Below are 57,671 nucleotides of genomic sequence, written 5' to 3'. Positions count from 1 at the left end.
ACCTGATGGAAGGCATCCATAAGGGCGTGACCAACGTGCCCGCCTTTTTCCTGAACGAGGAACGCTTTGAGCAGGAGCCTACCCTGGAACGCCTCAGCGCCCGCATCGACTCCCTCCTGAAAGGAAAGGTCTCCGGCAGTAAAACCAGTAAAAAACTTCGAGCTTAAAGAGTTCCTGAGTTTCTAAGTTCCTGAGTTGGCGGACGCCGGCAGCAAGTCCACTGGCTTATAAAAAAAATGTAACTCAGGAAACCTGAAATCGGAAACTGCGGGTCGCCGGCGTTAGCCAACTCAGGAACTTTTTTCGCATTTGCCAACTTTTGCTAAGTTTGTTAGTATGCAAGCCCGCTTTTTTGATCAGCAGCGTTCGGGGTCCAAAGTTAAAAGCAGCCTCCTGGTTCCCTACTTTGCCCACTGGGCACGGATCGTGTTGCCCGTGGCCGTAAAGGCCGGCGGTACCTTCTGCTATGCCGATTTTTCTTCCGGCCCCGGCAGGCACGAGGACGGCACCGATGCTTCCCCGCTCCAGGTCCTTCAGTTGGCCGCACAGGCCTTCCCGTTGGGCGAGCACTTTACCGGCCTGTTTTCGGACCGCGAGCAAAAGAACCGCATCCGCCTGAAAAAAGAACTGGCGGCGCTGTCCATTGGTGAGGGGGGGCTGCCGCATGCGCCCCGCGTAGAACCTATGGCCACCGCCGAGGAGGTGCTGGCGCAGCTGGAGGCGCTGGTCCAAACCCCTGCGCTGGTGGCGCTGGAACCCTGGGGCTACAAAGGCCTGCGCCTGGATACCCTGGCGGCACGGCTATTCGAGAGCGGCCCCGACTGCCTGTTTTCCTTTCAACCCGCTCCGGTGCTGGCCGCGGTGGTTAATCCCTTCCAGGCAAAGAACGTGGACGCCTTTTTCGGCAAGGAAGAAGCGGACAAGCTGCGGGCCGGCGCGGAGCTGCTCAATACCGCCCAGCGCGAAGAACTGGCCCTCAATACCTTCCTGCGCTGTCTGAAGCAGGCAAAGCGGTACCATTTTCTCATTTACCAGCAGGGGGCGGACGCCAACGGCCATGCGGGCCGCTTTTTCGTGTTCGCCACCCGCAACCTCCAGCGCTACCATTTTATGGAGACCATCATGCAGGGTTGCGGCCGCCCGGCGGCACCCGAACCTTCTTCCCGCCCTGCCCGCGCTGGCAAAAGGGCACGTCCCGTACAGCCCACCCTGTTCGACCGCCAACGGCGGCGGCAGCGCCCCGAGTCCGCCCTTTTTGCCCCGGCTTTCGTTTAGGAAAGGGTTCGGAACCCTGGTCATGGCTTTCCTGTCGGCAACAGCCTGCAAGGGTTCCGAACCCTGGTGCTATGCTGAAGTTCTGCACCTGAATGATATTTTCGGCTGTTGCGGCCTGTTATATCGCCACACCTCCTAACTCGAGGCTTCTTCTTTTCAAGCGGCGGATTTCCACCGACTCCTCGATGGCTTCGGGCAGCAGGATCAGCGAGGTGTGGTGTTCCTTCCACCAGTTACCCTCCTTTAATTCCCGGTAGGCGATCACACCGGTCAGGTAGGTAAACTGTTCCTCTTCATGTATCTTTTCAATCCATTCAAATCGTTCCCGGGGGATCTGCCTGCGGTTGCTAAAGCGGACGAACACACGTAAATGATAATCTTCGCAAAGCGTGGCGGGCTCCTGCTGCCGCAGTTTTTTGTATTCGTATTTGTAGCCGTAGCGCAGGGCCGCGATATCGCTCAGGAGGGCGGAAGCCGTCGGAAAGCCGCCGGCCCCCTTGCCGTAAAAGAACTGGCGGTCGGCAAAATGGCTTTCCAGCTCCACCCCGTTGTATTCGTTAGAAACGGCAAAAAGGGTATCCGTCGCCGGCACAAACTGGGGCAGCACGTAGGCGGCGATGCGGCCGTTGCGCAGCTTGCGGGCCTGGGCCACCAGCCGGATAACGCAGTTCTTTTCCCGTGCCAGCCGCACATCGGTGGCGGTAATCTGCTGAATGCCGGTGAACAACAGGTCGTCGGGGCCCGTAACGATGCCATAGGCATGGGCCAGCAGCAGGCACCATTTATGCGCCGCATCATGGCCCTGTACGTCCAGCGCCGGGTCTTTTTCGGCAAAGCCCTGCGCCTGGGCGGCGATCAGCGCCTGCGGAAAGCCCGACCGGTCTTCGGTCATCCTGGTCAGGATATAGTTGGTGGAACCGTTCACGATGCCCCGGAGCGCATGCAGCAGGTCGTTGTCGTAATATTCTTCCAGGTTGCGGACAATGGGAATGGAGGCGCAGGCGGCCGCTTCGTACAGCAGGGAACCTCCGGTCTGCTGTTGCAGCCGCAGCAGCTCGGTCAGGTGGGCGGCAATCATTTTCTTGCTGGCGCTGACCACCTGTTTGCCGTTGCGCAGGGCCGTGGACACGATGGCGAAGGCGGCATCGGCCTCGTTGATCACTTCCACGATCACGTTGATGGCGGGGTCGTTCAGCAGCTCGTCGCGGTCGGTAGTAAACAGCTCCGGCGGGGCATTTCTTTTCTTACGGGAATCCTGGATGCACACCTTTTTGATTTCCGCCTGCAGGGAGGGTGTCTGCCGCAGCACCTGGTACAGGGCTTCGCCTACAACGCCGAAGCCGAAAAGTCCAATAGTCAATTTTTTGTTGCTCATGTAGTCACTGTTTTTTTAGGTTGAAAAGTGACCTATCAGGAAAGAAACCTACCGGAAGAAGCCAAAAAAAGCTCTTCCGACAAATCAGAAGAGCTTTCACTATTTTAAAGAAGGGAGAAGCTGGGATCTGACTTATCTGTCACGCGACCTGCGTGCTGGAATTGGCACCTTATCGCGCTGCTGCGCAACAGGTTGCCAAGGCTTCAAAGGGCCATATCCCTCCGCCTTTCTTGATAAGTGATTCGGTAAAGAACTGCTGCAAAGGTAATAGGTCAACAGTTGAATTTCCAAAATAAAGTTCAGGGAAAGTTCCACAGCCATTCCTGCCATCCCAAAGAAGCAATGGCCTGTTGCTTATTGCCCATTGCCTATTATTTTTTCCCTGCCGCCTGGTCGTTTTGAAAAGAGAGGATATACTGGCGGGCAGTGCGCAGCAGGTCGAACTTTTCGCTGTTCTGCCGCAAGTGCTCCAGCTGGGGGCCGTCCAGGGCGTTATCCTCCGGGCTATAGGTGAACAGGTTGTCGGTCTGGGTGATCTCGTTCTGCCGGGTGGCGATGGCCACCTGGGCCAGCAGGTCGTGGTCGAAATAATAAATGGTCACCTTTTCTTTTTCCTTGCCGGTGCGCTCTACCGTAACAATATTCAGCAAGCGGCGGTGGGCCGTATCCACTGCAAAGAGCAGCCGGAAGTTGCCCAGGGGCTGCCCGGTCTTAGGATCGGTATAACTGGCCTTTCGTTCGGTAACCTTTACCGGTCCTTTAAGCCGGAGGGTGGTTTTTATCTGTACTTCTTCCATCCATTTGAACGTGCTGTCCTGGGCCTGCAGGGGCTGGAAGAAGAAAAGAAGCAGGGCGGTCCAAAATAAAACTTTCATGGTTGCGTGGTTCTGGAAGTAATGCTCACAAAGAATGGGCAAATTTGTTGCTTAAGGAAATATCCGGGTGGCAGGGAGGCCGGATCGGCTCGGGCGGCAGGCGGGGGAAAGGGACCATTAGTAAATATACTTTGTATTTTTTCATAAAGGAAAGAAGGAACGATAAACTACCTTGATCAGCTTCCCGGTCAAAAACGATGATTGCTTTATGACCCCTTATACGACAACGATAAAGGACTTGAAAGTCCTGCTGTTGGCCCGGCATTCCCGGAGGGCCACCGAAATTGTCCAGCTTTTAAAACAGGGTGGTCTTCCATCACAGAACCTGGTACATACGGACCGGCTTCCCTGCCGCCGGGCAGTAGAAGAGCTGCAGCCCGATGCGGTGCTCTTCGACCTTGACCTGCTAAAGTTCGAAGATTCTGTTTCTTTTCAGGCCCTGCTGGATGCCGCCGGAAGGATACCGCTGATCGTGGTGCTGGGCCGGGAAACCTCCCCCGGCCCCGCCCGGGAAATGGTGCGCCTGGGGGCCGAGGATGCCCTGATCTGGGGACAGTTCGATGGCCCGACCCTATTGCGGTCGATACAGTTTGGTATCGAACGCCGGCGCAGCCGGCTGCCGTCCACCGGCAGTGATCAGCTGGGCCTGATTGCCCGGATCGCGCACGAGGTGCTCTGGGAATGGGACCTGGAAACCAATTTGATCCGCCGTGACCCTACCTACCTGGGGGAAGTGTTCGGGCCGTCTTTCGGGCCGGTGGTGGGCAACCTGGAAGACCGGATGCGCCTGGTTCACCCCGGCGACAGTAAGCGGCTGCAACAACTGGTAGAAGAAATCCGGAATAAACCGGTGCGCGACATCTATGAAGCCGAGTACCGTGTGGAGGATGGCACCGGGGGCTACCTCCATATATTCGACCGCGGCATCCTGCTGCGCGATGCCCAGGGCAAACCCGTAAAATTCCTCGGGGCGGCGCAAAACGTTACCGCCCGTAAGCAGGCGGAGGAACGGCTGCGGCAGTCGGAAGAAAAGTTCAAGCTCCTGTTTAACAGCAATCCTTTTCCCATCTGGATCTATGATGCCCAAAGCCTCCGGTTTTTGGAAGTAAACGATACAGCCCTGCGGGTGTACGGCTATACCCGCCAGGAGTTCCTGGCCCTGACGGCCCGCGACATCCGGCCCTCGCAGGATGTGGCCGCTTACGAACAGGAGGTGGAACAGTTGCGGCGCACCGGCTTGCCCAAGGAACGGACCTATACCCACAAAAAGAAAGATGGCCAGGAATTGCTGGTAGAGGTACACGGCTACCTGTTCGACTTCCTGGGCCGGCAGGCCGTTATGGTATTGGCCAAAGACATTACTTATGAAACGAAGCTGCGGGCAGAGCTGGAAGAACAGGAACGGCGCCGCAAGCAGGAAATCTCCCAGGCGGTGGTCAAGGCCGAAGAAAAGGAGCGCACGGCCATTGGCCTGGAGCTGCACGACAATGTCAACCAGGTGCTGACCTCGGCCCGCCTGTACAATGAACTGGCGGTAAACGGTGAAGGCGTGCAGGCCCTTTATGCCCAGAAGTGCACCAGCCTGATCGATAAGGCCATCAGCGAGATCCGCCAGTTGTCACACGCCCTGATCGCCCCGAATTTCAACAGGAAGGGATTGCTGGCCGCCATCCGGGAGATCGGGCGGCTGGTGACCGAAACCCGCGGCATCCGCGTGGAGCTGTTAGCGCAGGACTTCCCGGAAGAAAAGCTCGACCAGGGCAAAAAGCTCACCCTGTTCCGCATCGTGCAGGAGCAGGTCAATAACATCCTGAAGCATGCGGAAGCCAGCCTTATCTGTATCAGCTTATCGCTGGCAAAGTCGAACTGCGTCCGCCTGGAGGTGGCCGACAATGGGAAGGGGTTTGATCCGCAGGTGAAGCCAAAAGGAGTGGGGTTGTCGAATATCCGGAGCCGCGCATCGTTTCATAATGGCCGCATGAGAGTGTGCAGCCAACCCGGCAGGGGATGCCGGGTGCTGGTATCGTTTCGACTGTAACAGCTTATGAGTTTACGGCATTACACGTTGCGTTCCCTTCAGGGGTAGGGGAAGGTGTTCATTTCCACCTTTCAAAGTTCTACGTCCTTGCAGTAACTCAGCAGACGGGAGGCGACGTCGTTGAGGGTGCCCAGGGTAAAGGGTTTGGTGATCATTTCGATATGCCGTTGGGCAAAGAACATTTTATCCAGGGGACTGGTGGAAGTGCTCAGCACCACCACCGGAATGGCGGAAAGGGTATCGTCGGACTGGATGGCTACCAGGGCCTGCTTCCCATCCACACGGGGCATGTTAATGTCTAATACGATCAGGGAAGGGAGGTTGTCGGCATCTTTCATTTCCCGGAGCTGGTTCAGGGCCTCCTCGCCGTCATGGGCTTCAATGATTTCGTGGTCCGATCCGGCCATCCGCAATGCTTCCCGAAGCGCCTCCCGGTCATCCGGGTCATCATCTACCAGCAGAATGGAGTTACTACTCTTGCTCATAACATGGGTTTGTGGTTCTTAGATGGCTATCTTCTTTTCGGTCCTTAGGTTGGTGTTTTGTCATCCGGAATGTTATAAACTTCAAGCGCTTCTCTGAGCAAAGGTGGCAGTCTCGCGACGAATGAGGATACTGACATTTCCGCTGAAAGTTTCGCCTACAGCCCAGGTTACAATTAAACGGCAGGATTAAGTTACAATTTTATTATGTAGCCTGAAAGAATATTACCCTGTAGCCGGGAGGAATTCCCTGCGCCGCCGGTCCGGCCTGCGGTGCAGGGCCCGGTCCTACGGGGAAGGGGCCCTGCACCGCAGGCCCGGGTTTGCGGACAAACGTGACGGGCTAAACGATATCTTTTCCGGGAGCGGGCGCTGCGGGAAAAAGCAACGGTAAACAAAAGACCCTTCCGGGCTACGGAAGAAGTGGTCCTTCCATAGCCCGGTGCTGCCGGTTATGCCTGCAGCGAAAAAGGAGCGGGTTGCCTTTTTTCTTCAATGGCGGCCTCCAACTTTTGTTTTGCTTCTACCAGCCAGTCGGGAGCCAGGTTGGGATAAATGAATTCCCATTCTTCCGGTCCTTTTTTGTTCATGTGGAAATAAATCCTGTTGTCCTCGTGCACCACATCCACCGCATAGGATCCCTGTGCAGTTTGGTTGGTTCTTGTAAAGTTAAATTCCCGTAACCTGTTTCCGGCTTTCAGGATAATGGTAAATGCCAGATCCATAATCAATTATACTTTTTTATTGGGTTTGTGGATTGTTGCTGCTTTAAGCTGTTCTTTAAAAATTGTTCCAATCTTTTGCAAAAAACAAAGTTTTTATACCCGGACCGGCTACAGGTTTTCCACGGCATGCCTGCCGCCGCCGGTTGCGGCTGCGGGATACCGGCCGCCCCGGCGGGCGGGGCTGAAAGGTAGAAAAACTATGCTGTATTTCCGCTTACAGCTCAACTGTTACCCGGTTCGCTCCGGTTCGGTCCCCAACCCCGGATCCGGCGCCGGCGCTCCGGCTCATAGCACGGGGATCCGTCGGTTGCGCTCCGGGAGCGAACAGGGCAATGGAAAACCGCAGCGGCCGGGGGTTACCGGGCTGAGCCGTTTTCGGTTGTGCCTGGGTGGGATGAGGGAAATTCGGGGCAAATTGGGGAAAAGAGTCAACTACGTTTTACCCGTGGGGACCAGCGGGCTGCACCGCCCGCGGCTGGGGAAGGAGCAAAAGAGAAGGGGCCGAATGTAATTGGCCCCTTCCTGAAAAGCAGTAACAACAATGTAAATAACTGTTACTGCACCAGTGTTGACACGAACATCGAAAAACGAAATGTTCTGTAAAGAAACTCAATAGAGAAAAATCGAATCAACGAAAAAATGTGTCAACCACTATTCTGTTAATTTAGGTCCAAGTATTATGCCAATCCTGGAGATTTCGGATTTGGGATTTCCTATTCATTTTTGGGAAGGAATCGAAAAAACCGTTTTCTTTATCGCGTAAACGGGAGAAGCCGCCGCCGGCCCTGCGCCCTTCCGGTCTTTCTCCATTACTAAAAAGAACTTTATTCGCAGCATGAGGACCAATTTTTCTGATTTACCGTTGCCTGCCATCACCTTTGGTACCAGCGGCCTGGGCAATTTATATACGGCCCTGCCCGACGACGTGAAACTGGAGATCATCCGGGAAAGTATCCGCCACTCGGAAAAGCCGGTGGTCTTTGATTCGGCCGGCAAGTACGGCGCCGGCCTGGCCCTTGAAACCCTGGGCAAATGCCTGAAGCAGTTGAACGTGAAGCCCGACGAGGTCATTATTTCCAACAAGCTCGCCTGGGTGCGGTCCGAGCTCAAAACGCCGGAGCCCACCTTTGAGCCCGGCGTGTGGAAGGACCTGAAGTTCGACGCGGTACAAAAGATCAGCTATGACGGCATCCTGGAATGTTTTGAGCAGGGCAACGAACTGCTGCAGGGATACCACCCCCAGCTGGTGTCGGTGCACGACCCCGATGAATACCTGGCCACCGCCCGCAACCCCGAAGAAGAACAGGAGTTGTATGGCCATATCCTTGAAGCCTACCGGGCGCTGTTCGACCTGAAAAAGGAAGGCCGCGTACTGGGCGTGGGCGTGGGCGCCAAAAACTGGCGGTCCATCGAGCGCATCGCTGCCGATGTACCGCTGGACTGGGTGATGATCGCCAACAGCATGACCATCAAAAGCCACCCGCCCGAACTGACCGCCTTCATGGAGCACCTCCGCGACCGGGGCGTGAAAATCATAAATTCGGCCGTTTTCCACGGCGGCTTCCTGATCGGCGGCGACTTTTACGATTACAGGCCGGTATCCGCCGACACGGAAGAAGGCCGGGCACTGTTCCAATGGCGGGAGGACTTTTTCGCCCTGTGCAAGGAGTTCGGCATTACGCCGGCCGCCGCCTGTGTGCAGTTTGGCCTGAAAGCTCCCGGTGTGGCCAGCATCGCCCTGAGCACTTCCAGTCCCGGCCGGGTTAAGGATAACGTGGCCCTGGCCCATGCCGAGATTCCCGCCGGCTTCTGGACCGCCCTGAAAGAAAAAGGCCTGATCCGTCAGGAGTATGCCTTTGTGTAGGGGCGGAAGGGGTTCATTGGTTCATTTGGCATAGGGGAGGGAAACGTATTCCTGATGAGGCGTTTCGCTTCCCCATTTATTTTTCATCTTTATTGGATTCCTGGACGATGCAGAAAATTGTACCCTTTCTTCTTTTTTTCTTTTTCCTGAATGCCGCCCGGGCCGCCCGTGTAGATACGGTGTCCACCTATAGTCCTTCGATGCAGAAGCAGATCAAGGCGGTGGTGGTCACCCCCGACAATTACAAAACCATGGGCGAGCTGCCGGTGGTGTACCTGTTGCATGGGTTCGGCGGCAATTATTCGGACTGGATCGCTAAAGCCTCGCGCTTTCAAAAGGCGGCCGACCAGTACGGCCTGATCATCGTATGCCCCGACGGCAACAACAGCTGGTACTGGGACAGTCCCGTGGACCCTTCGTATAAATACGAAACCTATGTATCCCTGGAACTGGTAAAATGGGTCGATGGCAACTACCGGACCATCCGGAACCGTTCGGGCCGGGCCATTACCGGCCTGAGCATGGGCGGGCACGGGGCGCTGTACCTGGCCTTTCGCCACCAGGATGTGTTTGGCGCCGCCGGCAGCATGAGCGGGGGCGTAGACATCCGCCCCTTTCCCCGTTATTGGGAAATGGAAAAACGGCTGGGCAGCTATGCCCAGAACCCCGCGCTCTGGGAGCAGCATACCGTGATCAATATGCTGCACCTGCTGACGCCGCAGTCCCTGTCGCTGATCATTGATTGCGGCACGGAGGATTTCTTTTACACCGTCAACCAGAACCTGCACGAAAAGCTGCAGGAACGGAACATCCCCCACGACTACATTACCCGGCCCGGCGCCCACAACTGGCCCTACTGGAACAATGCTGTCGGCTACCAGCTGCTGTTCTTCAGCCGTTTCTTCAATAAAACGGGCTGGTAAACGGGGAGTGGTTAATTGGTTAATTGGGCTGGAGGCTTTATGTAGGGCGAAATTCGTTTTGTCATGATCGTTACCTGAAATTCAAAGGGATAGGTAACGCTTTGTAGTGGCCCCCAATTCCGAATTAACCAATTAACCAATACCCTAATTCCCCGATTCCGATTCCTTATCCTCGTAAATCACCCGGTCAATGCGGGCATCCATCTGGTGGTCTTCCTTGAGGTCGTTGAGGTAGAATTCCTGGTAAAAGGCTTTGATGATGGCGGCCATGGGGGCGGCCAGCAGGGCGCCGATGACGCCAAAGGCCGACACCATCGCCAGCAGCACGAACAGCGTGGAGACCGGGTGGAGGTTCATGGTGGCCGACCGCAGGCGGGGCATCACAAAGTCGCCCATCACCTCGTCCATCACCAGGTAAAAGATCACCACCCACAGGGCCTTCATGGGGCTTTCCGACAGGGCTACCAGCACCGGCGGCAGGAACATCACATAAAAGCCGATCTTGGGGATCAGCACCGCCACCAGGGCCAGCGACCCCCAAACCCAGGCGCCGGGCACGTTCATAATGCTCAGAAAGCTGGTGATCAGCACCGCCTCGATGCCGCCGCCGATCAGGTTGGCGCGGAACCAGCCAATCAGCATCACGGAGGTATTTTGCAGCGCCCGCAGGGCCCGGCTGCGCTTTTCTTCGGCAAAAAAGGAAAAATAGGTCTCCAGCAGGGGACGGGGATTCACTACGGCATAAACGATCATGCTGATGGCCACCAGGAAGATCAGCAGCACCGCCAAAAACGAAAGCGAATAATTGCCGATGCTCACCAGCGTGCCGGGCATGGACGGCAGCCAGACCGACAGGCTGACCCCTTCCTCGCGGATCTGCTTGCTGATCTCGGGGTATTCCTCGAACCAGGAAGCGGTATTATTCGACAGCTGGACGGCATAACCCGGCAGGCTGACCACCAGGAGCCGCACCTGCTCGATTACCTTGGGCACGATCAGCCAGGCCAGCAACCCCAGGAACAGGATCAGGGCCCCGAATACGATCAGGCTGGCCCAGATCCGCTTCACCTTCTTTTTCTCCTCCAGCCAGGACACGGGTGCATTGAGCACTATGGCCATCACCAGGGAAAACAGCAGCAGCAGGACGGCGCCCCATGTCTTGAACAGGAGCCAGAGCAGGATGATGATGCCGGCAGTGTAAAGGATCAGCTTTTTGAACGTGTGGTACAAACCGGGATTGATGTGTTCTTGCATAGTAGAAAAGGAGAAAATCCATAAGTAAGCCAAACTTGCGGGGGACGTTCCTTTTTATGAGGCGGATCCTATTGTCCCCCGCCTGAATAAAGTACATTTGGAGCTATGATCGAAACGGTGAAACCTTCCCGGAAAAAACCTTTTTTCCCGGTAAACAACGAGTTGCGGGCTTACCTGAAACGGCACGGACGGGAAATGACCCTGCCGATTTGCTATTCCGACCTGTCGCGGATTTCCTACAGTACCCCGCTCTACGACAAGCAGGGCCGCGATACCCACTGGGAGGTTGCCCATTACGACCTCCAGGGCTGGGACGAGCTGCAGGAAGCCCTGGTTTCCGTATACGCCCAGCTGAAGATGGAGGGCGACTTTTCCCACTCCAAGCACCTGGCGGTAGCCCGGATCGATTACTGTCCCTTCGGCAATTCCAATCCTTTCCGGGTGCGCATCGTCAACAAATACAACGATAACTACGACCACATTTACGTAAAAAAAGAAGACGCCTCGCGGTTCTACGGCCTGGAGCTGGAGCACCTGCTTTCCCCCAACCGGATGCGCTACCTCACCGCCCCCGGCATCCTGGTGGAGGAGCACATACCCGGCGTGCCCGGCGATATCTTTATCCAGCGCTACCTGAAAGGCACCGAGACCAACAAGATCCGCCTGGCCAAGGAGATCGTCAAATTCAGCGAGCGCTGCTACGCCCGCCTGCTCGGCGACATGCGCAGCTACAACTTCGTGGTCGACATTACCCCCGATGTGGAGGACTTCCACTACCGGGTACGGGCCATCGATTTCGACCAGCAATGTTACGAGGGCCGGGCCAACCTGTACCGCCCCCAGTTTTTCAAGGAAAACTTTCCCTTCGTGGAACTGGTGCTGAAATACCTCAACCGGGAATCCATCGAGCAATACCGGCTGGAGGAACAAAAGCACCTGGCCTTCCGTATTTCTTCCTCCCGGGTACGGGTAAAGGAGCTGCTAAACATTATGGCCAAGGACGAAATTTCCACTCCCGAAAAGCTGGAGGAACTAAAGGAGCAGTTGAATGCCACCTACAGCACCACCGCCTTCAGCCAGTGCACCACCATGGGCGAGGTGGTGAAGGCCCACCTGACCCAGAGCCTTCGAAAGGACGTCGACGAGATCCTGGAGGGAAATGGACAATAAGCAATAGACAATGGTTCTTTGCCTATTGCCTATTGCTTATTGCAAATTTCTTCCGGAGGCGGATGTCTTCGGAGGAACTGCCGATAAGCACTTCAAATTCGCCGGGCTCCACTACTTTGTTCCTGTTGCGGTCCAGCAGGGCCAGGTCGTCGGGGCGGAGGGTAAAGGTCACCGTCTTCTTTTCGCCCGGCAGCAGGGACACCCGTTCAAAGCCGCGCAGCTGGCTTTCGTAGGTGATCACCGAGCTGAGGAGGTCTTTCAGGTACAGTTGCACCACCTCGTCGCCTTTGCGGTTGCCCGTATTGGTGATATCCACCGAAACGGTAACGCTGCCCCGGGGCGCCTGCACTTCCGGTGAAATGGCCAGGTTACTGTAGGCAAAGGTCGTGTAGCTCAGGCCGTAGCCAAAGGGGTAGAGGGAACCGTTGACCATGGACTTGCCCGAACCGTTGGGCCCGGAGGAAGGCTGGCCCGCATGCGAGCCCGGCTTGAAGGGAAAGTTGTACTCGATCTGGCCGGTGGTCCTGGGAAAGGTAATGGGTAGCTTGCCCCCGGGGTTATAATCGCCGAAAAGGGTTTCGGCAATGGCCTTTCCGCCCCAATTGCCCGGGAACCAGGCCTCCAGGATCGCGGGCACGTAGCGTTGTGCCCAGTTGACCGTCAGGGGTTGGCCGTTGATCAGCACCAGCACCACCGGCTTGCCCGTGGCGTACAGGGCTTCAAGCAACTGCTGCTGGCGCCCCGGAAGGTCCAGCGAAGTACGCGACAGGCTTTCGCCCACCGTTTTCTCGTTTTCCCCCAGCACCGCCACGATTACGTCGGCCTGCGCCGCCGCCGCAACGGCCCTTTGGATGCTGTCGGCTTCGCCACGGGTCAGCGCCGTTGGCACCAGCTCCGTATCGGGCCAGCCGGGACTGGTCACGGTGCAGCCCTGCTCGTGCAGCACCGTTATGTCCTTGCCGGTCGCCGCCCGGATGCCGTCGAGCACCGAAACCAAGGGATTATTGGACGGGCCGTACCGACTGACGGCATAGCTGGTGGTCTCGGCCAGGGGACCGGTTACCAGGATGCTGCGCATCTTTGAACGATCGAGGGGCAGCAGGCTGCCTTCGTTTTTCAGCAGCACCAGCGCCTCGCGGTTCAGCTGCAGCGACAGGCTGTCGGCCTGGGCCGTGTGTACCAGCTTATCGGCCGCCTTCGGGTCCTTTACATAGGGCTCGTCGAACAGGCCCAGGCGGAATTTTACCCGCAGCACGTCGCGCACCCGGTCGTCCACGGTGGTTTCTGAAAGAGCGCCTTCCTGGACCAGTGCCCGGATATTTTCGATATAGGCGGCCGGCGGATCGAAGTTGGTCCATACGTTCAGCCCGGCCTCCACGGCCTGGCGGGTGGCGTCCTTGAAATCGGCGGCTACGCGGTGTTTTTCAAAAAGGTATTCCACCGCCCGGCTGTCGGAAACCACGTAACCCTTGAAGCCGTACTGCTGCCGCAGCAGCTCTGTTAGGAAGTAGGAGGATCCGGTCACCGGCACACCGTCCCAGTCGTTGTAGCTGCTCATCACGCCCATGGGCTGGGCTTCTTTGATCACCCGTTCAAAGGGATAGAGGTACAGCTGGTGCAGCTCGCGGGGCGCCACGTGCGGGTCGGTGCGGGCGTCGCCGTCGCGGCCGCCCTTGGGCACACTGTACACGGCAAAGTGCTTCAGGGTGGCGGCCACCCCTTCGCCCTGCACGCCCAGGGTCATTTGCTTGCCCAGCTCGGCCACCAGGAAGGGGTCTTCGCCATAGCATTCCACCGTGCGGCCCCAGCGCGGGTCGCGGGCCGGGTCGAGGATGGGCACGTAAATGTTGGTATAACCCAGGGCTTTGGCTTCGCGTCCCACGGTCTGCCCGGCGGCGCGCACCAGCTGGCGGTTCCAGGTGCTGCCAATGGATATGGGGGCAGGAAGGGACGTGGCCCGGTCGTGGCAAAGGCCGTGGATGCCTTCGTTGGTGAAATCAACGGGGATGCCCAGCCGGGTTTCTTCCACGAACCATTTTTGCAGGCTGTTGATGGCTTCGGCATGGCGGCTGAAGGGGTAGGAGAATTTCGTTTGTGCCCGTTTGTTGTAGGGCAGGCTGTTGAGGGCCTCGTCGATGTTGGCGATGCCGTCCTTCCACACTTCCTGCTTCCAGGCGGCCGTGGGCATTTCGTCTTTCAGCACCCGGCCGTAGCCATAAAGAGTGGCCATCTGGCAGGTCTTTTCCGCCAGGTTCATCCGGGCCAGCAGGTCTTCCACCCGCCGGTCCATGGGCTGGGAGCGGTCTTCGTAAAGGTCCCTGCGGCCATTCTTGTTGAAGTCGATCCACCCGGGATGGTAGAGGGACCGTTGCTGCGCCTGCAGCGTGGACGCCGTCAGTGAGGACAGCAATATCACGGCAATCGTTTTCATGGGCGCAAGGTAAAGCAGACGCCGGAATAAGATGTTCCGGCACCGGCAATTTGCTTAAGGGTTACGGAAAAATTTGTTGATGTCCTTACTTGGGTAGGTTGCCGCCCGGTGACACCCTGCGATACTGCGAAGTAAGACCATCATAAGCTTCATCGGACAACAGCAGGGTATCGGGGGTTATGGTTTCCACCATGCGGACACTGTCGGCGGACGAAGAAAAGCGGATCAGGGGTTTTAGCTGCCGGTCATGGATGCACTGCTTTTTTTCCAGGGTATAGGTGCCCCGGGCCGTCAGCACACCATTGGTATAGATCCAATACTTCCGGTCGGTCGTTAAGGATACCTCGATCTGCCTGCCCGTGGACCGGGGCGTTTCATGAATATGGTGGGCGATGCCGCCATCGGTGCGCACCCATTCCCAGTTGCCGTTGATACGGTCCGCTGCAGGTTCCTGGTCGTTGTGCTTCGAACAAAATACCGTAAGCAGTGCCAGGAGGAAGCAGGCTTTTCCATAAAAGATTTTGTTCATATCTGGGGGATTTACTGGAGTGACAAGCCCCGGGGGGCAAACGTTGCCTGGAGGGAGATCGGGTGACGGCAGCTGGCCCGCCCCCAAAAGAAAAAACCCGGCAGGGGGTTATCCCGGCCAGGTTTTGCCTGTGCTTTTTTCCGTTCTTTAGTCTTTCCAGATGACCACGCCTGCCGGCTTCAGCTCTTTTTCGCCGATCAGGATCTTTGCGCCGGCGGGTACAGGAAGGGCCTGGTTTTGCGAGGAATAGTTCAGTCCGACCCAGAAGCCGTTGGTCCATTGCACCACCACGCCTTCCGGCAGGTTCAGGATGCCGATGCCGGCCCGCTGGTACACCCGCTGCAGCACGTCGGCTTCGAGTTTGCCGTCGTCGGTATCGGGACCGATATAGGTTACCGTGCCCTTGCCGAGGCGGCGGGTGACCACGGCGGCCTTGCCCTTGTAGAACTGGTCGTCGTACGAAGCCCATACTTCGGTGCCGGCGGCCGGCTCCAGGATGTCGGCCCAGTTGTTCCAGGCATAGGTGGCATCGCCCAGGCGAACGGTGCCTTTACGCGATTCGGGCATCAGGTCGTAAAAGACTTCCTTCACGCCGGTCAGTTGGTGGATCGGCTGGGAAAACAGGGCTTCCCACAGGTGCCCTTCGCGGTCTTTCTGGCCGGTGCGGGACGACAGCACCAGGTGGCCGCCGCCTTCCACGTATTTTTTCCATTTCTCCACCAGGCCGGCATCCAGCAGCTGGTAGGCCGGGGCCAGCAGCACGGGGTAGGCCGAAAAATCCTTTTGCTCGTCGATCACGTCCACGGGGGCGCCAAAGGACTGCAGCACCTTGTAGTATTTCTTGACGTGGGTCATGAAGTCCCACTGGTTGGTCTGCGGCTGGTATTCGGTTTCCCAGCGGTTGTCGACGTTGTACAGGATAGCGGTTTTCCGTTTGGCGTAGTCGGCAGGCATGGCGGCCTTGGGGTCGTAGGCCTTTTTGAGGGTTTTCAGCTCGCCGATCACGTTCACGTATTCCTCGCCCGAGCGGCTGACGTCGGTGCCATTGGGCTTCATGATGCCGTAGTGGTACTGTTCGCCGCCGTACAGGGGCTGGCGGAACCGGTAGTTGCACACCAGCTTGTTGCCGCCGGCAAACACGTGGTAGATCCACATGCGTACCGACCCGGGCATGGTCTGCGGGTTGTACTGGCCCCAATTCACCTGACCGGGCTGCAGCTCCATCACGCCGGTGACGCCGGTAATAGGGCGGAAGAAGTCGTTGGAAAAGCCGATGCTGGTGCTGGATCCCATGCGGTAGCCCTGCTCGCCATGGCCCATATCGAAGCCGGCCACGAGGTACTTGGTATAAGTGGGAAAATCCAGGCCGGCCATGCGGCGCGGGTCCACCGGTCCGTATTCGGGCATCAGGTTGGTGGTCACCCACTGGTTCGCAGAAATGTACTTCCGCAGCAGGGTTTGCTGGAACAGCACGAAGTCGGCGGCTTCATCGGCGGTAAACCGCTTGAAGTCGAGCACCGCATGCGGATCGGCCTGCGCCACCATTTCCTTGGGGTTGGGGATGCGGATCTGTTCGAAGTTGTTGTAGGTCACGCTCCAGAAGGCGGCGCCCCATGCTTTGTTGAGGGTGTCGATGGCGACGTATTTCTTTTTCAGCCACTCCTGGAAGCGCTTTTGCGCAGCGGGGCTGTAATCGTAGGAGGTGCCGTAGTGCGAGGGTTCGTTATCGATCTGCCAGCCGAAGACAGCCTTGTTGTTGCCGTAGCGTTTGGCCAGCACCGTTACGATCTTTTCCACGTACTGGCGGTAGACGGGGCTGGACCAGGAGATGTGCTGGCGGGCGCCGTGCTGCATGGTGATGCCTTCGTCGTTTACCATCAGGATTTCGGGATGCTTTTGCGACAGCCAGGCCGGCGGGGTGGGCGAGGGGGTGCACATCACCACTTTGAGGTTGTAGCGGCCGGCCAGCTCCACGGCCTTATCCAGCCAGGCGAAGTTGTATTTGCCTTCTTCGGGTTCCATGGCGGCCCAGGCGAATTCGCCGTAGTGGGTAAAGTCGAACCCGAGGCTGCCCATCTTTTTGATGTCGCGTTCCCAGTTATTTTCCGGCCATTGTTCGGGGTAATAATACGAGCCTACCAGCATCAGGTCGGCCTTGTTGAAAAATTTTTCTGCTTTTTGGGCCCGCGCAGCGGTAACGCCGCCCAGCAGCATCAGCAGGGGAAGGGCGTTCCTCCCGGTCCGTTTCAGCGAAGCGGACAGGAAGAGACGAAAGGAAGGAATCATACGCATAAGTTTACCGTTGGTGAAAACGAAATTTTTGCAAGAGTACGACTGTTGGTGCAGTTTTCAGATGCGCCAGAAAAAAAAGCAGGTGCCCCGCGGGCCCGCTTCCGATATGCCAAAATCCCTGCAGTAGAAAAAATTTTTTACAATTTTTTTTCTGATCAAAATTTAAAGAACGGGAGTAATAATCATAAAAATTCAGGTAAAAGGACTGTTGGGTTCTATCGTTTTGGAAAAGGACCATAAATTTTTGTCCAAAATGGCTAAATATAATAAATGAAATAAAATGCAATATTTAAGGGGAGCAAAATGAAGTGCGGAGGGATGGGGGTGGCTTGAAAAACTATCCGGAATGCCTTATTTTAGTTTCATGACGATTTGCGATTTCATAGCCATGCCTTCCTGCGCACAGGAAGAAGCCGTATGGACCCACCAGCATATTGCGGAACGTGACAACGGCACCTACTGGATTTTGTTATACCAGCTGGAAACCTTTTACGTGGAGCTGTATTACCACCGCGAAAAGGGCGAGATTGCTGGCCTGCGGCCCTTTACCGGCACCGACCAGCTGGAGCCCTACCTGGAGCAGATCTGCCTGGCGGACCTCCACCTAATGTTGTAAACCTTTTTCAGATTGTTATTAATAGTTAAACGAAAAAAGACCGCAGTTGGCGGTCTTTTTTCGTTTAGGGCCCCAGCCTATGATTTGGCCCGGATAACCCGGACGCCGGCCGGCGCCTGCACCTCGGTGCGCACCTTGCCGTCGGGTCCCTTGCGGTGGGAAACTTGTACCAGGCCGTGGGGGGTGGGGAAGCTGCCCTCGGCAAAGGAAAGGCCGGCCAGGTGGGGCTCGATCCGGATCACCTTGCAGCCCGGTTCCAGCACCTGGATGCCCAGTACATGTTCGGTGAGCCAGGGTGCCGGTCCGGAGGCCCACCCATGGCACAGGCTTTTGCGCAGGCCGATATAGCAATAGCCGCCGTAGGCCGCGTGCACGTCGGTCTTGCCCGGCGGGGTCATTTCGTCGATGCGCGCGGCGTTCTGGGTCCAGTCCAGGTTGAAGTCTTCCCAGAAGGTGGTGGCGCCCAGGTCGAGCATGCCGCCCCAGAAGCTGCGGATGTTTTCCAGCGCCGTTTCATAGGCCCCTGCCTTTGCCTGCGCCTGCAGCAGGTAATAGCCAAAGAAGGTGGAAAAATCCCTGGCGCCCCCGGCGGCGATCACCTCGCTGTTGGCCTGTTGGGCGGGCAGCAGTCCGGACAGCGCCAGCAGGGCGGCCGCCTGCTTGGAGCCGTTGGGAGAAGGGACGTAGGCTTTCATCCGGGCGGCCAGGAGGCTGCAGGCCTTTGCTTTGGCGCTTTCGCCCAGGGCGGTGCACAGGACGGCGCCTTTTTCAAAGGTCATCACCATCAGGGCCTGCAGGCCGGCATGGATACCGGGCTTGTTCTCGCTCGACGGCCAGTCCAGGAAGCGCATGCCTCGGTCATGGAGGGCTTCGCGGCCGGCGGAGTCCACCTTGGTCATCAGCAGGTCGAGCAGGGGCAGCAGGTAGCTTTTCTGTTCCCGCAGGTAGTCCAGTTTGCCGTGGTACAGGTACCAGTCGTGCTGCAGCAGCACCCACCACATGGAGTAGGCGCTGATGCCGTTCATCCAGGCGGGCAGGGGCGTATGGTCGCGAACGAAGTCGAGGCTGCGGGGCACCAGGTCGTTGTAGCCGAAAACGGTATTGATGGTCATGACCTCGGGGTGCATATCGCCGATCCACACCATGCGGTCGCGTTTGATGCCGTCCCAGAGGTAGTCCTGCATGTTCAGGTGCACGGTGTAGGCGGCGGTCCTCCAGATGTCGTTGAGGCGCGGATCGCTGCAGCGGAAGGAGCCTTTGTAGGGGAGGTCGCGGATCCTGGCCACGGCCCGGATCTCCTTGATGGCGAAGGTGCCGCCGGTATCGGCCAGGTCGAGCCGCACGAAGCGGAAGCCGGTATTGCCCGTTTCCTGGGTACCGTAGCCCGGGAGGGTAATGTAAAAGTCGCGCATGGCGTGGTGGTTGGTGGCGCCGCCCTCGGTGCCGGTGGTGCCGTCGCCGATCACGTCGCTGCAGGTTTCGCTGACCGATTCGCCGAAGCGCACCCGCATGCGGCGGGTGACGCGGTTGCTGGTGGCGGTGGTGATCTGCAGGCTGCCATGGATCTCTTTGCCGAAGTCGAGGATCACCGAGGCCTGGCCGGACTTATTGGTGAACCGGCATACTTCGGGTTTTTCAAAATAGGCCTGGCTGGTGCCGGTTTTCAGCAGTGCGCCCGGGTTAACGACCCACCCGGTCAGCGAATCGGACTGCCAGACAATGCGCTGCGGCGCCAGGTAATAGCGGGAGATCGGGTCCTTGGGTGCGTCGGCGAATTGGGCGCCGGCGTTTCCTGCCGTAAACAGCAGGAGGGCGAAAAGAATTTTTCGTAAAAGGGGGAGGGGGGTACCGTGCTTCATTGGCGATCGTTAAGAGGTAAAGATGCAAAATCACCAAGGTAGCGAAAAGGGCGGAAGGCGCCGTCCTGTACCCTCCGTAAACAGAAAAGAGAAACAACACCCGGAAGGGGTCGTTTCTCTTTTCCTTTTTTGTTTTAAAAACCGGCGCACGTCTGCCTGTTTTGTCTCCCCGGGACATAGCGGTCCTGTTGCCGGTAATCAGTTACCGGGCATCGGAAAGGAACCAGTAGGTAGTGGGGGAAATAAAAACAGGAGGGGTACGGGAGGGCGCTAGGCCTTCATGGCCGATTTGGCATAGGTTGCGGGATTTCTTCTCAGCACAGCTGCTGCGGGTTGTGCGGTATAGCTGTCAACAAAGCTGGAGGCAGTCACCTTGCTTACCTTCGCGGACTTTGCAGCGGCATGCGGCACACCCAAATTCAACGCCTTTTTAGTAGAATCAGTAACAGTGGTGTCTTTTTTACCGGTGGTGTCGGCTTGAGCGTTCACGGCTACAGAAAAGCACAGGGCAACGAATGAGAACACGATGGTCTTTTTCATAATGGTTATTTAAGGTGAATGAAAAACTTGTTACAGTTAACGTAATATCATGCCAAAAATCAATGAGTTAGCGTGAAAAAGGGGTAAGGGAAAATGTATCATTTTTTTAACAGGCTATCTGTACGAAACAGGAAAACCGAGTTTTTTCGTTTATCCATCGCCGTTAAAAATGCGATCAAAGCAATGGTCAATTTGAGGGTGTGTGTCGTTCCCTGTATCTGGCATGCCCGGGAAGCTATGCGTGCACTGTAGAACTGTCCCGCAACTCTGGAATCGTTCTTGTAGCGAAGAAAGGCATCACCGATAAACAGATACATATGAAGCCGAACAATAGCAACCCGGGCAGGCTCCGGGGCAAAGTGGTGGTCGTCACCGGCGCCTCCAGCGGCGCAGGCCGGGCCATAGCGCTGGAATGTGCCCGTGAGGGTGCCCTCCTTGTATTGGGGGCCCGCAGGGAAGAGGCGCTGTCCGAGGTTGTAGCCGAATGCGCTGCACAGGGCGCACGCGCCCTGGCCGTGCCCACCGATGTAACGGATGCCGAAGCGGTACAGCAATTGGCCGAGGCAGCCGTGGAATTCGGCGGGGCCATCGACGTCTGGGTGAACAATGCCGGCGTGCTGGCTGGCGGGCCCTTTGAAGGCACCCCGCCCAGCATCCACGACCAGGTAATCCGCACCAACCTGATGGGCTACCTGCACGGCGCCCATGCGGCCCTGTATTATTTTAAACAACAGGGATACGGCACCCTGATCAACAACATATCGGTGGGCGGCTGGTTCCCGGTACCCTATGCGGCCGGTTATTCCGCCAGCAAATTCGGCCTGCGGGGCTTGTCCGAAGCCCTCCGGGGCGAGCTGCATGCCTGGCGCCATATCCATGTGTGCGACCTGTTCCCGGCCTTTCTCGATACCCCCGGCATGCAACATGCCGCCAATTACACCAGCCGTGTACTGAAGCCCGCCCCGCCGGTCTACGACCCTCAGAAGGTGGCCAGGGCCGCCGTATCGCTGGCGGTATCCCCAAAAAATTCCAAAACCGTTGGCAGCGTCGCTACGCTCCTGCGCCTGGGACACCTTTTCTTCCCGGGCCTTTGCCGGCGCATAACCGCTACCGTTATTGAAGGTTACCTGAAGAAAGCCGACCTTGCCCCGGTTACCAGCGGCAACCTGTTCGAGCCGCTGGAATACGGTACCGGCGTCTACGGAGGCTGGGCCCTGATGACCCGCCCGGCAAAGAAAAAGCTGGTGGCGACGCTTGCCGCCACCCTTATAGGAGTAGGTTTTCTGTGCCTCCGCAAAAGGCTTTAATAAAATAGTTTACGGGTTTACAAGTTCGGGGAGGTTGCCCCTACATTTGAAACGTTATGGCCAGTTTGAATTATTCCCACGATATCGTTACGGATAACTTTACGGTGACCGAGAATGGGATCACCTACGAAATGAACCGGAGCTATTACCAGCGCCTGACCCGCTGGATAGGAGTGCAATACCGCACCTATTACACCGAGGAAAGCCGCGGCGTCTTCAACTGGTATCGCGACGACCTGCTGTTGCAGGAACGAAAGAACATTAAGGTCACCGGCCTCGAAGAGGAGGAGGAGCAATAAGCAATTGCCTATTGCTTATTGTTTATTGCCCATGAGCGCGTAGGAAAGGAAAACAATGGCGAAGCCGGCGGCCAGCAGCAACAGGCTGAGCAGGTGGTACACCTGGGTCACCAGCATCTGGTCGATCAGGCCGGCGCACAGCAGGATGCCGCCCGTGGAGGCCCACACATAGGCCGCCTTTTTGTGACTCAGCCCGAACAGGACGGCCACCAGGTTGACCCCGCCGATGACGACTGCTAACAGCAGGCCGGGCAACAGGAAGGAAGTGAACGGAGTGGACTTCAGCAGGCTTTCCGACAGCCCCAGCAGGCTTCCGTCGGGACGAAACACCAGCAGCAGACCCGCTACCAGGGCCGCCAGGGCAACAATCGCCACAAGACTGAATAAAAAGGTGCGCATAAAAGGGGTTTCCCTATCTACATGCATATTTTATGCTCGATTGCCGCCCGCTGCCGGGGCCGCCCTGCTCCTTAAAACACCTGCACATTGGCATCCTGGCGGTTGAAGTTGTCGGGCTTGTCCGGCTCCATCTGTTCGGGATAAACAATGATGTAACTGTTGTCGGCAAAATATTTCATCAGGTAGTAGGGCAGCTTCTCCAGCTCGCGGGAATAAGACAGGTAACCCCGGCGGGAGGAAACAATAATGAACAGGTCGTTCACCTTCACTTCCCGCGTAAATACCAGGAATTCATCCCAATGGGTGAAGGGCTGAAAAACGATCTCCACCGGCGATGCTTTGCGGGAATTGTGGTGCCGGATGCTTTCGATGGTATGCGCCCCGGCAAAGATGTGCAGCGGCAGGCCGGTTTCCCGGGAAATGAGGTACAGGCGGTTGAACCAGTGGAAAAATCCTTCTTCGTATTCGGCATTGCGCGGCACCGTCACCACCATCCGTTTCAGGGTGTTCAGGGGCTGGGCAGGCTTGTATACCAGTATGGTCTTGAAAACCCGCTGGAGCACCTGTTCCACTACGGGACCGAAAAAGTTGTCCTCCGACCCGGCATGCTGGTGCAGGCCGATGATGACATCGGTGATGCCATGCTCCTTGATGGAATAAATGATGCCGTTGCCGATGTTGAGGTCGAAGCGAACCAGGGGCAGAATTTCGTTGTCGGTGGCCGCTCCCTGCTTGATCACCTGTTCCATAATCTTTTTGGAGGCATTCCGGCCCGAGCCCTCGTCGTCGATCACGTTCAGGGCATACAAGGGCTCCGGGCTGCCTTTCGGCTTCAGCATGACCGCCAGGTCCACCAGGTCGGTAGCGTTATGGGTATAGCCCAGGGAAATCAGGATCCGTTCGGGTTCGTTCTCATCGGCGGGTCCCGGCGTTTCTTCCGACAGGGCAATGGCCCGGGCGGCCTTCTCCACCGTAAAGGAGCTGATGGTGCAGGTGACCAGGATCATCAGGATGGTGCCGTTCAACACGTCCTCGCTCAACAGGCGGATGGGTTCGCCGGCCTCGGTTTCCCGCAGGATGATGTTGTAGCCCACCAGCACCACCGCCAGGGTGGCCCCTACGCGGGCGGTGCTCAGGCCAAAGATCATCTGCCGTTCGGGCTGCGACAGCTTGAAGGTTTTTTGGGTCAGCCAGGCCGCCAGGAACTTCGTCAGTACCGCCAGCACGATCATCACGCCGGCTACCCGGAGGGCGCCCCATCCCTTGACCAGCACGCTGAAGTCGACCAGCATGCCCACGCTGATCAGGAAAAAGGGAATGAAAAAGGCGCTGCCCACAAATTCGATGCGGTTCATCAGGGGCGAGGAGTGGGGGATAAACCGGTTGAGCGCCAGGCCCGCCAGGAAGGCGCCGATAATGGCCTCCAGCCCCGCCACTTCGGCCAGGAACGACCCCAGGAACACCATCGCCAGCACGAAAATGTATTGCGAGATGCTGTCGTCGAATTTTTTGAAAAACCAGCGGGCCACGATGGGAAACAGCAGGAACACGATGGCGCCGAAGAGCAGGGAAGACACCGCCAGTCGTATCCAGAAGGCGCTGCCGATCTCGCCCTTGGTACTGCCGGCAATGGCGGCCAGCACCAGCAGGGCCAGGATATCGGTAATGATGGTGCCGCCGATGGTCAGCGTCACCGCCCGCACCCGGGAAATGCCGTACTTGCTGGCGATGGGATACGCCAGCAGGGTATGGGAGGCAAACATACTGGCCAGCAGCACGGCCGACGGCCAGCTGAAGCCCAGCACATAATAACCCGCCAGGCTGCCCAGCAGCATCGGCAGGGCAAAGGTGTACAGGCCGAATACCAGGCTTTTGATCCGGTTTTTCTTGAATTCCTCCAGGTCGATTTCCAGTCCGGCCGTAAACATGATATAAAGCAGCCCCACCGTGCCGAACAGCACAATCGAGCTGTCGCGCAGCAGCAGGTTGAGGCCGTAGGGCCCGATCACCACGCCCGCCAGGATGAGGCCGATAATGTGCGGCACCCGGATCTTGTTGAACAATATGGGCGCGAACAGGATGATGAACAGTACCAGGGAAAAGATCACTACCGGGTTCTTGAGCGGCAGGGAAAAGTCCAGGTCGGAAAGTAAAATCATGGCTAAGAGATAAAGAGGGAAAAAAGCGACTACAGTTTTACCAGGTCCAGCGCATACACGATCCTGCAGTTGCCCCGGGAAATTTCCCTGCGGCCTTCCAGGTGTTCCTTGCCCGTTTGCTGCAGGCGCACCACGATGCTGGAAACCTGGGTGGCTTCTTCACCCTGGCGGCTGGTGAGCTCCAGGGAGGTGCCGTCGTAGAGGCCTGTATAGGTGCGCACCAGCTTTTGGCTGACCATGACTTTGGCGATGATGCTGTTGTTTTGAAAGGAAAGGTCCCACTGCTCGGTCTTGGTATCGCCTACCGCCGAGCCGGGGCAGGAGGTTTCAATGCAGTTCATCCGGGCGGCCCAGGACCCCACCAGCTCGGGATTGTAGGAGGCCGAGTCGGGGATCTGTTTTTGCGAGCTGTCGATCCGCTGCGCCTGCTTCGTTACTTCCTCCTCGCGCAGCTGCAGGGAGCGCTCTTTCAGCAATAATTCCTGTTCTTTCTGGTTCAATTCGGCTTCTTTTTTCTGCAGTTCCTGCTCCCGCTGCCGTACGTCGCAGCCGGAACACACCAGCAGGAAAAGGAAGAATAACATACTGATCCGCTTCATAGTTTCCTGTTTCAAATGGAGGATCAAATTAGCACATTTGCGTTTAATGCATATTAGAGGCCCATTAGAATGCCCGCAGGCGGGACCGGGTCAGGTGTTCAAAATCAGGTAATTTATACCCCAAAAGCTCGTAATTTTGCACCCTTTCTTTATCAAACCACCAAGGGCAAAAAATGAACGAAAAGTTGCAGCAGCTGGCGGCCACCTTAGACGGCAGCCTGTTTTACGATACCACCATGCGCACTTTGTATGCCACGGATGCATCGGCTTACCGCGAAATGCCGCTGGCCGTAGCCTTTCCCAAAAACACGGAAGACCTCAAAAAACTCATACGTTTTGCACGGGCCGAAAAGACCTCGCTGATCCCCCGCACCGCCGGCACCTCGCTGGCCGGCCAGGTGGTGGGCAGCGGCATCGTCGTGGACGTGTCGAAACATTTTACCAAAATACTGGAACTGAACCAGCAGGAAGGCTGGGTAAAGGTGCAGCCGGGCGTGGTCCGCGACGAGCTGAACATCTTCCTCAAGCCCCACGGCCTGTTCTACGGCCCCGAAACCTCCACCGCCAACCGCGCCATGATCGGCGGCATGGTGGGCAACAACTCCTGCGGCTCCAACTCGGTGGTGTACCGCAGCGCCCGCGAGCACCTGCTGGAAGTTAAAGGCCTGCTGAGCGACGGCTCGGAAGTGGAATTCAAAGCCCTGAGCCTGGACGAGTTCCACCAGAAATGCGAGGGCAACAGCCTGGAGGCCCAGATCTACCGCGCCACCCGCAGCCTGCTGGGCAACTTCGACAACCAGGAGGAGATCCGCCGCGAGTTTCCGAAGAAAAGCATCGAGCGCCGCAATACCGGCTATGCCGTGGACATGCTGGTGGACATGGCGCCGTTTACCGCCGGCGGCCCCGACTTCAACTTCTGCAGCCTCATCGCCGGCTCGGAAGGCACCCTGGCCTTCCTGACCGAGATCAAGCTGAACGTAGTGCCCCTGCCCCCCAGGGATTCCGGCCTGCTGTGCGTGCACTTCAACTCCATCGATGAAGCCCTCCGCGCCAACCTTATCGCCCTGAAATACAAGCCCAGCGCCTCCGAGTTGATCGACCACTACATCCTCGATTGCACGAAGGACAATATCGAGCAAAGCAAGAACCGCTTCTTCGTGCTGGGCGACCCCGGCGCCATCCTGGTGGTGGAGATCCCCAGCGACGACCGCGAGGAAGTAAAGGCCATCGCCCAAAAAATGGAAGCCGACATGCGGGCTGCCGGCCTGGGCTACCACTTTCCCCTGCTCTTCGGCGCCGACACTAAAAAAATCTGGGCCCTGCGCAAGGCCGGACTTGGCCTGCTGAGCAACCTGCCCGGCGACGAAAAGGCCGTGCCCGTGATCGAGGACACGGCGGTGGACGTGGAGGACCTGCCCGACTTCATCCGCGATTTTAACGAGATCCTGAAGCAGTACAACCTCTACTCGGTACACTATGCCCACGCCGGTTCCGGCGAGATCCACCTGCGCCCCATCATCAACCTCAAGACCAAGGAAGGCAACGCCCTGTTCCGCGCCATTGCGGAAGAGATCGCCACCCTGGTGAAAAAATACAAGGGCTCGCTCAGCGGCGAGCACGGCGACGGCCGCCTGCGCGGCGAATTCATCCGCCAGATGGTGGGCGAAAAGAACTACCAGCTGCTGAAGGAAGTGAAAAAGGTGTGGGACCCCGAAAACATTTTCAACCCCAACAAGATCGTGGATACGCCCCCGATGGATACCATGCTCCGCTATACGCCGGGGCAGCAGACACCGGAATTCAAGACCGTGTTCCGTTTTTATAACCAGGACGTGCTGCAGCACGCCGAGCAGTGCAACGGCTCCGGCGACTGCCGCAAGACGCACCTGTCGGGCGGCACCATGTGCCCCTCCTACATGGCCACCCGCAACGAAAAAGACACCACCCGGGCACGGGCCAACATCCTGCGCGAGTTTTTGACCAACTCGGGCAAGATGAACCGCTTCGACCACGAAGAGATCAAGGAGGTGATGGACCTCTGCCTCAGCTGCAAGGGCTGTAAGTCGGAATGCCCCTCCAACGTGGACATGGCGAAGCTGAAGGCCGAGTTCCTCCAGCATTATTACGATGCCAACGGCGTTCCCTTCCGCTCGAAGCTGATCGCTAATTATACCAAATCGAATAAGCTGGCTGCCCTCGTCCCCGGCCTGTACAACTTTGCCGTGACCAACCCCCTGATCGGCGGGATGATCAAAAAGGTTTCCGGCTTTGCCCCGCAGCGCTCCATGCCGACGCTCTACAAGACCACGCTGCAGAAGTGGTTCCGCAAGCACCAGCAGTCGTCGGCGCAGCCGAAGACCGGCCGCAAGGTGTACCTGTTCTGCGACGAGTTTACCAATTACAACGATACCGAGATCGGCATCAAGGCCATCCTGCTGCTGGAAAAGCTGGGCTATGCAGTAGAAATCCCGAAGCACGAAGAGAGCGGCCGTACCTGGCTGTCGAAAGGCCTTATCCGCACGGCCAAGATGATCGCCAACCGCAACGTGGAGCTGCTGAGCCCCATCATCAGCGAGGAAACGCCGCTGGTGGGCATCGAGCCCTCCGCCGTGCTCACCTTCCGCGACGAGTACATCGACCTGGCCGATGACGCCAACTTCGAAACCGCCAAAAAGCTGGCGCAGCACGTGTTCCTGATCGACGAGTTCATTGCCCGCGAAATTGAAAAGGGCCACATCAAAAAAGAGCAGTTCAGCCGCGAAAAGCGGTCCATCCAGCTGCACGGCCACTGCATGCAGAAAGCCGTTTCTTCCGTGGCGCCCACGGTCAAGATCCTGTCGTTCCCCGAGAACTACACGGTGCAGACCATTCCTTCGGGCTGTTGCGGCATGGCCGGCTCGTTCGGCTATGAGAAAGAGCACTACGAAGTATCGCAGCAGGTAGGCGAGCTGGTGCTGCTGCCCACGGTGCGCAAGCAGCCGGCCGACGTGATCATCGCCGCCCCCGGCACCTCCTGCCGCCACCAGATCAAGGACGGCACCGGCCGCCACGCCAAGCACCCCGTGGAAGTATTCTACGAAGCCCTGGCATAAAAGCATAACCGAAATAAACCCTAAAGCCCCGGTCTGTAGCAGGCCGGGGCTTTTTTGGGCACTTGGCAAGGGATATGCCCAGGAACCCATCTGTAGCCGAGAGGTCTGCGTAGAGCCGGAGAAGCCCGAAGGGCTTCACTGTGAGTAGCCCCGGGTGAAACCCGGGGAACGGCGCATCAATTTAGGAAACAACCCCGCAGGGGTTGAATGTGGGACCCACAGCAAACCGACCGTCCGGAATCAGGAAGGCTTTATAAAGAAGCCTCCTGGGTTGAAACCAGATTAATAATGAGCAGGACACATTCAACCCCTTCAGGGTTGCGGGGACGAACTACTGCTGACCCCGGGTTGCACCCGGGGCTACTCATAGTGAAGCCCTTCGGGCTTCTCCGGCTCTACGCAGACCTCTCGGCATCAGCGAAAAATGGGTCCAATGGGGTTGAAAAGGCCGGGGCGTAAAAAAAGGCAGCGGAAAGCTGCCCTTTTTCATCAATGAGGGGGGTATTTCTTTCAAAGAAGAATTTTAAAAGGAGGGAAGTTACCTGGTTTTTTAAGGTTGCACTTGCCACAGCCAGATATCGCCCCCGCCCTTGCTGCCGGTGATATCGCCGTCCTTACTGTCGGTGGTGCCGCCCAACAGGAACTTGCCGCCGGAGGTGACCAGGAAGGAGAGGGCGCTTTCGTAGCCGGTGCCGCCCCAGGTTTTCTCGCCCAGGCGGTTGCCGCTGGCATCGATCTTCAGCAGCCAGGCATCGCCGCCGCCCTTGGAGGCGCTGACATCGCCGTTGGCGCTGCTGGTGCTGCCCACCACGGCAAAGCCGCCGGTTACCGGGGCAATGGCATTGGCCAGGTCGCCGCCGGTGCCGCCATAGGTTTTTTGCCACAGCAGGCGCCCGCTCTCGTCCAGCTTCACCACCCACACATCGTAATTTCCTTTGTTGGCGGTCACGTCGCCGTCGGCGCTGTTGGTAAAGCCGGCCAGGAGGTAGCCGCCCGTCACCGCCGTCAGGGATTGGGCATAGTCGTGGCCCGAGCCGCCGAGGGTTTTTTGCCAGACCTTGTTGCCCGAGGCGTCGAGCTTCAGCACCCAGGCATCCACCTTTCCGTGCTGGCCGCTGACGTCGCCATCGGAGGAGGCGGTTTCGCCCACCAGGATATAGCCGCCGTCGGTGGTGGCCTTCAGGGAGCGGGCTTTGTCGGCGCCCGAGCCGCCAAACGTTTTTTGCCAGAGCCGGGCGCCGGAAGCATCCAGCTTCACCACCCAGGCGTCGGTGCCGCCGTGGTTGCCGCTGACGTCGCCATCATTGCTGCCGGTTTCCCCGGCCAGCAGGAAGCCCCCATCGGCGGTGGGCACCACCGCGTACAGGCCGTCGTAGCCCGCGCCGCCCAGGGCTTTCTGCCACAGCTTATTGCCGGAGGCGTCCACCTTCACCACCCAGGCGTCGGTGCCGCCATGAGGGTTCGTCACATCGCCGTTGATGCTGGCAGTGGTGCCGGCCAGCAGGTAGCCGCCGGCAGGTATGGCTGCCAGGGCCGTCGCCTGGTCGGCGCCGGTGCCGCCCAGCGTTTTTTGCCACAGCAGCTCGCCGCCGGCCGATACCTTGGCCAGCCAGAAGTCGGAGGCCCCGCGGAAGCCGGTGACGTCACCGCCGCCCGCCGAGGCATAGCCGGCCAGTAAAAAGTTATGGTCCTCCGTCTCGATCACCGCCCCCGGCACGTCGGCCGCGGCGCTGCCCAGCAGCCGGCTCCATAAGGTGGCCATCAGGCCCGATCCCTGGCGAATCGTGATGCTCAGGGGCGCTACCGAGGGGTAGCCTACCGGCCGAATGCTGATGGTGGCGGTGCGGGCCGCGGAACTAAAATTATTTTCGAGGGCGGTGACCTGTATAGTAGTATTGCCGCTGCCGGACACCTTGTCCAGGCGCAGCCAGGAAACGGTGTCCGACGCCACCCATTCGATATTGGCATGAAGCGTAAAGGAAGCCTGGGCGCCCAGCTGCCCCGGGAGGGCAACGGCGGCGCTGTCGAGCGTTAGCTCCGGCGCCGTCTGGTGGCCGTCGGCCGGTTTCTGGCAGGCATAGGCAACCAAGAGGAGTACGGGAGTGAGCAGGCAAAAAAATCTTTTCATAAGGATCGGAAATTAACCGGCGGCAAGTTATTTTAATTATCGCCCGGGAGGGAAAGCTTCCGGCAGACACCGCTTTTTAGGGGACTGAACCTGCTTTTAACCGGATTTAAGGGTAGGAGGCCCTATGCTTCAGGCACTTTCTTTGGAGCAGGATCAGCAAAAACCTTTTATGAGATTGTATGGGCACACCTACAGGACGCTGACCACCGGACGGAACTTTTTGTATGCACTAACGCTGGCTGCGCTTCCCTTTTTTTTCTCCTGCAGCGAGGGCGCCAAGGCGCCGTCGGCCCAGGTGGACACGCCCCGGGTGCTGGAAAGTAAAACCGGCCGGGCTTCCTATTATGCAAAGCATTTGCACGGGGATGAAACCGCCAGCGGCGAGACGTTTGACAATACCGAAATGGTGGCGGCCCACCCGACCTACCCGCTCGGCACCATCGTAAGGGTGAAAAACCTGGAAAACGACAGCACCGTACGGGTACGCATCAACGACCGGGGGCCCAGCGACGACAACCGCGAAGAAGGCGTGATCATCGACCTGTCGCGCCGCGCCGCCCGCAAGCTGGGCATGATGCACGACGGCCGCGTCAAGGTGCGGGTAGACGTGCTGCAATGGGGAAATGACAAAAGGGAATAAGGATATTGGTTCATTGGGAATTAGGACACACTGTCCTAACCCAGGAACTATGGAACTCAACTCGTAAACCCGTAAACTTGTAAACTTCTTAAAGAACCGGCAAAACCGAGACGGAGATCGAAAAATCCCCCCTGGTGTGTCCCGGCAGGGTCTTGTGCTCCATGATGAAAAAGTTTTCGTGGGCAAATTCCCGTTTCTTCCGTTCGAGGAAGGCCGTCAGCAGGTCCTCATCGGGCACCATCAGTTGGAAAAGGGGAAACTGCTCGGCGATCTGGGCGCTGATCGGGTGGTCGGGAAAGGTATCGGCCATCGCTTTGTTCCAGATCATGACGCCCCAGGTCATCTTGGCCCGCACATCATCGATATCATCCTGGGGATCCAGGACCGGGTAGATAAAACTGGCCAGCACATCGGAAAACTTGTGGCCTTCGTGCGCCGTGGCGGGAGGAAAGGGGGCCGCACCCGGCCTATGCTGCTGTTGCTGCTGCAGTTGTTGAATCGCTTCGCGCTCCTCGCGTTTGACCTTCTTGCCCCTGCTTTTTCTGCCCATAGCTGGTGTATTTTGACGAAATATATCAATTTTCACCAAATAAAACGGCCTCCCCAATTCCCAATGAACCAATTAACCCCTAACCTAATTCCCCAATTCCCCACTTCCTTATCGGTCAATTCCTATTTTTGCGGCTCTTTACAAAACGACGTTTCATGCAAAAACCTGTATTGGTGATCAAGTTAGGCTCGGCAGTGATAACCGGGAGCAACGGGCAAATAGACAGGAACATTATCGCGAAGGTGGCGGAGGAAATTGCGGCGCTGTCGGCCACCTACCGGGTGGTGCTGGTGTCCAGCGGTGCGGTGGGCAGCGGCAAGGCCTTTTTGAAAAACTACAAAGGCAGCCTTATCGAACGAAAGGCCGCCGCCGCCATCGGCAATCCCATCCTGATCCAGCTGTACCACCAGTATTTTTCGCCCTACGGGCTGACGGTGGCGCAGGCCCTGTGCGAACGGCACCATTTCTCCCACCGGTCGCAGTTTTTGCAGCTGAAGGAAACGTTTGCCGCCTTTTGGGAAAACAATATCCTGCCCGTGGTCAATGAGAACGACCTGGTCAGCAACGTGGAACTGAAATTTTCCGACAACGACGAGCTGGCCACCCTCATCGCCATCGGCTTCGACGCCGAAACCCTGGTCATCTGCACCTCGGTCGGCGGCTTCCTCGACGGGGAGAAAAAGATCATCCCCCTGGTGGAAAAGATCGATACAAAGATCCTGGGTTTCGTCAGCACCGAGAAAAGTGCGCTGGGACTGGGAGGGATGCTGTCGAAGCTGACCTTTACGCGCCTGGCCACCTCCCTGGGCATCCGGGTAGTGATCTGCGGCCTGTCGGGCGACAAGCCCTTTGCGACGGCGCTGGCAGGAGAGAAGGGCACGACCTTCAAACCCCGGCGGTCGAACCTGAAGGCCCGCCAGAAGTGGCTGGCCAGCGGCTCCATCACCCTGGGCGGCATCCGCGTGGACAAGGGGGCCGAAAAAGCGCTCTTGGGCCGCAAGAGCCTGCTGACCGTGGGCATCCGCGACGTGCAGGGCGCCTTTTCCGCCGGCGAGGTGGTGCAGCTGCTCAACGAAGAGCAAACCATTATCGGCGTGGCCAAAGTAAAGCTGGGCGCCCCGGAAATGGAACTGCAACTGGCCCAAAAGAACGCCCTGGCCGCCCATGCGGACGATATCGTGCTCTTCTAAGCACCGCCCTTTGCGAAGAATCAGAACCTGCAGGTGGAATTCCTGGTCTATTTTTGCCCTTTAAACCCATTTATGCAACAGCCCTTATCGCCTAGAAAATATATCGAGACCAAAGCCCGTTCCCTTCCCCTGTACCATTGCTACGTCAACCGCGACTGGAAAGAAGCCATGTTCGCCGATGTGATCGTCATGCGGCGGCACACCAACGGCCATGTGACGGTGGGCCTCTACCAGGTGGAGCTGCTGTGCCAGGGTATTACCGAAACGGCCTTTATCTTCAACGAGGACGAAGCAGAGGTACAGGAGCGGATCCCGGCCCTCAAAAGCGAGGCTTTTACGGAGATCGACTACAACCTGGCCCATAATATTATCTTTGCCGGCCACGACTTTGCCCTGGATTTCGAAATCCAGCCCGAAAAGGATTTTGCCCTGACCCGCTTTATCCTGGAGGAGGATACCGATGCCATCCCCCTGATCGACATCCCGGTAGGCGACGGGGAGGGCCGGCCCGTGCTGATGGCGACTGCCAATAACCTGAGGCTGGACATCCTGGCCAAGCTGAAAAAGTTTGCCGGCGAAGGCAACTACGTGTACCTGCAGGAGGACGAGGAGGAAGAAGAGGAAGCCCTGCGGCTGGACGCGCTGGCCCCGGGTGAAGTGAACCTGAGCACCGTGCAACGCCTGCACCTCGATGACATGAACGACGAGGAAAAAGTCTCCAAAAGGCTCCTGGAAGAACAGATCCTGATCGAGACGGAATCGCTCTATATGGAACTGCCCCCGGAGCTGACCAACCTTTCGGAAGAGGAAGACGCTTTCCTGGAGCGTACCTGGGAGGAACTGCTCGCCTCCAGCGAGCACCATACCGGCGTAACGGAAGAACAGGTAAACGAATACCGGGAGGTGCTGGACCAGATCATTTCCTTTACCTCGGGCCAACAGGACGAGGTGGTGGAGGCGCAGTACGACGACATGATCAGCGGCCTGCTGGAATCGCATGGGGCTAATCCCATCGTGGTTTCCTCCATTTATGAAACCAGCATTGTGCTGGCCAAGAAAAACAGCGTAGCGCTGGCCGGGGAAAAAGCCCGGTTGCTGGCCGACCAGTACCCGATCGTGGCCCTGAGCCTGGCGCTGGGCGCCCTGGTATTGGGCGAGGCCGACAGCCGTTTTGACCGCCTGTACCAGGCCCAAAGCCTGGAGGAAGCCTTCCCCGGTACCGGTAAGTTTTCGGGCACGGAAGTGATCGAGTTCCTGCTGATCCGCCTGATGGTGACCCTGAAGGCCGGCCGGTTAAAGGAAGCGGTCGTATATTTTATGGCCCTGCGTGCCGCCGAAGCCGATCCCTGGCTGCTGGTGCCCGTCTTTGCCGAGCTGAACATCGTCCTGGAAGAATACATGGAAGCCCAGGGCGATGGAAAAGACAACGGCAAGGAGCAGGAAGAAGAATAAGCAATAGACAATTGACAAGCGTCAATGGACCATTCACGATAAAAAAACAAGTTACATGACCACCGTTCAATCGCAGATCATTACCACCTACAAAGCTGCCGTTTCGCTGCGCAACAGCACGGACGAGCAGGTAATGAACGCCCTGCAGCTGTTGGCCGATGCGCTGGAAGCATCCGCCGGTACCCTTTTGGAAGCCAACCGCCAGGATGTGGCCAAAGTGGACCCGGCCAACCCACGCCTCGACCGGCTGCTGTTGAACGAACAGCGCCTGAAAGGCATCGCCAACAGTATCCGCCAGATCAGCCGGCTGCCCAACCCCACCGGCAAGGTGCTGGAACAGCGTACCCTCTACAACGGCCTGCAGCTGCAGAAGGTAACCGTGCCCCTGGGCGTGGTGGGCGCCATTTACGAATCGCGTCCCAACGTCACCTTCGACATCGCCGCCCTCTGCCTGCGCAGCATGAACGCCTGCGTGCTCAAAGGAAGCAGCGAGGCCGAACATACCAACCGGGCCGCCATCGCCCTCATTCATAAAGTGCTGGAAGCAGCCGGCATCAACCCCGACTGTGTGACCCTGCTGCCCCCGGCACGTGAAACCGTACAGGAACTGTTTACTGCCACCCGCTACGTGGACGTGCTTATTCCCCGCGGTTCCGAAGGCCTCATCCAGTTCGTGCGCAAGAACAGCCTCGTGCCGGTGATCGAAACCGGCGCCGGCGTGGTGCATATCTACGTGGAAAAGGATGCCGCCCTGGAAAAGGCCGTCGACATCGTGGTGAATGCAAAAGTGTCGCGTCCTTCGGTATGCAATGCCGTGGACACCGTGCTGGTGGATGACGCCATCGCCCCCCGCTTCCTGGAACAGCTGCAGGAGCGCTTCCGCCAGCATAACGTGGAGATCTTTGCGGACCATTCAGCGGCGGAACTGCTGCAAGGCTACCCGCACCTGCAACAGGCGACGACGGAAGATTTCGGCCGCGAATTCCTCGACCTGAAATGCGCCGTGAAAGTGGTGCGCAACATCGACGAAGCCCTCGAGCATATCCAGGAATTCTCCACCCGCCATTCGGAAGCGATCGTATCGGAAAACAAGGAAGCCTGCAACCGCTTCATCCGGGAAGTGGATGCCGCCGCCGTGTACGCCAATGCTTCCACCCGCTTTACCGATGGTGAAGAATTCGGCCTCGGCGCCGAGATCGGCATCTCCACCCAGAAGCTCCATGCCCGCGGTCCCTTCGCGCTGGAGAAGCTGGTAACGGAGAAGTGGATCATACAGGGAGAGGGGCAGATACGATAAGTTTACGAGTTTATGGGTTTACAAGTTTACGAGTTCCTTACGGGCGCCAGCAACTCGTACACTTGTAAACCCGTAAACTCATACGATAAATCTCTTTAAAAACGCTTCCATCTTCTCATAGTGCGAGCCTTTCCAATACACGCGGCCGCAGGAAGTGCAGTGATAAAATTCATGAAAATACCGGTCGGTGTCGGCCGGTATTTTTTCTTTTATAAGGTCCTTGTCCACCGCTTCGATCAGGCCGTTACAGGCGATGCAGCGGTGGAAGGGTTGGAAGGCCCCTTCGAGCCCGAAATGAACAATGACCTCCTTTAACTGCTCTTCGCCGAATTGTGAGCGCAGCCAGTAGCCCCAGCGGATGGATTTGTGTTTGAGCAGGCCTACATCGCGGGTGAGCACGATACGGTCCTGGGCGGCGGCAATGTCGGCGATCTCTTTGTCGTGGTAACCGTTCTCGTAGGCGGTATCGAAGCCCAGGAGCCGCAGCAGGCGGGCCAGCTTTCCCAGGTGCACATCCAGTACAAAAGAGCGGGGCGCACCGGGTATACCGGCAGCAGGGAAGGGAAAAACGTCCACCTGGTCGTGGTGCCCCAGAGGGGCCATGATAGCGGCAGGGTGGTGGTTGATGGTCAGTGCGCCCACTTCGGGATGGGGAATGCCGATGGCTTCGATGGCATCCTTTACTGCCGGAAGTCCGCCGAAGGAATAAAGGATCTCTGTGGCCTTTTGGGCTGGCCGGAGAAAGTCGTTGAGCGACCCGTGAAACCGGAAGGTGGCACTGTGTTCCATTGGCTGTTTGCGCATAATCATGAACGTGAGGCGGGCGCTTGGCGGGTCCGTTAAATGCAAAAAGAAAAGGCAGCCATAACCATGCTGCCTTTCCTTCTTACCTAAACTAAAAATCCCCTCTCTGCACTGATATCACGCGACGGTTGAAATCATCAATTACCTGGAGGTTATCTCTTTCCCGGGTGTTGCCTCGTATCGCTTTCACATTCACCTGTAACACCATGCTCTCTGCGCTCCTTCCAGGTACCTAATCCTTCCTGTTGATCTTCGTGTTTCTTCTTTCGTTCTTTATCCGTTCTTTCTTTCGAACCGTCCTCGTGGATGTATGTTGCCAATACCATGCCTTTTCTCAAAATAAAGCCTGTTGCTGCAGCTATCCTACTATTAATATAGAGAAATGCGCTGTTTTCGGCAGAAAACAACCGGAATGCAATGGTTTAGTGTACATGAAATTCTACAACGGGGAGGATGAGGTGGGGCATTGACCTGATGGGGACGATCAGAGGGATTATTGTCAAAAAGACAAGGGGGTAAAAACAGAAGAGACGTTGCGGGGCAACGTCTCTTCCGGGCTGGACTTTTCCTGTCTTTCTTATTCGTTCACCGTTAGGGTTGCCTGGACGGTTTTCTTGCTGGCAGCCGATTGGGCATCGGGCTGGCCACCGCCTACCGAGAGCAGGATCTTTTCCCGGGGCTGGCGTTCGTTGCCCTGTTCGTCGATACGGGACAGCTGTTTCGGCGACAGGCTGAAGGTGACCTGTTTGCTTTCCCCGGCTTTGAGGAAGAGGCGCTGGAATCCTTTCAGGGCGCGGACCGGCGTTTTGTAGGCACCGGCTTCATGCGCCACGTACAACTGCACCACTTCCTCGCCGTCGCGGCGGCCGGTATTGGTGACCCGTACGCTTACCTTCACGGTTTTGCCTGCCTTGGTGGCCGGGGGCAGCTGCAGGTTGTCGTAGCGGAAGGTGGTATAGCTCAGGCCATGGCCGAAGCCATACAAAGGCTGCCCTTTGAAATAGCGATAGGTGCGGCCGTCCATGGAATAGTCGTTAAAGCCGGGCAGGTCCGCATCGCTTTTGTAAAAGGTCACCGGCAGGCGGCCCGAGGGGTTGTAGTCGCCAAAGAGCACGTCGGCGAGGGCCGTACCGGCCGACTGGCCGCCGTACCAGGTGTTGACGATGGCCGGGACATTTTCGGCCTCCCAGGGGCAGGCGATGGCGCTGCCGGTCATCATCACGAACACAACGGGTTTGCCGGTACGCTGCAGGGCCTTCATCAGGTCGGTCTGCACCTGGGGTAACAGGATGGAGGTGCGGTCGCCGCCGTTAAAGCCGGGGTAGTCGACCTTCATTTCCTCGCCCTCCAGCTGGGGCGAGATGCCGCCGACAAATACCAGGGCGTCGGCATCCTGAACCCGTTGGGCCAGGGCCTGGAAGTCGGAGCGCACCAGGTTGCCGGCCCGCAGGTGGGCCGATGCCTTGCCGTCGCCCTGGTAGTATTCCAGCGCCAGGCGGTAGGTTTTTCCCTTTTCAGCGGCGAGCTTGTAGGTACGGGCGCCCCAGCGGTTGCGGGTCCAGGCGTTCACCACTTCCTTGCCGTCCACCAGGAAGCGGTAGCCGTCGTCGGCTTCCAGCTCGAAGGTGATGTCGCCGGAAGCGGCAGGGGTGAAGTCGGTGGTCCAGCGGGCCGAAAAGTCGTAGGCCCTCAGGTTGGCCACCACGGCCTGGCCTTCCTGCCATTCGTAGTCGGGGGCGCTTTCCTGGCGGGTGAGCACCGGCGTGCCGGACAGTTCCTTGTTGGAAAAGTATTCGGCCTTAAAGCCTTTTTTTCCTTCCCAGGCATACTGGTCGTTCAGGTCGGCATAAGCCAGCAGGGTGTCGCCCGTGAAGGTCACGCCCCGCTCGTACACCACCTGCACGTTCGGGCCCACCTTGTCCTTGATGCCCTGCAGGGCGGTCACCACCTTGGAGGGAATGCCGTTGTAGTTGCCCAGCACGGCGATGGCGTTGTCGGCATTGGGGCCGATCACCACGATCTTGCGCAGGTCCTTGCGCAGGGGCAGGGTGTTGCGGTCGTTTTTCAGCAGCACGATGGACTGCCGCGCCATTTTGAGGGCGTGGGCCTGGTGGGGAGCGCTTTCGAGCACCGAGGCGGGCGTTTGGGCAAAGGGCACCATCGAAGGCGGGTCGAACAGGCCGAGGCGGAAGCGCAGGGTAAACAGCCGGCGGACCGACACGTCGATCTGCTGCTCGGTGATCTTGCCCTGCTGTACGGCCTGCACCAGGGATTTGTAGGCGTCGGTGCCGCAGTCGATGTCGGTACCGTGCAGCACCGCATCGGCCGAGGCGCTGGCGGCATCGGGGTGGGTTTTGTGGTTCTTGAAAAAGTCGTCGATGGCCCAGCAGTCGGACGTGACGTAGCCGTTGAACTTCCAGCGGTTGCGAAGAATGTCGTTCATCAGGATATCGCTGCCGCAGCAGGGCTGGCCGCGGAAGGCGTTGTAGGCACACATCACGCCGGCCACGTTGGCATGCACGATCAGCTCTTCAAAGGCCGGCAGGTAGGTGTCCCAGAGGTCGTAGGGCGTTGCGTTGGCGTTGAACACGTGCCGCAGGGGTTCGGGACCGCTGTGGACGGCGTAGTGCTTGGCGCAGGCCGCCGCCTGCAGGTATTTGGGATCGTTGCCCTGCAGGCCGTGCACGAAGGACCGGCCGAGCATGGCCGTCAGGTAGGGATCCTCGCCATAGGTTTCCTGGCCGCGGCCCCAGCGGGGGTCTCGGAAGATATTGATGTTGGGCGTCCAGTAGGTGAGGCCCACGTAGCGCTGCCCGCTTTTGCCCGTGCGGATGGCTTCGTTGTACACCGCCCGGCCTTCAAGGGCCGAGTAAGCGGCCATCTGGTGCAGCGAGGCGGTATCGAAAGTTGCGGCCATGCCAATCGCCTGCGGGAAGACCGTTACCCGGAAAGGGGTGCGGGCCACACCGTGCAGCACTTCGTTCCACCAGTCGTAGGCGGGAACGCCCAGCCGGTTAATGGCGGGGGCGGCGTTGAGCATCTGGGCCACTTTTTCCTCCAGCGTCAGCCGCGACACCAGGTCGGCGGCCCGCTGCTCAAAGGAAAGGGACGTATTTTGAAACGGGTATCTGGCGGCCGTGCCTTGTGCGCCGGCCAGGGCCGACTGCACCAGAAGCGCGGCGGAAACAAGCGCCTTCGCCAGCACTTTGGGCAGGTTCTTGGATTTGCGGTTCATGCTGTTTCGTTGATTGAAGTATTATAAAAAAATCTTTTAGCGGCCTCGCTGTTGCCGGATCAGAACTTTACTACGGCCCCAAAAGCTTTCTTGGGTTGCAGGTTGCGGTCGAACAGCAGGGGATAGTCCTTGCGTCCTTTTACCGGGAAGTCATCCAGCCAGGAACTCCGGTCGGAGATGTTCCAGAACGTGACGCCCGAAAGTTCGTTTTTGTATTTGCGGAACAGGTCGAAGCACATCCGGTATTTTTCGAGCTGGGCCTGTTCCCTGGCGGCGGAAAAAGCCGTATCGGCATCTTCGGGCCGGCGGGGACGGGCGTCATGCTCCTTGGGGTAGACCGAAATGTCCAGTTCGGTGATCTGCAGCTTCAGCCCCAGGGAGGCAAAGCGGTTCAGGGTGCTGTCGAGCTGCCCGCGGGAAGGCTCGTTCACCGCCCAGTGGGCCTGCAGGCCAATGCCGTGAATGGGTACGCCGGCATCCTTCAGGCTTTTTACCAGCCGGTAGATCTTTTCCCGCTTGACGGGACTGATCTCGTTGTAATCGTTGTAGAACAATACGGCATTCGGGTCCGCTTCATGGGCAAAGCGAAAGGCCTGGGCAATATAGTCTTCGCCGCAGATCTGCAGCCAGGGCGACGGCCGGAGGTATTCGTCCGGCTTGTCGGATACCGCCTCGTTGACCACGTCCCAGGCATAGATAGTCCCTTTGTACCGGCCCACCACGGTATGAATGTGTTCTTTCAGCCGTTGCAGGAGCACTTCTTTGGATACCTGTTTGCCTTCCGCGTCCTGGAACATCCAGGCCGGCGCCTGGTTGTGCCAGCAGAGGGTGTGGCCGCGCAGCTTCAGCTGGTGCCGCCGGGCAAAGGCCGCTATGGAATCGGCGTCGCGCCAGTTGTAGACCTGCTCCCGCGGGTGGATGGGGCCCATTTTCAGGGCGTTCTCCGGCGTCATGCTGTTGAATTGCTGCCTTATCAGGTCGGCCTCCGCTGTTTTCAGGGCCCGGGGTGAAACGGCCACTCCTATGGGAAAATAGGCCTGGTAATAGTCTTTGAGGCCTTTGGTGGTCTCCGCCGACCGGGCGGCATGGGCCGCCGGGGCGGCCAGCTTGCGCTGGCACTGGCCGAAGAGCAGGGGCGCGGCCAGCAGCAGGAGGGTAGAAAGCTTATGCTGTTTCATACGGGGAAAAGATTGGGGTTATGGGGTGTGGGGTGTTTTTGTGGTTGTTTATTGGTGCTGCTGATAGGTTTGTACAAACTCCGCCACTTCGATCATGGGGGCGGTCCAGATGGCTTTTTCGTTTTCCTTCAGGAAGTGCAGCAGGCGGCGGTGGGCGGGGAGCGACACGTTCAGGCCGTGGCCGCCGCCGACGCCATGGAACAGGAACACCAGCAGCGCCTTTTTTTCCATGGCCTGCCGTACCTGCGCCACCAACTCGTCGCCCGACTGGCCGTTGACCATAAAGCAGCCGATATCGTCCAGTTTTACCGAAGCGGGGGCGGGCAGCTCGGAGCGAACGGCCCGCGCCGCCACGAATTGTCCCTTCACGGCCGGGAAGTAGGCGGTATCGTGGATGCGGGTATCGCTGCAGGGAAAAGCAAAGGTGCGTTTCGTTTTCCCGTCGATGGCGTTCAGCAGCACGTTCATGGTGCGGATCTCGTCGGTGATGCGGCGGTGGGTATACCGGTTCAGGTCATAGTCCGGCGTTACGAACTCCCGGCCGGGCCGCCCGCCTTCGCAGGGATGGAAGACGGTGTGGTTGCCCAGCTCATGGCCCCGGGCGGCAGCGGCCCGCCAGCCCCGGATTTGTCCCTGCAGGGCGCCGGAATAATCGGACAGGTAAAAGGTGCCTTTCAGCCCCAGCGAGTCGAGCAGCGGCAGGGCGTTCGACTGGTGTTCGTTCAGGGCATCATCGTAGGTCAGCACCACGGCGCATTGTTTTCCTTTCCAGGGCCCGGCGGCACGGTTGTTCTGGGCCTGTACCCGGGGAAGTATTGCTGTGGCCAGTAAAAAAAAGCTGATGATCTTCTTCATATGGACTCTTTATCTCTTTTTCCTCTTTTTCTCTTAGTTGCCTGGGGCGTAGGGGAAGCTTTCGTTTTTATAATAGTCCAGCGTATGGGCCGGCTTGGGAAAGCCCGGCGGGAACGGCATTTTCGAAAATTTCTGGAAGTATACCAGGCAGGCGTCGCGCCACCAGACGGCTTCTTTTTCCTGGATGGCCAGCAGCATCCGAACGTGCTCGAAGCGCTCGGCATCCACCTGCCCTTTCAGGCTGTTCCAGGTTTGCTGCATGCGGCGCACCGAGTCCACGCCTTCATTGTATTTGGCGCAGAGCTCCTGCCACAGGTTGCGGCCCGAGGCCATCTTGCGGGTCCAGGGGACATGGTGGAACCACAGCAGGTATTTTTCGGGGCAGGTGTTGGGGTCTTCAAACAGCTTGCGCACCGGTGCGGCGTACTGTGCCAGGGCGTTGCTGCCGGTGGCGGTGCGGTCGAAGCCGATGCCCGCCGAGTCGGCCTTGTGGAAGTACACGGGGTTCCAGTCGGCCCGGGCGGCCTTGTCGTACCAGGGGGCGGGACCGTAGTGGTGGCCGTAGCCCATGATGTGGTGCAGGCCCAGGGGCGTCATGTAGTTGATCATGGCCTCGTCCGATGCCAGCAGGATCTTTTTGACGGATTCCAGGGTGGCGGCGCCAAAGGTCTGGCGGGCCCATTCGGCGGCAATGGTTTCAGCGGTCAGGTTATGGTCCCAGGCCAGGCGGCCCAGGCCGTACCAGTTGGCCTGCCCGAAGAGGTGGCCGGTCCAGTTGCGGTCGCTGCCGATGTTGGCCACGCCGGCCATGCCGCTGAGGCGGTGGCCCTCCAGGGTGCCGTCCACCACTTCGGCTACCGTGGAGCCCTGCCCTTTGGCATAGGTGTCGGCGTCCAGGGTTTCCTTGAATTCAGAAGGCAGGAACACCAGGTGGGTGGCAAAGCCCTTGTATTCCTGGGTTATTTGGAACTCCATCATCAGCGGTGTTTGGGGCATGGCGCCGAAGAGGGGATGGAAGGGTTCGCGGGGCTGGAAGTCGATGGGGCCGTTCTTGACCTGCACCAGCACGTTCTCGCGGAACTTGCCGTCCAGGGGTTTGAATTCGGAATAAGCCTGCTTGAAGCGATCCTCGGGGGTTTCGCTGCTGTACACGAAGGCCCGCCACATCACGACGCCGCCGAAGGGGGCCAGGGCATCGGCCATCATGTTGGCGCCGTCGGCATGGTTGCGGCCGTAGTTCTGCGGGCCGGGCTGTCCTTCCGAGTTGGCTTTGACCAAAAAGCCGCCGAAATCGGGGATGATACGGTAAATCTCTTTGGTCTTATCCTTCCACCACTGCTGCACGGCGGGGTCCAGGGGGTCGGCCGTTTTGAGGCCGCCGATCTCTACGGGGGCGCTGAAGCGGGCCGTCAGGTATACTTTCAGGCCGTAGGGGCGGAACACGGCCGCCAGGGCGGCTACTTTTTGCAGGTAGGGTTCGGTCAGCACCAGCGCATTGGCGTTGACGTTGGTGAGCACCGTGCCGTTGATGCCGATGGAGGCGTTGGCCCGGGCGTAGTCCTTATAGCGGGGGTCGATGTAGTCGGGCAGGCGGTGCCAGTCCCAGATGCTGCCGCCGGCATAGCCGCGTTCCACGTGGCGGTTGAGGTTGTCCCAGTGGTTGAGCAGGCGCAGGCCGGTTTTGGGGGCGCTCACCAGCGATAAATTGTCAATGGGCTGGCCGGTCTGCAGCAGGCGCAGGAAGTGGAAGGCGCCGTACAGCACGCCGATGTCGGTATTGCCGGTGATGAGGGTGATCTTTTTGCCGTTTTCGGTAACGGTGCGCAGCAGGAAGCCTTCCTTGCCCAGCTTTTGCAGGTCGGCGGCCGGCACCAGCCCTTTGATGCGGGCCGATCCTTCGGCGGAGCCCACCAGCAGGCTGCCGCTGGCAGTGGTAGTTTGCGCCGGCACAGTCCGTCCCAGCAGGCCCTGCAGGCCACCCAATAATTCTTCCTTTGCGGCAGCCAGTGTAGGGGAGGAGCCCACTACCTGCAGGCCGGTGATGCGGCTGCCGTATTGTTGCAACAGCCTGGTGTCGGTGATCTTATCGTAGCGCAGCCACAGGCGGTAGCCGTCTTCGGCCCGGGCACCGGAAAGGATCAACAGAAAGAGCAGCGAAGCAAATAATCTTTTCATATGGTTCATTGTCATGGGTCAATGTTCAATGGCTAGCCTCACCTTGAGCATTGCGTGTTGAATATTGTTTGTTGAATATTTTTCTTTTGCCTATAGCCTAGGGTCTCTTTTCCCTCAAAGAAGATTCCCGCACCACCAGTTCCGACCGCAACAGGATGGTGTTGGTCAGCTCCATGTCGACCTGGCCGGTCAGGTGGCTGATGAGGGCGCGGGCCGACATTTCGCCCATCCGCTTGCCCGGGTACCGTATGGTGGTCAGGTTGGGTTCGATCACCGTGGCGATGGGGTCGTCGTTGAAGCCCACGAAGGCAATGTCTTCGGGGATGCGGAAGCCCTTTTTCTTCAGGGCCACCATGCAGCCCACGGCGGCGCTGTCGTTGGCGGCAAACACCCCGTCGGGCCGGGGATCCATCTGCAAAATGCGTTCGGCGGCTTCGGTGCCGGCCTCCTGGCTCAGGTTGCCCACCAGCACGTCTTCTTCCCGTACGGTGAGGCCGAATTTGGCCAGGGCCTGCTGGTAGCCCTGCAGGCGGTCGATGTATACGTTTCGTTTGGGCGTGGTGGTGATATGCACGATCCGGCGGCAGCCCTGCTCCACCAGGTGGCGGGTGGCCTCGTAGCCGGCCTTGCGGTTGTCGATCAGGATGTTGGTGCCGGCGTCGTGCTCCAGTACCCGGTCGAAAAAGATCACCGGGATGCTCCTTTTAAAAAAAACGTCGAAATGCCCCGTCTCCCCGGTATCGGCGGCCAGCGACACCAGCAGGCCGTCAACGCGGTTGTTGAACATGGTGCGGGCGCTGGCGATCTCGCGCTCGGCCGACTCGAAGGACTGGCTGATGATCAGGTGGTAACCTTCGGCATGGGCCACCTCCTCCATGCCGGCCAGCACGGTGGACATAAAATAGGAGTCGAGCCGGGGCACGATCACCCCCAGGGTGTTGGTCTTCTGGCTGCGGAGGTTGCGGGCAAAATTATTAGAGCGGTAACCCAGCTCTTCGGCCAGGTCCATAATCTTTTTCTTGGTCTTTTTGCTCACCACCGGGTCGTCTTTCAGGGCCCGGCTCACCGTGGCTACCGAGATGTTCAGCCGCTGGGCAAGGTCATATATGGTCGTTTCTTTTTCCATTTCTACAATCGCTTACATCTGATTAAACAGGGAGGGACAGAAGGGAGGGTCAACGGCGTAAAGCTAGAAGAATGGTTTCAGAAAAAAAAATAATTGTAATCGGTTACATTTTTCAAAATTGTTTCTAATTTAGCCGTGCAAACGAACCCGTTGCCTGCCGAATGAACGAAACGGATGATTGCCTGCTTGTACCTGCTCCCTGTTCGGTCTTTTTTTATATTAAAGACGTCGGGGTTTTTTTTTCTTGCTCCCAGCAGTGCGCTCTCTCTTTCCATAAATTAAGGCGGAAACAACAAAAATGGGGCAAAACAGCTCCTGCAGGGCTTTTGCCCGCAAAATTGTTGGCAGCGGTTTTGTAGCCCGGACAAGAAGCCGGCCGCCCTTTTCCGAACGGATCCACAGCGTCAGTAACCATGCTTGTATAAAACGGCTGTCCGCCAGGTTTTTCGCTAAACCGGTGCGCAGCCCAACTTTTAAATGCTTAAACGATTACCATTTATGAAAGTTCCGAATTCCCCAAAGGCCCCGCAGACCGACGCCTTTACCGGAAGAACAGCGGCAAAATGTAAACCGGTTACATTTTTGCTCCTCCTTCTCTTCTCTTTGCCCGCATTTGCCCAAAACATCCTCCGCGTGAAGGGGACCGTCAAGTCCGACAAGGGCGAGGGCGTTTCTGCCTCGGTTACCCTGAAGGGCTCCGCCAAGGGCGTGACCACGGATGCCGGCGGCAATTTCAGCATCGACGCCCCTTCCAACGGCACGCTTTCCGTTTCTTCGGTGGGCTTTACCGCGCAGGATGTGCCGGTGAATAACCAGACCAACATTACCATTACCCTGTTGCCCATGGTGAACCAGCTGGACCAGGTGGTGGTCGTGGGCTACGGTACCCAGCGTAAAAAAGATGTAACCGGCTCGGTGGCCTCCGTGAACGTGGAAGCCCTCCGGGACGTACCCAATACCAATATCGGCCAGTACCTGCAGGGCACCGTGCCGGGCCTGAACGTAGGCGTGTCCACCACCGCCGGCGGCACGCCCCCCATCGCCATCCGCGGCCAGGTGTCGCTGAGCGGCAACCAGGACGTGCTGATCGTCCTGGACGGGATCCAGTACACCGGTACGCTTTCCTCCATCAACCCCGATGATATCGCCACCATCGACGTGCTGAAGGACGCCTCCTCCACGGCGGTTTACGGCGCCCAGGCCGCCAACGGCGTGATCCTGATCACCACCCGCAAAGGCCGCTCCGGCCAGAAGCCGCGGATCAACCTGACCTCCTCTTACGGCATCCAGAACCCCACCGTGGGCAACCTGCGGCCGATGAACCGGGAGCAATACCTGGCGGCCCTGAAGGAAGCCTTTTACGACAAGGCCTACCTGGCACCCGACTACACTACGCCCAACCCCGCTTTCAATATCGCCACCGTGGTGGACGCCTCCATGCGCGACGCTTCGGGCAATATCCTGCCCAATGATTACGACTGGTGGAAGGCCGGTACCCAAACGGGCCGCATCAACGAAAACAACCTGAGCATCTCCGGCGGCAGCGACCGGTTTACCTACCTGCTGTCCGGCGCCCTGACCAACCAGAGAGGCTTTATCATCAACGACAACTTCAAGCGCAAAACCCTGCGTGCCAACCTGGAGACCAAGGCACTGAACTGGTGGAAGATCGGCCTGGTTTCCTCCGCCGCCTTCGTGAACCAGGACGGCGCCGAGCCGGCCCTGGCCACCCTGCAGCACATGTCGCCCCTGCTGGTGCCTTATGACGCTTCGGGCAAGCTGATCGCCTTCCCCACCAATACCCTGGAGGCCAGCCCCTTTACCACCTATTACGTGGACAACTACGACCGCAACAACCACCTGTTTGCCAACATCTATTCCGATATCGACGTTCCGTTCGTGAAAGGGCTGAACTACCGGTTGAATTTTGGGAACAACTACCGCACCCTCGAGCAGTTCGGCTCCAGCATTTACGCTGCCGGCCAAACCGGGGAAGCCTACAAGCGGGTGCAGCGGTTTTACGATTACACCCTGGACAATATCCTGACCTATAACAAAAAGTTCGGCAACCACGACCTGACCGGTACGCTGGTGTACGGCGCCATCAAAAGAAACTGGGACAGCACCGGCGCCTATGCCACCAACTTCAGCCGCCTGACCCTCAGCTATAACAACCTGTCGCAGGGCGGCCGCCAGCTCACCGGCTCGGATAGCTGGGAAGAAACCCTCAACTACCAGATGGCAAGGCTGTTCTACCGCTTCAACAACAAATACATGCTGACCGCCACCCTGCGCCGCGACGGCTACTCGGGTTTTGCCGCCAACAACAAGTACGGCTACTTCCCCACCATCGCCCTGGGCTGGAGCCTTTCCGACGAAAATTTCATGAAGAATGTGGAGGTGGTGAATAACCTGAAGCTGCGGGCCGGTTACGGCGAAAGCGGCAACCTTACTTCCCGGTACAGTTCCCTTTCGCGGGTGTCCGCCCTGGCGGCGAATGCCTACATCTTTGGCGACGGCGGCAGCACGGCCTTCGGCCAGCAGGTGCAAACCCTGGGCAATGAAAACCTGGTGTGGGAACGCACCACGGGCCTGAACGCCGGTGTGGACTTTGCCCTGTTCAACAACGGCCTGACCGGTAGCCTGGACTTTTACAACAACAACACCCATGACCTGCTGTACAGCGTGCGGATCCCCTCGGCCACCGGCTTCGACTCCATCCGCACCAACATCGGCCAGATGCGGAACACCGGCTTTGAAGCCACGCTGACCCAGCGCATCATCAAGCAAAAGGATTTTACCTGGAATGCCACCCTCAACTTTTCCACCAACACCAACAAGGTGATCGCGCTGACCGGCGTGGACGCCAATAACGACGGAAAGGAAGATGACCTGGTGGCCAGCGGGCTGTTCATCGGGAAATCCGCCAATACCATCTACGACTACCAGGCCAACGGCATTTACCAGATCGGGGAAGCCCGGCTTCCCGGGTTTTACGTGGGCACGGTGAAAGCGGTGGACCAGGACCGCAGCGGCACCATTACCCCGGAAAAAGACCGGGTGTTTATCGGACGCCGGGAGCCGGCCTACCGCGCCAGCCTGCTGAATACCTTCTTCTATAAAGGATTTTCACTGAGCCTCCTGTTCAACTCCGTACAGGGTGGAAAGAACGGGTACCTGGCCAGCGGCCGCCCCTTTGCCAACAACCGTTCCTTTTACTTCCGCGATGACAACGCCGTCCGCTGGAATGACCTGACCGGCATCGACTACTGGTCGCCCTCCAACCCCGGCGGCAAGTACCCCCGCAACATTTCCGGTACCCCGGTGGCCATCGACGTTCTGAATTACGACCAGCGCAACTTCATCCGCCTGCAGGACGTGTCGCTGTCCTACAACTTCGCCAACCTGCTGCAGCGCATCAAGGCCCAGTCGCTGAGCGTGTTCGTCAGCGGCAAGAACCTGGCTACCTGGACCAACTGGGAAGGCTGGGACCCCGAAACCGGCGAAGGCCTGCTGATCGGCGGCCGACCCGTGCTGCGTGCCTTTACCGTAGGTATCAACGTTACTTATTAATCCTTTTTAACTCGCTAAGCTTATTATATGAAAATCGTACATAAATCTTTATTGGCGCTGATGCTCCTGTCGGGTGCCGTCTCCTGCAAAAAAGACTTCCTGAACGAAAACCCGCAGTCTTTCTTCAGCACGTCGAACGCCTTTAGCACGGTGGCCGACTTCAATGCCTCCGTCAATAACCTGTACGCCCTGGTGCGCAACGAATTTTATACGGTGAACGACTACCAGCCGTTCCATTACCTGTACCGGACGGACGTGGCCTTCGAAATTACCGTCACCACGCCCAACCTCGATGCGGAGATCAGCCCCACCAGCAGTGTCTTCAACAGCCACTGGCCGAATTTTTACAAGATCGTGTCGGAAGCCAACACCATCATCGGCCGCCTGCCCGCTTCGCAGCTGACCGCTGCCGAAAAGACGGCCTTTGAAGCGAAAGCAAAGTTCTTCCGGGCCTTTGCCTACCGCAGCCTGGCCTACCTCTGGGGCGACGTGCCGCTGGTGCTGGAAGAAGTGAAGACCGAAAAGACCGACCTGACCCGCGCACCGCGGAAAACCGTATACGCCCAGGCCATCGAGGACCTGAAATTCGCCGCCCAAAACCTGCCCACCGTGGCGGCAGCCGCCGACGGGGAGATCTCCAACCTGGCCGCCCAGCACCTGCTGTCGGAAGTGTACCTGGCGGACGGCCAGTACCAGAATGCCGTGACGGCGGCTTCGGCGGTGATTGACGATCCCAACATGGGCCTGATGACCGCCCGCTTCGGTAAGCGCAGCACCGTCACTCCCGGCGATGTGTACTGGGACTTGTTCCAGACCGGCAACCAGAACCGCAAAGGCGCCGGTAATAAGGAAGGTATTTGGGTGATCCAGTTTGAGCCCGACGCGATCGGCGGCGGCGCCAGCACTGCGGGTGCCCAGTCGGGCGTGTATGCCCTGGAGCGGGTGCATGCGCCGCTGGTACGCGACCTCCGGGTCAACGGGGTGACGCCCTTCCAATGGCCTATCGGCGATTATACCGGCGGCCGGGGCGTGGGCTTTTTGGCCCCCTCCCTGCACTTTATGAATACGGTCTATCAAAGCGATTTCAACAACGACATCCGCAATGCCAACCACAATTTCGTTCGCGAATTCGTGGCCAACAACCCGGCCAGCCCCCTGTACGGCAAGGTGATCTCCACCCGCAACGTGCCGGCCGGCACCACGGGCGTGAACGGCGCCGCGGTGACGTCCAACAAGCCGGACCGGGCTTTCTATCCCTACCAGACGAAAGCCACCACGCCGTATAACCATCCCGCGGTCTTATACGTGAATCCCGGTTCTTCCGACCCGATTCTGAAGTACCAGCTGAAGGGTTCGGCCGGGGGCACTTATACCGACCAGTATATGTTCCGGCTGGCGGAAACCTACCTGCTGCGCGCCGAGGCGTACCTGGGCCTGAATAACAACACGGCGGCCGCCAACGATATCAACAAGGTGCGTTCCCGTTCCAATGCCAGTGCGGCAGCTCCCGGCGATGTGACCCTCGATTACATCCTCGACGAAAGGATCCGGGAACTCGGCGTGGAAGAAAAACGGATGCTGACCCTCTGCCGCCTGGGCAAATTTTATGACCGGGTATCACGGCTGAATCCTTTCTATGGCCCGCAGATGAAGCCCCACTTCAACCTCTGGCCCATCCCGTTCTCCGAGATCGAACGGAACCGGAGCGTGAAAATGCCCCAGAACCCCGGTTACCCCCAATAGGTGACCGCCGGACATAGGTGACACTTGCAGTTTTTATACACTAAAGCCCGCCCGTGGACTTCCGGGCGGGTTTTTCATTCCGACAATTTTGTTACTCATGAAGAAAATTTATAGCCTCCTTGCTTTTCTTTCGATACTGATGGCGGCCGGCGGCGCGCAGGCCCAAACCATCCGCCCGCCTTATTTGCAAAAACAGGGCACGGCCACCCAGCTGGTCGTCAACGGCAAACCTTTCCTGATGCTGGCCGGCGAGCTGGGCAACTCCAGCGCTTCCAGCCTGGCCTACATGCGGCCTATCTGGCCCCAGCTCAAAGCCATGCACCTCAATACCGTGCTTACCCCCGTGTACTGGGAGCTGATGGAACCCGAGGAAGGCCGTTTTGACTTTACCCTGGTCGACAGCACCATCCACAATGCCCGCAGCCAGGGCATTAAAGTGGTATTCCTGTGGTTCGGCGCCTGGAAAAACAGCATGAGCTGCTATGCCCCCGCCTGGGTAAAGACGAATCAAAGGCGCTTCCCCCGGGCGCAGCGGCAAAACGGCACCGGCCTGGAGATCCTCTCCGCCTTCAGCCAGGCCAACCTGGACGCCGATACCAGGGCCTTTAAAGCCCTGCTGAAGCATATCAAAGAAATCGACGCCAAGGAGCAGACCGTTATCCTGGTGCAGGTGGAGAACGAGATCGGCATGCTCACCGAAGCCCGCGAATACACCCCCGAAGCCAACGCCGCCTTCAAAGCCGACGTGCCGGCCGACCTGGTGGCCCACCTCCAGAAAAATAAAGAGGCCCTGGTGCCGGAGCTGAAAGAGCGCTGGGCGGCCAGCGGCTATGCCACCAAGGGCAACTGGGAAAAGCTGTTTGGCAAAGGGCTGGAGACCGACGAGATCTTCCAGGCTTATTTCTATGCGAAATACACCAATGCCGTAGCCCGGGCCGGTAAAGCCGAATACCCCCTGCCCATGTTTGTCAACGCCGCCCTGAACCACCGCGACGTGAAGCCGGGCGAATACCCCAGCGCCGGCCCGCTGCCCCAGGTGATGGACATCTGGCAGGCCGCCGCCCCGGCCATCGACTTCCTGTCGCCGGATTTTTACAACCCCCGCTTCCGCCACTACAACGACCTGTACGTGCGGCGCAACAACCCGCTCTTTATCCCCGAGATCCGCTTCGAGCCCTCCATCGAAGCCAAGGTGTTCTACGCCCTGGGGCACTACAACGCCATGGGCTTTTCGCCCTTTTCGATCGAGTCCACCGAAAACCCTTCCGGGGAACCCATCGTCCAGAGCTACAAGGTGGTGGAGCAGCTGGCGCCCTTTATCCTGAAATACCAGGGCACCGGCCGCATCGAAGGCGCCCTGCTGGATACGCAGGTAAAAAAGCAGGAAATGCGCCTGGGCCGCTACAAGCTGACCGCCACGCCCTACACCTCCCTGGGATGGGTGCCCGAAGCCAAGCGGGCCGAATACCCTTCGGCCGGCGGCATCATCCTCCAGACCGGCGAGGATGAATTCATCGTGGCCGGTACCGGCCTGGTGGTGACCTTCACCACCGACGACAAGGAAGCCCCGCTGGTGGGCATCCTGCAAACCGACGAAGGCGAATTCGTGGGCGGCCAGTGGGTGCCCGGCCGGCGCATGAACGGCGACCAGGACCACCAGGGCCGCCATGTGCGCTTCTCCTATGGCGAATGGGGCATCCAGAAAGTAAAGCTGTATCGCTACAAATAATTTATTTAACTTATACGCACATGCGCAAAATATTCTTCCTGCTTTGCACCGGCCTGCTGGCCGCCTGCGGCAGCAAAAAATCCGTGGACGCGGACGACGCCCTGCTGGCGGCGGCTGCCGACCACCCCGGCGAATGGCTCACCCACGGCCTCAACTACAACGAGGACCGCTGCAGCCGCCTCACCCAGGTGACCAAAGAAAACGTACACACCCTGGGCCTGGCCTGGACCACCAACCTCGAATCGAAAAGGGGGCTGGAGGCTACCCCGCTGGTAGCCGACGGCGTAATGTACCTGACCGGCGTCTGGAGCACCGTCTTCGCCCTGGACGCCGCCACCGGCAAACTATTGTGGAAGTACGATCCCAAGGTGCCGGCCAAAACGGCCGAAAAGCTTTGCTGCGATGTGGTGAACCGCGGCGTGGCCCTGTACAAGGGAAAGATCTATTCCGGCACCCTCGACGGCCGGCTGATCGCCCTGGACGCCGCTACCGGCAAGCTGGATTGGGAAGTGATGACGGTGGACACCACTAAGCCGTACTCCATCACCGGCGCCCCGCGGATCATCGACGGCAAGGTGCTGATCGGCAACGGCGGCGCCGAGTTCGGCGTGCGGGGCTACATTGCGGCCTACGACCCCGGCAGCGGCAAGCAGGTATGGCGGTTTTATACCGTTCCCGGCGACCCCTCGAAACCTTTTGAGAACAAAGCCATGGAAGCGGCCGCCAAAACCTGGGCGGGCCAGTGGTGGAAGTACGGGGGCGGCGGCACCGCCTGGGACGCCATCGCCTACGACCCCGAGCTGAAACTGATGTACGTGGGCACCGGCAACGGCAGCCCCTGGAACCGCAAGTACCGCAGCGACGGTAAGGGCGACAACCTCTACCTTTCGTCCATCCTGGCCATTAACCCCGCCAACGGCGAGCTGGTGTGGTACTACCAGACCACCCCGGGCGACAGCTGGGACTTTACCGCCGCCCAGCACATCATCCTGGCCGACATGGACCTCAACGGCCAGAAACGCAAGGTGCTGATGCAGGCCCCCAAGAACGGTTTCTTTTACGTGATCGACCGTACCAACGGCAAATTCATCAGCGGCGATCCCTTTGTTTATACCAACTGGGCCAAACGCATTGATTCCACGGGCCGGCCGGTAGAGGAGGAGGGCGTGCACTACGAAACCGTAAATACCGATATCTCGCCCAACTACAACGGCGGGCACAACTGGCACCCCATGGCCTACAACCCGAAGCTGAACCTGGTATACATCCCCGCCCGCGAGAATGCCTCGGTCTACGGCCACGACCCCAACTGGAAGTACAACGAAAAAAGCTTCGGTACCGGCAACGGCTGGAACCTGGCGTCCGACCCCAACCCGGCCGTGCCTACCCGCAACGACCCGGCCACCAAAAAGATGCCCCGCGGCATGCTCATCGCCTGGAACCCCGCCCTGCGCAAGGAAGTATGGCGCGTGCCGCAGGCCTCCGACTGGAACGGGGGCGTGCTGGCCACGGCTACGGACCTCGTATTCCAGGGCACCGCCCAGGGCGATTTCATCGCCTACGACGGCAGCAACGGCAAAGAGCTCTGGAAGGTCAACCTGGGCGGCGGCATCATCGCGCCCCCGGTCAGCTACGAGCTGGGGGGCAAACAATATATTTCGGTGGCGGCCGGCTGGGGCGGCGGTTATGGCATGAAGAAGAAATTCGCGCCCCTCCAGAACGGCCGGGTGTACACCTTTGTCTTAAACGGCAACACCGCCCTGCCCACGTACCGTACGGGGACGGAGCCCGCCCTCCCGCTGGCCCGCTATACCGCCACGCCGGCCGAAGTGGCCCACGGGTCCGAGCTGTTCAACCGCTACTGCGCCACCTGCCACGTGATCAACGAAGGCGGCGGGGGCGTGGCACCCGACCTGGGCTTTTCGCTGATCCCTACTACGCCCGAAGGCTTCCGGGCCATCGTGCACCAGGGCGGCTACCAGCACCTGGGCATGCCCCGCTTCGGCGACCGCCTGGGCGAAGGAGATGTGGAGCATATTCGCAAATACATCCTCACCAAAGCCCGGGAGGGGAAACCGGAACCCCCTGAGGATACCCGTTATAAAAAACAGGACGAACAGTAATAAGTTGAACCGCTAAATTCGCATATACTAAATAGAACGATTATGCTAATGGAACAAACCATGCGTTGGTACGGGCCGAACGACCCGGTTAGTTTGTGGGACATCCGCCAGGCAGGCTGTACCGGTGTGGTCACCGCCCTGCACCATGTTCCGGTAGGCGCTATATGGACCGTGGAGGAGATCAACAAGCGGAAGGAGCAGGTGGAGGCCGCCGGCCTGACCTGGACCGTGATCGAAAGCCTGCCGGTGCACGAAGACATCAAAAAGCAAACGGGCGACTACCTCCAGTACATCGAAAACTACAAGGTCAGCCTGCGCAACGTGGCTGCCTGCGGCCTGAAGGTGGTGACCTACAACTTCATGCCTATCCTCGACTGGATGCGTACCGACGTTTCCTACACCATGCCCGACGGCTCCAAGGCCCTCTACTTCGAAAAGTCGGCCTTCGTGGCCTTCGACCTGTTCCTGCTGAAGCGGCCGGGCGCGGAGGGGGACTATACCCCCGACCAGGTGGCCAAGGCAAAGGCACGCGTGGAAAACATGACCCTGGAAGAAAAGGAAACCCTGTTCCGCAACGCCCTGCTGGGACTTCCCGGCAGCGAGGAGCGCTTTACCGAGGAGCAAATCCTGAACGCCCTCAAAACCTACGAAGGCATCGACGCCCGGAAGCTGAAGGAGCACCTGTTCTTCTTTTTGCAGCAGGTGGTGCCGGTAGCCGAGGAGGCGGGACTGAAAATGGCGATCCACCCCGACGATCCCCCGTACTCCATCCTGGGCCTGCCCAGGGTGGTGAGCACCGAGCAGGACGCCCGCGAGCTGCTGGACGCCGCCCCTTCGCCGGCCAACGGCCTTTGCTTTTGCACCGGCTCGTACGGCGCCCGCCCCGACAACGACCTGCCGGGCATGGTGCAGCGCCTGGGCGACCACATCCACTTCCTGCACCTGCGCAACACCAAACGGGACGAGGAAGGCAATTTTTACGAAGCCGACCACCTGGACGGCGATACCGATATGTTTGCCGTGGTGAAGGAGCTGGTGCTGGTGATGCGCCGCCGCCAGGTGTCTATCCCCATGCGTCCCGACCACGGCCACCAGATGCTCGACGACCTGAAAAAGACCACCTATCCCGGTTACTCCGCCATCGGCCGCCTGCGTGGCCTGGCCGAACTGCGGGGGCTCGAGATGGGAATCGACCGGAGCCTCTAAGGAGTTTACAAGTTTATCAGTTTACAAGTTGTTTCCCGGGTTGAAGAGCCGATAATTAAGTTAGGAAGCCGTTGCAGCGCAACGGCTTTTTTTGTGCGGGGAATTAAATAATTGTGTTGGGTTGATACGATTTTAAGGGAAAAGGAGTGCGCATGAAGGAAAGAAAATTAAAATCGTACCACTTTCCGTTAAGAAAGTAGCAGGGGTTTTGGGGATTCGGGACTAATTTGCTCATCCATAGAAAAGGTTTCGCATATTGCGCCCGGAATGAAAAGAACGGAAAGGTGGGAGGGGAGGGCCCCAGGTTCTCGGAATCCTATCAGTTTTTCGACCTTTTGTTCCAAAACGGAAGATCTGTTTCCCGGAGTTTGAAAAAAAGTGTAGATTTGACACTTAATATGGAAGGCAGCCCGTCCGGTAAGGGAAGGAGGCCCCGGGAGGGAACCCGATTCCGCTGTTTACCGACATATTTGGCCGCTTGAACCTATTTTAAGCAGTTACGAAAGGAAGAGGAATATTTTAGCGGCCATTTTACGATTGCCGGGAAAAGATCGGTGAGCAGGGCAGGGAATCAGCCGGAAAAACCGTGTTCAACCAATTTTCTTTATAAAAAACAAAGTAAAAACCAGGATTGTTTGCTATGAAAATGTTACAGACCTCCGACTACGTTGTGTTCCTCGTTTACTTCCTTATTGTGGCCTTGTACGGCTGGTGGGTATACCAGCGCAAGAAAACGGCCCAGACTACCACAAAAGACTACTTCCTGGCGGAAGGCTCGCTGACCTGGTGGGCCATCGGCTCCTCGCTGATCGCCTCCAACATCTCCGCCGAACAATTTATCGGCATGTCCGGCTCGGGCTTCAAGATGGGCCTCGCCATCGCCACCTACGAATGGATGGCCGCCATTACCTTGATTGTCGTCGCCGTGTTCTTTATCCCTGTTTATTTAAAGAACAAGATCTTCACCATGCCCCAGTTCCTGGCGCAGCGCTATAATTCCACCGTGGCGATGATCATGGCGGTATTCTGGCTGCTGCTCTACGTGCTGGTGAACCTGACCTCTATTCTTTACCTGGGCGCTATTGCCATTTCCTCCATTTCGGGCATCAACCTCTTTGTATGTATGGCCATCCTGGCGGTACCCGCTGTGTTCATTACCCTGGGCGGTATGAAAGTGATTGGCTATACCGACGTGATCCAGGTGTTCTTCCTGATCCTGGGCGGCCTGGTGACCACCTACCTGGCGCTGAACCTCGTGGCCGAGCACAACGGCCAGAGCGGCGTACTGGCCGGCTTCAACCTGCTGCAGGAAAAGGCCGACGACCACTTCCACATGATCTTCCAGAAAGACAACCCCAACTTCATGGACCTGCCGGGCCTGACCGTGCTGCTGGGCGGTATGTGGATCGTGAACCTGAACTACTGGGGTTGCAACCAGTACATCACCCAGCGCGCCCTGGGCGCTGACCTCAAAACGGCCCGCGGTGGTATCCTCTTCGCCGCCTTTTTGAAAATGCTGATGCCCGTCATCGTGGTGCTGCCCGGTATCGCTGCCTACGTGCTGTTCAAGCAGGACGTATTCACCAGCCAGATGATGCAGGCCGGTGAGGTGAACCCCGACAAGGCTTATCCCGTGCTGCTGAACCTGCTGCCTGCCGGTTTGAAAGGCCTGGCCTTCGCCGCCCTCACCGCCGCCGTAGTAGCTTCGCTGGCCGGCAAGTGCAACTCCATCTCGACCATCTTTACCCTCGATATCTACAAAAAGAAACTGAACCCCGAAGCTAATGACCAAAAGCTGGTGTGGATCGGCCGTGCTACCGTAGTGGTGGCCATGGTGATCGCCCTGATCGTAGCTCCTTTCATGGGCATCGACAAAAAAGGCGGTTTCCAGTACATCCAGGAATACACCGGCTTTGTATCGCCGGGCATCTTCGCCATGTTCATCCTGGGCTTCTTCTGGAAAAAGACCACTTCCAACGCGGCCCTGTTCGCCACTATCGGCGGCTTCGCCCTGTCCCTGCTGCTGAAGTTCATCCCGGGCAGCATCGACCTGTCGGGCCTGGCCTCCATTGGCTTTGCCGTACCGAACGCCGAGGGGGTATATGAAATTCCGTTCCTGGACCGTATGGGTATTGTATTCGTACTGTGCATGGTCGGCATGTGGGCTATCAGCATGATCGAGCACAGCCGCGGCACCCGTCCCAACGGCCTGGAAGTGGACCGCCGGATGTTCCGTCCCTCGCCTTCCTTTGCCGTGGGTTCGCTGATCATCTGCGGCATCCTGGCCGCCCTGTACACCATTTATTGGTAAGGAAAACCGGCGACAGACGCACTATTCAAAGGAATTTCACACCTTTGATGCCGTTTCTGCGGATGTGCCGCTGAATTTTAGGATATTTTAATAACAGATAACGAAAAGAAACATGAAATTCTTTATTGACACCGCCAACCTGGCGCAGATCAGGGAAGCGCATGCCCTGGGCATTCTGGACGGAGTAACCACCAACCCCTCGCTGATGGCCAAAGAAGGCATCAAGGGCGAAGAAGCCATCAACCAGCATTAC

42 protein-coding genes and 1 riboswitch (1 of these 43 running past the window's edge) are annotated in these 57,671 nt (G+C 58.3%); of the genes, 21 read left to right on the top strand and 21 right to left on the bottom strand.

What is annotated here, in order from left to right:
* A protein-coding gene (locus V9K67_RS17010) for a DsbA family protein (protein WP_336724421.1) crosses the window boundary here: on the top strand, positions 1 to 167 show its 3' end. Its footprint begins 409 nt before the window's first position; 167 of the gene's 576 nt are visible here — the last part of the coding sequence; its start codon lies beyond the left edge, outside the window; it ends in the stop codon at positions 165 to 167.
* 169 nt (positions 168 to 336) lie between these two features.
* Entirely contained in the window at positions 337 to 1,275 is a 939-nt protein-coding gene (gene tcmP, locus V9K67_RS17005) for a three-Cys-motif partner protein TcmP (protein WP_336724419.1), read from the top strand.
* A 118-nt stretch (positions 1,276 to 1,393) separates the two neighbouring features.
* Here tcmP and V9K67_RS17000 read toward each other — a convergent pair whose 3' ends face one another.
* A complete protein-coding gene (locus tag V9K67_RS17000; RefSeq protein ID WP_336724415.1) occupies positions 1,394 to 2,650 on the bottom strand; it encodes a homoserine dehydrogenase in 1,257 nt (418 codons plus the stop codon).
* Positions 2,651 to 2,779: 129 nt separating this feature from the next.
* A riboswitch (SAM riboswitch) is annotated at positions 2,780 to 2,890 on the bottom strand.
* A gap of 131 nt (positions 2,891 to 3,021) precedes the next feature.
* Entirely contained in the window at positions 3,022 to 3,525 is a 504-nt protein-coding gene (locus tag V9K67_RS16995) for a hypothetical protein (protein ID WP_336724412.1), read from the bottom strand.
* A 208-nt stretch (positions 3,526 to 3,733) separates the two neighbouring features.
* Here V9K67_RS16995 and V9K67_RS16990 point away from each other — a divergent pair, with 208 nt between their 5' ends.
* Positions 3,734 to 5,563: a PAS domain S-box protein gene (locus V9K67_RS16990; protein ID WP_336724409.1), complete on the top strand. Its 1,830-nt coding sequence runs from the start codon at positions 3,734 to 3,736 to the stop codon at positions 5,561 to 5,563.
* Positions 5,564 to 5,634: 71 nt separating this feature from the next.
* On the opposite strand, the gene V9K67_RS16985 is transcribed toward V9K67_RS16990, so the two are convergent.
* Positions 5,635 to 6,048: a response regulator gene (locus V9K67_RS16985; RefSeq protein ID WP_336724408.1), complete on the bottom strand. Its 414-nt coding sequence runs from the start codon at positions 6,046 to 6,048 to the stop codon at positions 5,635 to 5,637.
* A 449-nt stretch (positions 6,049 to 6,497) separates the two neighbouring features.
* On the bottom strand, positions 6,498 to 6,770 hold the full coding sequence (locus V9K67_RS16980; RefSeq protein ID WP_336724406.1) for a hypothetical protein: 273 nt from the start codon (positions 6,768 to 6,770) through the stop codon (positions 6,498 to 6,500).
* Positions 6,771 to 7,605: 835 nt separating this feature from the next.
* On the opposite strand from V9K67_RS16980, the gene V9K67_RS16975 reads away from it, so the two are divergent.
* Both V9K67_RS16975 and V9K67_RS16970 read left to right on the top strand, forming a co-directional pair.
* Positions 7,606 to 8,634 carry an aldo/keto reductase gene (locus tag V9K67_RS16975; protein ID WP_336724404.1) on the top strand — a complete coding sequence of 343 codons (1,029 nt, stop codon included), beginning with the start codon at positions 7,606 to 7,608 and terminating at the stop codon, positions 8,632 to 8,634.
* 107 nt (positions 8,635 to 8,741) lie between these two features.
* Positions 8,742 to 9,557, top strand: coding sequence for an alpha/beta hydrolase (locus V9K67_RS16970; RefSeq protein ID WP_336724403.1), 816 nt, complete (start codon positions 8,742 to 8,744; stop codon positions 9,555 to 9,557).
* A 144-nt stretch (positions 9,558 to 9,701) separates the two neighbouring features.
* Here the strand turns inward: V9K67_RS16970 and V9K67_RS16965 are convergent, their stop codons facing one another.
* Complete coding sequence (locus tag V9K67_RS16965; protein ID WP_336724402.1) at positions 9,702 to 10,811, bottom strand: AI-2E family transporter; 1,110 nt, start codon at positions 10,809 to 10,811, stop codon at positions 9,702 to 9,704.
* A gap of 105 nt (positions 10,812 to 10,916) precedes the next feature.
* On the opposite strand from V9K67_RS16965, the gene V9K67_RS16960 reads away from it, so the two are divergent.
* Positions 10,917 to 11,981, top strand: coding sequence for a hypothetical protein (locus V9K67_RS16960; RefSeq protein ID WP_336724401.1), 1,065 nt, complete (start codon positions 10,917 to 10,919; stop codon positions 11,979 to 11,981).
* Positions 11,982 to 12,003: 22 nt separating this feature from the next.
* Here the strand turns inward: V9K67_RS16960 and V9K67_RS16955 are convergent, their stop codons facing one another.
* From V9K67_RS16955 to V9K67_RS16945, 3 genes are all read right to left on the bottom strand, one after another.
* The gene (locus V9K67_RS16955) at positions 12,004 to 14,412 is read right to left on the bottom strand and encodes a glycoside hydrolase family 3 N-terminal domain-containing protein (RefSeq protein WP_336724399.1); all 2,409 of its coding nucleotides are present in this window, start codon (positions 14,410 to 14,412) and stop codon (positions 12,004 to 12,006) included.
* A gap of 85 nt (positions 14,413 to 14,497) precedes the next feature.
* The gene (locus tag V9K67_RS16950; RefSeq protein ID WP_336724398.1) at positions 14,498 to 14,941 is read right to left on the bottom strand and encodes a hypothetical protein; all 444 of its coding nucleotides are present in this window, start codon (positions 14,939 to 14,941) and stop codon (positions 14,498 to 14,500) included.
* Between the two features lie 147 nt (positions 14,942 to 15,088).
* Positions 15,089 to 17,227 (bottom strand): beta-galactosidase, encoded by a 2,139-nt coding sequence (locus tag V9K67_RS16945; protein ID WP_336724397.1) that lies wholly within the window; start codon positions 17,225 to 17,227, stop codon positions 15,089 to 15,091.
* Positions 17,228 to 17,579: 352 nt separating this feature from the next.
* Between V9K67_RS16945 and V9K67_RS16940 the strand changes: the two genes are divergently transcribed.
* Positions 17,580 to 17,849 (top strand): hypothetical protein, encoded by a 270-nt coding sequence (locus tag V9K67_RS16940; protein ID WP_336724395.1) that lies wholly within the window; start codon positions 17,580 to 17,582, stop codon positions 17,847 to 17,849.
* Positions 17,850 to 17,926: 77 nt separating this feature from the next.
* Here V9K67_RS16940 and V9K67_RS16935 read toward each other — a convergent pair whose 3' ends face one another.
* Both V9K67_RS16935 and V9K67_RS16930 read right to left on the bottom strand, forming a co-directional pair.
* Complete coding sequence (locus tag V9K67_RS16935; RefSeq protein ID WP_336724393.1) at positions 17,927 to 19,708, bottom strand: alpha-L-rhamnosidase-related protein; 1,782 nt, start codon at positions 19,706 to 19,708, stop codon at positions 17,927 to 17,929.
* Between the two features lie 270 nt (positions 19,709 to 19,978).
* Positions 19,979 to 20,248, bottom strand: a complete 270-nt coding sequence (locus V9K67_RS16930; protein ID WP_336724391.1) for a hypothetical protein — start codon at positions 20,246 to 20,248, stop codon at positions 19,979 to 19,981.
* Between the two features lie 317 nt (positions 20,249 to 20,565).
* On the opposite strand from V9K67_RS16930, the gene V9K67_RS16925 reads away from it, so the two are divergent.
* A complete protein-coding gene (locus V9K67_RS16925; protein ID WP_336724389.1) occupies positions 20,566 to 21,555 on the top strand; it encodes an SDR family oxidoreductase in 990 nt (329 codons plus the stop codon).
* Between the two features lie 56 nt (positions 21,556 to 21,611).
* Positions 21,612 to 21,854 (top strand): hypothetical protein, encoded by a 243-nt coding sequence (locus tag V9K67_RS16920; protein ID WP_336724387.1) that lies wholly within the window; start codon positions 21,612 to 21,614, stop codon positions 21,852 to 21,854.
* A gap of 15 nt (positions 21,855 to 21,869) precedes the next feature.
* On the opposite strand, the gene V9K67_RS16915 is transcribed toward V9K67_RS16920, so the two are convergent.
* The 3 genes from V9K67_RS16915 to V9K67_RS16905 form a co-directional block, all read right to left on the bottom strand.
* On the bottom strand, positions 21,870 to 22,253 hold the full coding sequence (locus tag V9K67_RS16915; RefSeq protein ID WP_336724384.1) for a hypothetical protein: 384 nt from the start codon (positions 22,251 to 22,253) through the stop codon (positions 21,870 to 21,872).
* Positions 22,254 to 22,324: 71 nt separating this feature from the next.
* Positions 22,325 to 24,412: a cation:proton antiporter domain-containing protein gene (locus V9K67_RS16910; RefSeq protein ID WP_336724382.1), complete on the bottom strand. Its 2,088-nt coding sequence runs from the start codon at positions 24,410 to 24,412 to the stop codon at positions 22,325 to 22,327.
* 29 nt (positions 24,413 to 24,441) lie between these two features.
* Positions 24,442 to 25,011 carry a hypothetical protein gene (locus tag V9K67_RS16905; protein ID WP_336724380.1) on the bottom strand — a complete coding sequence of 190 codons (570 nt, stop codon included), beginning with the start codon at positions 25,009 to 25,011 and terminating at the stop codon, positions 24,442 to 24,444.
* Between the two features lie 173 nt (positions 25,012 to 25,184).
* Here V9K67_RS16905 and V9K67_RS16900 point away from each other — a divergent pair, with 173 nt between their 5' ends.
* A complete protein-coding gene (locus V9K67_RS16900) occupies positions 25,185 to 28,103 on the top strand; it encodes an FAD-binding and (Fe-S)-binding domain-containing protein (protein WP_336724378.1) in 2,919 nt (972 codons plus the stop codon).
* 550 nt (positions 28,104 to 28,653) lie between these two features.
* On the opposite strand, the gene V9K67_RS16895 is transcribed toward V9K67_RS16900, so the two are convergent.
* A complete protein-coding gene (locus V9K67_RS16895; RefSeq protein WP_336724376.1) occupies positions 28,654 to 30,231 on the bottom strand; it encodes a BACON domain-containing protein in 1,578 nt (525 codons plus the stop codon).
* A 169-nt stretch (positions 30,232 to 30,400) separates the two neighbouring features.
* Here V9K67_RS16895 and V9K67_RS16890 point away from each other — a divergent pair, with 169 nt between their 5' ends.
* On the top strand, positions 30,401 to 30,871 hold the full coding sequence (locus tag V9K67_RS16890; protein ID WP_336724375.1) for a septal ring lytic transglycosylase RlpA family protein: 471 nt from the start codon (positions 30,401 to 30,403) through the stop codon (positions 30,869 to 30,871).
* A gap of 88 nt (positions 30,872 to 30,959) precedes the next feature.
* On the opposite strand, the gene V9K67_RS16885 is transcribed toward V9K67_RS16890, so the two are convergent.
* Positions 30,960 to 31,421: a hypothetical protein gene (locus V9K67_RS16885; protein ID WP_336724373.1), complete on the bottom strand. Its 462-nt coding sequence runs from the start codon at positions 31,419 to 31,421 to the stop codon at positions 30,960 to 30,962.
* A 155-nt stretch (positions 31,422 to 31,576) separates the two neighbouring features.
* Here V9K67_RS16885 and proB point away from each other — a divergent pair, with 155 nt between their 5' ends.
* The 3 genes from proB to V9K67_RS16870 all read left to right on the top strand — a co-directional run bounded on the left by proB (position 31,577) and on the right by V9K67_RS16870 (position 35,360).
* Positions 31,577 to 32,611, top strand: coding sequence for a glutamate 5-kinase (gene proB / locus V9K67_RS16880; RefSeq protein ID WP_336724371.1), 1,035 nt, complete (start codon positions 31,577 to 31,579; stop codon positions 32,609 to 32,611).
* A gap of 72 nt (positions 32,612 to 32,683) precedes the next feature.
* The gene (locus tag V9K67_RS16875) at positions 32,684 to 34,063 is read left to right on the top strand and encodes a hypothetical protein (RefSeq protein WP_336724369.1); all 1,380 of its coding nucleotides are present in this window, start codon (positions 32,684 to 32,686) and stop codon (positions 34,061 to 34,063) included.
* 55 nt (positions 34,064 to 34,118) lie between these two features.
* On the top strand, positions 34,119 to 35,360 hold the full coding sequence (locus V9K67_RS16870) for a glutamate-5-semialdehyde dehydrogenase (RefSeq protein WP_336724367.1): 1,242 nt from the start codon (positions 34,119 to 34,121) through the stop codon (positions 35,358 to 35,360).
* A gap of 78 nt (positions 35,361 to 35,438) precedes the next feature.
* Here the strand turns inward: V9K67_RS16870 and V9K67_RS16865 are convergent, their stop codons facing one another.
* From V9K67_RS16865 to V9K67_RS16840, 6 genes are all read right to left on the bottom strand, one after another.
* Positions 35,439 to 36,149 (bottom strand): Mut7-C RNAse domain-containing protein, encoded by a 711-nt coding sequence (locus tag V9K67_RS16865; RefSeq protein ID WP_336724365.1) that lies wholly within the window; start codon positions 36,147 to 36,149, stop codon positions 35,439 to 35,441.
* 592 nt (positions 36,150 to 36,741) lie between these two features.
* Positions 36,742 to 39,399 carry a glycoside hydrolase family 3 protein gene (locus V9K67_RS16860; protein WP_336724363.1) on the bottom strand — a complete coding sequence of 886 codons (2,658 nt, stop codon included), beginning with the start codon at positions 39,397 to 39,399 and terminating at the stop codon, positions 36,742 to 36,744.
* Between the two features lie 59 nt (positions 39,400 to 39,458).
* Positions 39,459 to 40,577 carry an endo-1,4-beta-xylanase gene (locus tag V9K67_RS16855; RefSeq protein ID WP_336724361.1) on the bottom strand — a complete coding sequence of 373 codons (1,119 nt, stop codon included), beginning with the start codon at positions 40,575 to 40,577 and terminating at the stop codon, positions 39,459 to 39,461.
* Between the two features lie 48 nt (positions 40,578 to 40,625).
* A complete protein-coding gene (locus V9K67_RS16850; protein ID WP_336724358.1) occupies positions 40,626 to 41,432 on the bottom strand; it encodes a polysaccharide deacetylase family protein in 807 nt (268 codons plus the stop codon).
* Between the two features lie 33 nt (positions 41,433 to 41,465).
* Positions 41,466 to 43,607, bottom strand: coding sequence for an alpha-glucuronidase family glycosyl hydrolase (locus tag V9K67_RS16845; protein ID WP_336724355.1), 2,142 nt, complete (start codon positions 43,605 to 43,607; stop codon positions 41,466 to 41,468).
* A gap of 97 nt (positions 43,608 to 43,704) precedes the next feature.
* Positions 43,705 to 44,733, bottom strand: a complete 1,029-nt coding sequence (locus tag V9K67_RS16840; protein ID WP_336724354.1) for a LacI family DNA-binding transcriptional regulator — start codon at positions 44,731 to 44,733, stop codon at positions 43,705 to 43,707.
* A gap of 582 nt (positions 44,734 to 45,315) precedes the next feature.
* Between V9K67_RS16840 and V9K67_RS16835 the strand changes: the two genes are divergently transcribed.
* From V9K67_RS16835 to V9K67_RS16805, 7 genes are all read left to right on the top strand, one after another.
* Complete coding sequence (locus tag V9K67_RS16835) at positions 45,316 to 48,306, top strand: SusC/RagA family TonB-linked outer membrane protein (RefSeq protein ID WP_336724353.1); 2,991 nt, start codon at positions 45,316 to 45,318, stop codon at positions 48,304 to 48,306.
* Between the two features lie 27 nt (positions 48,307 to 48,333).
* Positions 48,334 to 50,049, top strand: coding sequence for a RagB/SusD family nutrient uptake outer membrane protein (locus V9K67_RS16830; protein ID WP_336724351.1), 1,716 nt, complete (start codon positions 48,334 to 48,336; stop codon positions 50,047 to 50,049).
* Positions 50,050 to 50,146: 97 nt separating this feature from the next.
* Complete coding sequence (locus V9K67_RS16825) at positions 50,147 to 51,778, top strand: GH35 family beta-galactosidase (protein ID WP_336724350.1); 1,632 nt, start codon at positions 50,147 to 50,149, stop codon at positions 51,776 to 51,778.
* Between the two features lie 20 nt (positions 51,779 to 51,798).
* Positions 51,799 to 53,901, top strand: a complete 2,103-nt coding sequence (locus V9K67_RS16820) for a PQQ-dependent dehydrogenase, methanol/ethanol family (RefSeq protein WP_336724348.1) — start codon at positions 51,799 to 51,801, stop codon at positions 53,899 to 53,901.
* A 42-nt stretch (positions 53,902 to 53,943) separates the two neighbouring features.
* Positions 53,944 to 55,107 carry a mannonate dehydratase gene (gene uxuA, locus V9K67_RS16815; RefSeq protein WP_336724346.1) on the top strand — a complete coding sequence of 388 codons (1,164 nt, stop codon included), beginning with the start codon at positions 53,944 to 53,946 and terminating at the stop codon, positions 55,105 to 55,107.
* A gap of 640 nt (positions 55,108 to 55,747) precedes the next feature.
* Positions 55,748 to 57,418 (top strand): sodium/sugar symporter, encoded by a 1,671-nt coding sequence (locus V9K67_RS16810; RefSeq protein ID WP_336724344.1) that lies wholly within the window; start codon positions 55,748 to 55,750, stop codon positions 57,416 to 57,418.
* Positions 57,419 to 57,530: 112 nt separating this feature from the next.
* A partial coding sequence (locus tag V9K67_RS16805) for a transaldolase family protein (RefSeq protein WP_336721628.1) occupies positions 57,531 to 57,671 on the top strand: 141 nt, incomplete at its 3' end.

It is taken from the genome of Huijunlia imazamoxiresistens, from assembly GCF_037132455.1.
In the GTDB taxonomy this organism is placed as follows: Bacteria; Bacteroidota; Bacteroidia; order Chitinophagales; family Chitinophagaceae; genus Flavisolibacter; species Flavisolibacter imazamoxiresistens.
This window is presented reverse-complemented; position numbering and strand designations above follow the sequence as displayed.

Excerpts from the sequence above, each read along its gene's own strand:
- V9K67_RS16905 (WP_336724380.1), bottom strand. The coding sequence starts at position 25,011 with ATGAAGCGGATCAGTATGTTATTCTTCCTTTTCCTGCTGGTGTGTTCC.
- V9K67_RS16825 (WP_336724350.1), top strand. The coding sequence starts at position 50,147 with ATGAAGAAAATTTATAGCCTCCTTGCTTTTCTTTCGATACTGATGGCG.
- V9K67_RS16830 (WP_336724351.1), top strand. The coding sequence starts at position 48,334 with ATGAAAATCGTACATAAATCTTTATTGGCGCTGATGCTCCTGTCGGGT.
- V9K67_RS16920 (WP_336724387.1), top strand. The coding sequence starts at position 21,612 with ATGGCCAGTTTGAATTATTCCCACGATATCGTTACGGATAACTTTACG.
- V9K67_RS16865 (WP_336724365.1), bottom strand. The coding sequence starts at position 36,149 with ATGGAACACAGTGCCACCTTCCGGTTTCACGGGTCGCTCAACGACTTT.
- V9K67_RS16875 (WP_336724369.1), top strand. The coding sequence starts at position 32,684 with ATGCAACAGCCCTTATCGCCTAGAAAATATATCGAGACCAAAGCCCGT.
- V9K67_RS16990 (WP_336724409.1), top strand. The coding sequence starts at position 3,734 with ATGACCCCTTATACGACAACGATAAAGGACTTGAAAGTCCTGCTGTTG.
- V9K67_RS16860 (WP_336724363.1), bottom strand. The coding sequence starts at position 39,399 with ATGAACCGCAAATCCAAGAACCTGCCCAAAGTGCTGGCGAAGGCGCTT.
- V9K67_RS16985 (WP_336724408.1), bottom strand. The coding sequence starts at position 6,048 with ATGAGCAAGAGTAGTAACTCCATTCTGCTGGTAGATGATGACCCGGAT.
- V9K67_RS16910 (WP_336724382.1), bottom strand. The coding sequence starts at position 24,412 with ATGATTTTACTTTCCGACCTGGACTTTTCCCTGCCGCTCAAGAACCCG.
- tcmP (WP_336724419.1), top strand. The coding sequence starts at position 337 with ATGCAAGCCCGCTTTTTTGATCAGCAGCGTTCGGGGTCCAAAGTTAAA.
- V9K67_RS16870 (WP_336724367.1), top strand. The coding sequence starts at position 34,119 with ATGACCACCGTTCAATCGCAGATCATTACCACCTACAAAGCTGCCGTT.
- V9K67_RS16975 (WP_336724404.1), top strand. The coding sequence starts at position 7,606 with ATGAGGACCAATTTTTCTGATTTACCGTTGCCTGCCATCACCTTTGGT.
- V9K67_RS16885 (WP_336724373.1), bottom strand. The coding sequence starts at position 31,421 with ATGGGCAGAAAAAGCAGGGGCAAGAAGGTCAAACGCGAGGAGCGCGAA.
- V9K67_RS16980 (WP_336724406.1), bottom strand. The coding sequence starts at position 6,770 with ATGGATCTGGCATTTACCATTATCCTGAAAGCCGGAAACAGGTTACGG.
- V9K67_RS16915 (WP_336724384.1), bottom strand. The coding sequence starts at position 22,253 with ATGCGCACCTTTTTATTCAGTCTTGTGGCGATTGTTGCCCTGGCGGCC.
- V9K67_RS17000 (WP_336724415.1), bottom strand. The coding sequence starts at position 2,650 with ATGAGCAACAAAAAATTGACTATTGGACTTTTCGGCTTCGGCGTTGTA.
- V9K67_RS16840 (WP_336724354.1), bottom strand. The coding sequence starts at position 44,733 with ATGGAAAAAGAAACGACCATATATGACCTTGCCCAGCGGCTGAACATC.
- uxuA (WP_336724346.1), top strand. The coding sequence starts at position 53,944 with ATGCTAATGGAACAAACCATGCGTTGGTACGGGCCGAACGACCCGGTT.
- V9K67_RS16995 (WP_336724412.1), bottom strand. The coding sequence starts at position 3,525 with ATGAAAGTTTTATTTTGGACCGCCCTGCTTCTTTTCTTCTTCCAGCCC.
- V9K67_RS16850 (WP_336724358.1), bottom strand. The coding sequence starts at position 41,432 with ATGAAGAAGATCATCAGCTTTTTTTTACTGGCCACAGCAATACTTCCC.
- V9K67_RS16965 (WP_336724402.1), bottom strand. The coding sequence starts at position 10,811 with ATGCAAGAACACATCAATCCCGGTTTGTACCACACGTTCAAAAAGCTG.
- V9K67_RS16945 (WP_336724397.1), bottom strand. The coding sequence starts at position 17,227 with ATGATTCCTTCCTTTCGTCTCTTCCTGTCCGCTTCGCTGAAACGGACC.
- V9K67_RS16970 (WP_336724403.1), top strand. The coding sequence starts at position 8,742 with ATGCAGAAAATTGTACCCTTTCTTCTTTTTTTCTTTTTCCTGAATGCC.
- V9K67_RS16845 (WP_336724355.1), bottom strand. The coding sequence starts at position 43,607 with ATGAAAAGATTATTTGCTTCGCTGCTCTTTCTGTTGATCCTTTCCGGT.
- V9K67_RS16855 (WP_336724361.1), bottom strand. The coding sequence starts at position 40,577 with ATGAAACAGCATAAGCTTTCTACCCTCCTGCTGCTGGCCGCGCCCCTG.
- V9K67_RS16950 (WP_336724398.1), bottom strand. The coding sequence starts at position 14,941 with ATGAACAAAATCTTTTATGGAAAAGCCTGCTTCCTCCTGGCACTGCTT.
- V9K67_RS16935 (WP_336724393.1), bottom strand. The coding sequence starts at position 19,708 with ATGAAGCACGGTACCCCCCTCCCCCTTTTACGAAAAATTCTTTTCGCC.
- V9K67_RS16955 (WP_336724399.1), bottom strand. The coding sequence starts at position 14,412 with ATGAAAACGATTGCCGTGATATTGCTGTCCTCACTGACGGCGTCCACG.
- V9K67_RS16925 (WP_336724389.1), top strand. The coding sequence starts at position 20,566 with ATGAAGCCGAACAATAGCAACCCGGGCAGGCTCCGGGGCAAAGTGGTG.
- V9K67_RS16895 (WP_336724376.1), bottom strand. The coding sequence starts at position 30,231 with ATGAAAAGATTTTTTTGCCTGCTCACTCCCGTACTCCTCTTGGTTGCC.
- V9K67_RS16810 (WP_336724344.1), top strand. The coding sequence starts at position 55,748 with ATGAAAATGTTACAGACCTCCGACTACGTTGTGTTCCTCGTTTACTTC.
- proB (WP_336724371.1), top strand. The coding sequence starts at position 31,577 with ATGCAAAAACCTGTATTGGTGATCAAGTTAGGCTCGGCAGTGATAACC.
- V9K67_RS16820 (WP_336724348.1), top strand. The coding sequence starts at position 51,799 with ATGCGCAAAATATTCTTCCTGCTTTGCACCGGCCTGCTGGCCGCCTGC.
- V9K67_RS16890 (WP_336724375.1), top strand. The coding sequence starts at position 30,401 with ATGAGATTGTATGGGCACACCTACAGGACGCTGACCACCGGACGGAAC.
- V9K67_RS16940 (WP_336724395.1), top strand. The coding sequence starts at position 17,580 with ATGCCTTATTTTAGTTTCATGACGATTTGCGATTTCATAGCCATGCCT.
- V9K67_RS16900 (WP_336724378.1), top strand. The coding sequence starts at position 25,185 with ATGAACGAAAAGTTGCAGCAGCTGGCGGCCACCTTAGACGGCAGCCTG.
- V9K67_RS16930 (WP_336724391.1), bottom strand. The coding sequence starts at position 20,248 with ATGAAAAAGACCATCGTGTTCTCATTCGTTGCCCTGTGCTTTTCTGTA.
- V9K67_RS16960 (WP_336724401.1), top strand. The coding sequence starts at position 10,917 with ATGATCGAAACGGTGAAACCTTCCCGGAAAAAACCTTTTTTCCCGGTA.